The organism is Cytobacillus gottheilii (genome assembly GCF_900166665.1).
In the GTDB taxonomy this organism is placed as follows: domain Bacteria; phylum Bacillota; class Bacilli; order Bacillales; family Cytobacillaceae; genus Cytobacillus; species Cytobacillus gottheilii_A.
In genome coordinates, this window is the sequence record NZ_LT800494.1 from 86,459 (window position 1) to 144,129 (window position 57,671).

The 57,671-nt window shown below is 40.0% G+C and carries 51 protein-coding genes, 5 tRNA genes, 1 rRNA gene and 1 pseudogene (2 of these 58 running past the window's edge); 43 read left to right on the forward strand and 15 right to left on the reverse strand.

The window, feature by feature from the left end:
• The 10 genes from B7E07_RS00765 to dnaA all read right to left on the reverse strand — a co-directional run.
• Positions 1 to 48 (reverse strand) — tRNA-Ile (locus B7E07_RS00765) (it extends 29 nt beyond the left edge of the window).
• A 106-nt stretch (positions 49 to 154) separates the two neighbouring features.
• A 16S ribosomal RNA gene (locus B7E07_RS00770) occupies positions 155 to 1,704 on the reverse strand.
• A gap of 521 nt (positions 1,705 to 2,225) precedes the next feature.
• Positions 2,226 to 3,314: an HD-GYP domain-containing protein gene (locus tag B7E07_RS00775; RefSeq protein ID WP_080843605.1), complete on the reverse strand. Its 1,089-nt coding sequence runs from the start codon at positions 3,312 to 3,314 to the stop codon at positions 2,226 to 2,228.
• 95 nt (positions 3,315 to 3,409) lie between these two features.
• On the reverse strand, positions 3,410 to 5,929 hold the full coding sequence (gene gyrA, locus B7E07_RS00780) for a DNA gyrase subunit A (RefSeq protein WP_080843606.1): 2,520 nt from the start codon (positions 5,927 to 5,929) through the stop codon (positions 3,410 to 3,412).
• A gap of 92 nt (positions 5,930 to 6,021) precedes the next feature.
• Complete coding sequence (gene gyrB / locus B7E07_RS00785; RefSeq protein WP_080843607.1) at positions 6,022 to 7,944, reverse strand: DNA topoisomerase (ATP-hydrolyzing) subunit B; 1,923 nt, start codon at positions 7,942 to 7,944, stop codon at positions 6,022 to 6,024.
• 81 nt (positions 7,945 to 8,025) lie between these two features.
• On the reverse strand, positions 8,026 to 8,274 hold the full coding sequence (gene remB, locus B7E07_RS00790) for an extracellular matrix regulator RemB (RefSeq protein ID WP_080843608.1): 249 nt from the start codon (positions 8,272 to 8,274) through the stop codon (positions 8,026 to 8,028).
• 9 nt (positions 8,275 to 8,283) lie between these two features.
• Positions 8,284 to 9,402: a DNA replication/repair protein RecF gene (gene recF / locus B7E07_RS00795; RefSeq protein ID WP_080843609.1), complete on the reverse strand. Its 1,119-nt coding sequence runs from the start codon at positions 9,400 to 9,402 to the stop codon at positions 8,284 to 8,286.
• A 15-nt stretch (positions 9,403 to 9,417) separates the two neighbouring features.
• The gene (gene yaaA, locus B7E07_RS00800; RefSeq protein ID WP_080843610.1) at positions 9,418 to 9,630 is read right to left on the reverse strand and encodes a S4 domain-containing protein YaaA; all 213 of its coding nucleotides are present in this window, start codon (positions 9,628 to 9,630) and stop codon (positions 9,418 to 9,420) included.
• A 272-nt stretch (positions 9,631 to 9,902) separates the two neighbouring features.
• The gene (gene dnaN, locus B7E07_RS00805) at positions 9,903 to 11,039 is read right to left on the reverse strand and encodes a DNA polymerase III subunit beta (protein WP_080843611.1); all 1,137 of its coding nucleotides are present in this window, start codon (positions 11,037 to 11,039) and stop codon (positions 9,903 to 9,905) included.
• 299 nt (positions 11,040 to 11,338) lie between these two features.
• Positions 11,339 to 12,685, reverse strand: coding sequence for a chromosomal replication initiator protein DnaA (gene dnaA / locus B7E07_RS00810; RefSeq protein ID WP_080843612.1), 1,347 nt, complete (start codon positions 12,683 to 12,685; stop codon positions 11,339 to 11,341).
• Positions 12,686 to 13,550: 865 nt separating this feature from the next.
• On the opposite strand from dnaA, the gene rpmH reads away from it, so the two are divergent.
• From rpmH to B7E07_RS00880, 14 genes are all read left to right on the forward strand, one after another.
• Positions 13,551 to 13,685 carry a 50S ribosomal protein L34 gene (rpmH, locus tag B7E07_RS00815; protein ID WP_066441866.1) on the forward strand — a complete coding sequence of 45 codons (135 nt, stop codon included), beginning with the start codon at positions 13,551 to 13,553 and terminating at the stop codon, positions 13,683 to 13,685.
• A 228-nt stretch (positions 13,686 to 13,913) separates the two neighbouring features.
• Complete coding sequence (gene rnpA, locus B7E07_RS00820; protein WP_080843613.1) at positions 13,914 to 14,285, forward strand: ribonuclease P protein component; 372 nt, start codon at positions 13,914 to 13,916, stop codon at positions 14,283 to 14,285.
• A gap of 237 nt (positions 14,286 to 14,522) precedes the next feature.
• Positions 14,523 to 15,311, forward strand: coding sequence for a YidC family membrane integrase SpoIIIJ (spoIIIJ, locus tag B7E07_RS00825; protein ID WP_080843614.1), 789 nt, complete (start codon positions 14,523 to 14,525; stop codon positions 15,309 to 15,311).
• Positions 15,308 to 15,937, forward strand: a complete 630-nt coding sequence (gene jag, locus B7E07_RS00830; RefSeq protein WP_080843615.1) for an RNA-binding cell elongation regulator Jag/EloR — start codon at positions 15,308 to 15,310, stop codon at positions 15,935 to 15,937. The genes spoIIIJ and jag overlap by 4 nt, the downstream gene beginning before the upstream one ends.
• Positions 15,938 to 16,264: 327 nt before the next feature.
• Positions 16,265 to 17,650 (forward strand): tRNA uridine-5-carboxymethylaminomethyl(34) synthesis GTPase MnmE, encoded by a 1,386-nt coding sequence (mnmE, locus tag B7E07_RS00835; RefSeq protein ID WP_080849063.1) that lies wholly within the window; start codon positions 16,265 to 16,267, stop codon positions 17,648 to 17,650.
• Positions 17,651 to 17,872: 222 nt separating this feature from the next.
• Entirely contained in the window at positions 17,873 to 19,762 is a 1,890-nt protein-coding gene (gene mnmG, locus B7E07_RS00840) for a tRNA uridine-5-carboxymethylaminomethyl(34) synthesis enzyme MnmG (RefSeq protein WP_080843616.1), read from the forward strand.
• 28 nt (positions 19,763 to 19,790) lie between these two features.
• On the forward strand, positions 19,791 to 20,507 hold the full coding sequence (rsmG, locus tag B7E07_RS00845; RefSeq protein WP_080843617.1) for a 16S rRNA (guanine(527)-N(7))-methyltransferase RsmG: 717 nt from the start codon (positions 19,791 to 19,793) through the stop codon (positions 20,505 to 20,507).
• A gap of 131 nt (positions 20,508 to 20,638) precedes the next feature.
• On the forward strand, positions 20,639 to 21,508 hold the full coding sequence (noc, locus tag B7E07_RS00850; RefSeq protein ID WP_080843618.1) for a nucleoid occlusion protein: 870 nt from the start codon (positions 20,639 to 20,641) through the stop codon (positions 21,506 to 21,508).
• A 362-nt stretch (positions 21,509 to 21,870) separates the two neighbouring features.
• Positions 21,871 to 22,353, forward strand: coding sequence for a DUF2975 domain-containing protein (locus B7E07_RS00855; RefSeq protein ID WP_080843619.1), 483 nt, complete (start codon positions 21,871 to 21,873; stop codon positions 22,351 to 22,353).
• Between the two features lie 10 nt (positions 22,354 to 22,363).
• A complete protein-coding gene (locus tag B7E07_RS00860; protein WP_080843620.1) occupies positions 22,364 to 22,591 on the forward strand; it encodes a helix-turn-helix domain-containing protein in 228 nt (75 codons plus the stop codon).
• A 48-nt stretch (positions 22,592 to 22,639) separates the two neighbouring features.
• The gene (locus tag B7E07_RS00865) at positions 22,640 to 23,464 is read left to right on the forward strand and encodes a DUF817 domain-containing protein (protein ID WP_080843621.1); all 825 of its coding nucleotides are present in this window, start codon (positions 22,640 to 22,642) and stop codon (positions 23,462 to 23,464) included.
• A gap of 444 nt (positions 23,465 to 23,908) precedes the next feature.
• Positions 23,909 to 24,670 carry a ParA family protein gene (locus B7E07_RS00870; RefSeq protein ID WP_066441896.1) on the forward strand — a complete coding sequence of 254 codons (762 nt, stop codon included), beginning with the start codon at positions 23,909 to 23,911 and terminating at the stop codon, positions 24,668 to 24,670.
• A complete protein-coding gene (locus tag B7E07_RS00875) occupies positions 24,663 to 25,523 on the forward strand; it encodes a ParB/RepB/Spo0J family partition protein (RefSeq protein WP_080843622.1) in 861 nt (286 codons plus the stop codon). The genes B7E07_RS00870 and B7E07_RS00875 overlap by 8 nt, the downstream gene beginning before the upstream one ends.
• Positions 25,524 to 25,592: 69 nt before the next feature.
• Entirely contained in the window at positions 25,593 to 26,297 is a 705-nt protein-coding gene (locus B7E07_RS00880; RefSeq protein ID WP_080843623.1) for a DUF554 domain-containing protein, read from the forward strand.
• A gap of 40 nt (positions 26,298 to 26,337) precedes the next feature.
• Here the strand turns inward: B7E07_RS00880 and yyaC are convergent, their stop codons facing one another.
• Entirely contained in the window at positions 26,338 to 26,967 is a 630-nt protein-coding gene (gene yyaC, locus B7E07_RS00885) for a spore protease YyaC (protein WP_080843624.1), read from the reverse strand.
• A 345-nt stretch (positions 26,968 to 27,312) separates the two neighbouring features.
• Between yyaC and B7E07_RS00890 the strand changes: the two genes are divergently transcribed.
• The 29 genes from B7E07_RS00890 (at position 27,313) to rlmH (ending at position 54,443) form a co-directional block, all read left to right on the forward strand.
• On the forward strand, positions 27,313 to 28,206 hold the full coding sequence (locus tag B7E07_RS00890; RefSeq protein WP_080843625.1) for a mechanosensitive ion channel family protein: 894 nt from the start codon (positions 27,313 to 27,315) through the stop codon (positions 28,204 to 28,206).
• A gap of 2 nt (positions 28,207 to 28,208) precedes the next feature.
• Positions 28,209 to 28,418, forward strand: coding sequence for a DUF951 domain-containing protein (locus B7E07_RS00895; protein ID WP_080843626.1), 210 nt, complete (start codon positions 28,209 to 28,211; stop codon positions 28,416 to 28,418).
• Between the two features lie 228 nt (positions 28,419 to 28,646).
• Entirely contained in the window at positions 28,647 to 29,747 is a 1,101-nt protein-coding gene (ychF, locus tag B7E07_RS00900) for a redox-regulated ATPase YchF (RefSeq protein ID WP_080843627.1), read from the forward strand.
• 117 nt (positions 29,748 to 29,864) lie between these two features.
• Positions 29,865 to 30,821, forward strand: coding sequence for an ABC transporter permease subunit (locus B7E07_RS00905; RefSeq protein WP_080843628.1), 957 nt, complete (start codon positions 29,865 to 29,867; stop codon positions 30,819 to 30,821).
• Positions 30,822 to 30,835: 14 nt separating this feature from the next.
• Positions 30,836 to 31,732 carry an ABC transporter permease gene (locus tag B7E07_RS00910; RefSeq protein WP_080843629.1) on the forward strand — a complete coding sequence of 299 codons (897 nt, stop codon included), beginning with the start codon at positions 30,836 to 30,838 and terminating at the stop codon, positions 31,730 to 31,732.
• A 132-nt stretch (positions 31,733 to 31,864) separates the two neighbouring features.
• On the forward strand, positions 31,865 to 32,152 hold the full coding sequence (rpsF, locus tag B7E07_RS00915) for a 30S ribosomal protein S6 (RefSeq protein WP_080843630.1): 288 nt from the start codon (positions 31,865 to 31,867) through the stop codon (positions 32,150 to 32,152).
• Between the two features lie 37 nt (positions 32,153 to 32,189).
• A complete protein-coding gene (gene ssb / locus B7E07_RS00920) occupies positions 32,190 to 32,717 on the forward strand; it encodes a single-stranded DNA-binding protein (protein WP_080843631.1) in 528 nt (175 codons plus the stop codon).
• 49 nt (positions 32,718 to 32,766) lie between these two features.
• Positions 32,767 to 33,006 carry a 30S ribosomal protein S18 gene (gene rpsR, locus B7E07_RS00925; protein WP_066188608.1) on the forward strand — a complete coding sequence of 80 codons (240 nt, stop codon included), beginning with the start codon at positions 32,767 to 32,769 and terminating at the stop codon, positions 33,004 to 33,006.
• A gap of 279 nt (positions 33,007 to 33,285) precedes the next feature.
• Positions 33,286 to 34,227, forward strand: a complete 942-nt coding sequence (locus B7E07_RS00930; protein WP_080843632.1) for a YybS family protein — start codon at positions 33,286 to 33,288, stop codon at positions 34,225 to 34,227.
• An 11-nt stretch (positions 34,228 to 34,238) separates the two neighbouring features.
• Complete coding sequence (locus B7E07_RS00935; protein ID WP_080843633.1) at positions 34,239 to 36,212, forward strand: DHH family phosphoesterase; 1,974 nt, start codon at positions 34,239 to 34,241, stop codon at positions 36,210 to 36,212.
• Positions 36,209 to 36,658: a 50S ribosomal protein L9 gene (rplI, locus tag B7E07_RS00940; RefSeq protein WP_080843634.1), complete on the forward strand. Its 450-nt coding sequence runs from the start codon at positions 36,209 to 36,211 to the stop codon at positions 36,656 to 36,658. The genes B7E07_RS00935 and rplI overlap by 4 nt, the downstream gene beginning before the upstream one ends.
• A 218-nt stretch (positions 36,659 to 36,876) precedes the next feature.
• Positions 36,877 to 38,241, forward strand: coding sequence for a replicative DNA helicase (dnaB, locus tag B7E07_RS00945; protein ID WP_080843635.1), 1,365 nt, complete (start codon positions 36,877 to 36,879; stop codon positions 38,239 to 38,241).
• Between the two features lie 170 nt (positions 38,242 to 38,411).
• Complete coding sequence (locus tag B7E07_RS00950) at positions 38,412 to 39,704, forward strand: adenylosuccinate synthase (protein WP_080843636.1); 1,293 nt, start codon at positions 38,412 to 38,414, stop codon at positions 39,702 to 39,704.
• A 502-nt stretch (positions 39,705 to 40,206) separates the two neighbouring features.
• A tRNA-Lys gene (locus tag B7E07_RS00955) sits at positions 40,207 to 40,282 on the forward strand.
• A gap of 16 nt (positions 40,283 to 40,298) precedes the next feature.
• Positions 40,299 to 40,370: transfer RNA gene (locus B7E07_RS00960), tRNA-Glu, on the forward strand.
• A gap of 70 nt (positions 40,371 to 40,440) precedes the next feature.
• A tRNA-Asp gene (locus tag B7E07_RS00965) sits at positions 40,441 to 40,517 on the forward strand.
• A 21-nt stretch (positions 40,518 to 40,538) separates the two neighbouring features.
• A tRNA-Phe gene (locus B7E07_RS00970) sits at positions 40,539 to 40,611 on the forward strand.
• A gap of 302 nt (positions 40,612 to 40,913) precedes the next feature.
• The gene (locus B7E07_RS00975; RefSeq protein WP_080843637.1) at positions 40,914 to 42,386 is read left to right on the forward strand and encodes a M23 family metallopeptidase; all 1,473 of its coding nucleotides are present in this window, start codon (positions 40,914 to 40,916) and stop codon (positions 42,384 to 42,386) included.
• A 578-nt stretch (positions 42,387 to 42,964) separates the two neighbouring features.
• Positions 42,965 to 43,675, forward strand: a complete 711-nt coding sequence (gene yycF / locus B7E07_RS00980) for a response regulator YycF (RefSeq protein ID WP_080843638.1) — start codon at positions 42,965 to 42,967, stop codon at positions 43,673 to 43,675.
• A 9-nt stretch (positions 43,676 to 43,684) separates the two neighbouring features.
• A complete protein-coding gene (gene walK / locus B7E07_RS00985; RefSeq protein WP_080849064.1) occupies positions 43,685 to 45,517 on the forward strand; it encodes a cell wall metabolism sensor histidine kinase WalK in 1,833 nt (610 codons plus the stop codon).
• Positions 45,514 to 46,845, forward strand: a complete 1,332-nt coding sequence (locus B7E07_RS00990; RefSeq protein ID WP_080843639.1) for a YycH family regulatory protein — start codon at positions 45,514 to 45,516, stop codon at positions 46,843 to 46,845. The genes walK and B7E07_RS00990 overlap by 4 nt, the downstream gene beginning before the upstream one ends.
• Positions 46,832 to 47,620 (forward strand): two-component system regulatory protein YycI, encoded by a 789-nt coding sequence (locus B7E07_RS00995; protein WP_176215081.1) that lies wholly within the window; start codon positions 46,832 to 46,834, stop codon positions 47,618 to 47,620. Before B7E07_RS00990 ends, B7E07_RS00995 begins: the two co-directional genes overlap by 14 nt.
• Positions 47,621 to 47,633: 13 nt before the next feature.
• Entirely contained in the window at positions 47,634 to 48,428 is a 795-nt protein-coding gene (locus tag B7E07_RS01000; protein ID WP_080843641.1) for an MBL fold metallo-hydrolase, read from the forward strand.
• A gap of 236 nt (positions 48,429 to 48,664) precedes the next feature.
• Positions 48,665 to 49,882: a S1C family serine protease gene (locus tag B7E07_RS01005; RefSeq protein WP_080843642.1), complete on the forward strand. Its 1,218-nt coding sequence runs from the start codon at positions 48,665 to 48,667 to the stop codon at positions 49,880 to 49,882.
• Between the two features lie 238 nt (positions 49,883 to 50,120).
• Positions 50,121 to 50,291: a CxxH/CxxC protein gene (locus B7E07_RS01010; protein ID WP_257391367.1), complete on the forward strand. Its 171-nt coding sequence runs from the start codon at positions 50,121 to 50,123 to the stop codon at positions 50,289 to 50,291.
• 206 nt (positions 50,292 to 50,497) lie between these two features.
• On the forward strand, positions 50,498 to 52,030 hold the full coding sequence (dacB, locus tag B7E07_RS01015) for a D-alanyl-D-alanine carboxypeptidase/D-alanyl-D-alanine endopeptidase (protein ID WP_080843644.1): 1,533 nt from the start codon (positions 50,498 to 50,500) through the stop codon (positions 52,028 to 52,030).
• A 168-nt stretch (positions 52,031 to 52,198) separates the two neighbouring features.
• A complete protein-coding gene (locus B7E07_RS01020) occupies positions 52,199 to 52,540 on the forward strand; it encodes a zinc ribbon domain-containing protein YjdM (protein ID WP_080843645.1) in 342 nt (113 codons plus the stop codon).
• A 24-nt stretch (positions 52,541 to 52,564) separates the two neighbouring features.
• Positions 52,565 to 53,896 (forward strand): right-handed parallel beta-helix repeat-containing protein, encoded by a 1,332-nt coding sequence (locus B7E07_RS01025; RefSeq protein ID WP_080843646.1) that lies wholly within the window; start codon positions 52,565 to 52,567, stop codon positions 53,894 to 53,896.
• 67 nt (positions 53,897 to 53,963) lie between these two features.
• Entirely contained in the window at positions 53,964 to 54,443 is a 480-nt protein-coding gene (gene rlmH, locus B7E07_RS01030) for a 23S rRNA (pseudouridine(1915)-N(3))-methyltransferase RlmH (RefSeq protein WP_080843647.1), read from the forward strand.
• 103 nt (positions 54,444 to 54,546) lie between these two features.
• Here the strand turns inward: rlmH and B7E07_RS01035 are convergent, their stop codons facing one another.
• The 4 genes and pseudogenes from B7E07_RS01035 to B7E07_RS01050 all read right to left on the reverse strand — a co-directional run.
• Entirely contained in the window at positions 54,547 to 55,374 is an 828-nt protein-coding gene (locus B7E07_RS01035) for a restriction endonuclease (protein WP_176215082.1), read from the reverse strand.
• Positions 55,367 to 56,818, reverse strand: coding sequence for an AIPR family protein (locus B7E07_RS01040; protein WP_080843649.1), 1,452 nt, complete (start codon positions 56,816 to 56,818; stop codon positions 55,367 to 55,369). Before B7E07_RS01040 ends, B7E07_RS01035 begins: the two co-directional genes overlap by 8 nt.
• 326 nt (positions 56,819 to 57,144) lie before the next feature.
• Positions 57,145 to 57,494: pseudogene (locus B7E07_RS01045) on the reverse strand (VOC family protein).
• A gap of 26 nt (positions 57,495 to 57,520) precedes the next feature.
• Positions 57,521 to 57,671: the 3' portion of a DUF2075 domain-containing protein gene (locus B7E07_RS01050; RefSeq protein WP_080843650.1), read on the reverse strand. Its footprint extends 1,778 nt past the window's final position; only the last 151 of its 1,929 coding nucleotides appear in the window; the start codon falls outside the window, past its right edge; the stop codon is at positions 57,521 to 57,523.

Genomic DNA, 57,671 nt, shown 5'->3' on the forward strand with positions numbered 1-57,671 from the left:
ACCTCACGCTTATCAGGCGTGCGCTCTAACCAGCTGAGCTATAGGCCCACATAACGGTAAAGTTATATGCTTTTCAATAAGAGATTACTCTCTCAAAACTGAACGAACAAATAAAGACGTCTTTTAATGAAGATAAACTTCATTTCATCCTTAGAAAGGAGGTGATCCAGCCGCACCTTCCGATACGGCTACCTTGTTACGACTTCACCCCAATCATCTGTCCCACCTTAGGCGGCTGGCTCCAAAAGGTTACCCCACCGACTTCGGGTGTTACAAACTCTCGTGGTGTGACGGGCGGTGTGTACAAGGCCCGGGAACGTATTCACCGCGGCATGCTGATCCGCGATTACTAGCGATTCCGGCTTCATGCAGGCGAGTTGCAGCCTGCAATCCGAACTGAGAATGGTTTTATGGGATTGGCTAAACCTCGCGGTCTTGCAGCCCTTTGTACCATCCATTGTAGCACGTGTGTAGCCCAGGTCATAAGGGGCATGATGATTTGACGTCATCCCCACCTTCCTCCGGTTTGTCACCGGCAGTCACCTTAGAGTGCCCAACTGAATGCTGGCAACTAAGATCAAGGGTTGCGCTCGTTGCGGGACTTAACCCAACATCTCACGACACGAGCTGACGACAACCATGCACCACCTGTCACTCTGTCCCCCGAAGGGGAACGTCCTATCTCTAGGAGTGTCAGAGGATGTCAAGACCTGGTAAGGTTCTTCGCGTTGCTTCGAATTAAACCACATGCTCCACCGCTTGTGCGGGCCCCCGTCAATTCCTTTGAGTTTCAGCCTTGCGGCCGTACTCCCCAGGCGGAGTGCTTAATGCGTTTGCTGCAGCACTAAAGGGCGGAAACCCTCTAACACTTAGCACTCATCGTTTACGGCGTGGACTACCAGGGTATCTAATCCTGTTCGCTCCCCACGCTTTCGCGCCTCAGCGTCAGTTACAGACCAGAGAGTCGCCTTCGCCACTGGTGTTCCTCCACATCTCTACGCATTTCACCGCTACACGTGGAATTCCACTCTCCTCTTCTGCACTCAAGTCCCCCAGTTTCCAATGACCCTCCACGGTTGAGCCGTGGGCTTTCACATCAGACTTAAAGGACCGCCTGCGCGCGCTTTACGCCCAATAATTCCGGACAACGCTTGCCACCTACGTATTACCGCGGCTGCTGGCACGTAGTTAGCCGTGGCTTTCTGGTTAGGTACCGTCAAGGTACCGGCAGTTACTCCGGTACTTGTTCTTCCCTAACAACAGAGTTTTACGATCCGAAAACCTTCATCACTCACGCGGCGTTGCTCCGTCAGACTTTCGTCCATTGCGGAAGATTCCCTACTGCTGCCTCCCGTAGGAGTCTGGGCCGTGTCTCAGTCCCAGTGTGGCCGATCACCCTCTCAGGTCGGCTACGCATCGTTGCCTTGGTGAGCCGTTACCTCACCAACTAGCTAATGCGCCGCGGGCCCATCTGTAAGTGATAGCCGAAACCATCTTTCAGCTTAAGGACATGAGTCCAAAAGCATTATCCGGTATTAGCTCCGGTTTCCCGAAGTTATCCCAGTCTTACAGGCAGGTTGCCCACGTGTTACTCACCCGTCCGCCGCTGACTTCAGGGAGCAAGCTCCCAGAAGTCCGCTCGACTTGCATGTATTAGGCACGCCGCCAGCGTTCGTCCTGAGCCAGGATCAAACTCTCCAAGAAAGAGTTGATTAGCTCTTGTGTACATAATGTACATTTTGATTCCGAAGAATCTTTTTTAAACGTTGACGTTTTATTGTTCGTTCAGTTTTCAAAGAGCAATTTCATTAACTCCGCCGCTCAGAAGCGACTTTATTAATATATCATGTGTGCATTTCAATGTCAACAAGTTTTTTTAATTCGTTTTTTTAATATGTCTTTCTTGCTGACTTGAATTATTATATCAGCATAAAACCTATATAGCAAGGGGGTTTTTATATTTTTTATAAAATAATTGTTGTGATTACTCTAACCAGCAAAACCTTTAAGTTAAGCTTTTTTACGCCTAATACCCTCTATTTTATTTAATCTTTTTAAGACTGTTCCATATCTGCAGCGAAAGATATGGGAAAGAACCTAGAGGGGTAGTATAAGAACGGCAGCTTACGAGAAGTTAATAGATAGTTAATGGAATGATTTTATTGGTTAACTATAAACCCTAATCCCTACTGGTGGTATATCAAAAAAAAACCGCCAATGGCGGTTTACGATAAAACTTCTTCAATATATATCTGGCGATGACGCTCTAAGTGAATGATTTCTCCTGATTCATCTAACTTAACAAGTGGTCTTGTGGGAGACTTTTCCTCATTAAACAGCACATGAGCTACCTGTCCATCTGAAAGCTTAACCTTACTGCCCACAGAAAAATTCATCATACCTGAAGCAACTGCTTGAATAGCCGTAATATCATATTTTCCAAAACTATCTTCCAGCAGTAATTCTAACACTTTAAATGGGGACTGCTTTCTTCTATATTGCCTTTGAGATGTCATAGCATGAAATACATCAGCAACAGCAATAATTCTAGCAACTTCATTTACTTTCTGATCACGGTCCCCTAGTGGATAGCCGCTGCCATCAAGACGTTCATGATGCTGAATGATCCCAGCTTTAGTCAAATCACTTAAAGAAGAAATATTTTGTAACATTTTGTAGCTATAAATTGAATGCCTTTTAATCTCATCAAATTCCTCAGCTGTAAGGGATCCTTTTTTATTTAAAATGGAAGGTTTAATCTTTGCCATGCCACAGTCGGATAAGCAACCGCCCAAAGCAAGCTGAATGATTTTCCCCTTTTCCATATTTAACTTTTTGCCTATATATGCGCTGATAGTTCCAACAGCGACTGCATGCTGATAGATATATTGTTCTTCAGTAGACAAATGGTACAGAGAAAAAATATCTGCTGATGTTGCTTCCTCCATTTTTTCGATAAGAGGCAGCATAAAATTACGGATTGTTTGAATTTCTACTGGCATTCCAGATTGCCATCCCTTAAATTCCTTCTCATATTGCTGAGCTGCGTGAAGGAAAACAGCAAATAAGGTCTTATTATCATCAGTAACTTCCAATGCAGCAAGCTCATCTTTTATATTTAATGAGGGAGCAAATGGAAGTCCAGTAACGAGGGTGTTAGCCACATCTACCTCTTTAACAAGGAAAGCCTTTAACACATCCATAATTTCTCTTGTTACGACTGAATTTTTACTTATGATCGGCCGATTAGAGAGACTAAAAACATCTTCTGTTAAAATACAGCCTTCTTGAAGATCTTCAATCTTTATTTGCACTACAATACACCTCAGTAATTAGTTATAACAATAGTTTACTTTATTTCACTAAAAAAGAGGAACACATTTTTGTGTTCCTCCCATTTAAATAAAATTTACTCTTCACCATCATCATTAACTTCTTCAGTGTAATCATTACTGTTTTCTAATGGCTTTGTAAGTTCATCTTCTGACTTCTCTTCATCTTTTTCAACTTTAGCTACTGTCGATACGGACTCATCCACATTTTCATCCAGACGAATAAGTCTCACACCTTGTGTGTTACGTCCCATTGTCGAAATATCACTTACGGCCATCCGGATGAGAACCCCGCCGGTTGTAATCAACATAAGATCCTCTTCGCCAGTGACTGCCTTCATAGAAACTAGACTTCCGTTCTTATCTGTAACATTACATGTTTTGATCCCTTTTCCGCCACGGCCCTGAACACGGTAATCCTCGGCCGGTGTGCGTTTTCCGTAACCCTTTTTCGTAACAATTAGAATTTCTGTATCTTCTTCCAGGACTTCCATTCCAACAACGGCGTCATCTTTGCCAAGTGTAATTCCTTTTACACCCGTCGCAGTTCTGCCCATTGAGCGGACATCCTCTTCTGGGAATCGAATCAGCATTCCATTGCTTGTACCAATGATGATTTCTTTTGTGCCATCCGTAAGTTTAACAGAAATAAGCTCATCATCTTCACGCAAATTCAATGCAATTAACCCATTATTTCGGATATGAGCAAATGAAGACAACGGTGATCTTTTTGAAATTCCTTGTTTAGTCGTAAAGAACAAGAACCAATCGTCTACAAAATCCTCCACTGGAATGATGGCATTAATCCATTCATCTTTTTCAATGCCTAGGAGATTGATAATCGGAATCCCTTTAGCTGTACGGTTATATTCTGGAATCTCATATCCTTTTGAACGATATACTTTTCCTTTGTTTGTGAAAAATAGAATCGTATCATGTGTCGAAGTTGTAATGAGATGTTCAACAAAGTCATCTTCATTTGTGCCCATTCCCTGAATTCCTCTGCCTCCCCGTTTCTGTGCGCGATAAGTAGAAACAGGAAGACGTTTAATATAGCCTTTATGTGTTAACGTTAAGACAATATTTTCCCGAGGGATTAAGTCTTCATCCTCAATCATTTCAAGTCCGCCTGATACAATCTCAGTACGTCGTGTATCATTAAAGCGATCTTTAATCTCAAGCAATTCTTCGCGGATGATTTCAAGAACCTTTTCTTCATCAGCCAATATTGCTTTTAATTCAGCGATCAAAGCAAGCAGATTAGCGTATTCTTCTTCGATTTTCTCACGCTCTAAACCTGTTAAACGCTGCAGTCGCATATCTAAGATAGCTTGAGCTTGCTTTTCTGAAAGGCTGAATTCTCTCATTAAGCCTTCTCGGGCAATATCTGTCGTTTGCGAGCTGCGAATTAAACTAATAACTGCATCCAGATTATCAAGAGCAATTCTTAAACCTTCTAAAATATGAGCTCGTGCCTCTGCTTTTCGCAATTCAAATTCTGTTCTTCGGCGAATGACGACTTGCTGATGATCCAAATAATACTGAAGACATTGCTTAAGGTTCAGCACCTTCGGCTGGCCATCAACAAGTGCCAGTAAATTGATTCCAAAGCTTGTCTGCAGAGCCGTTTGCTTGTACAAATTGTTTAGCAGAACGTTTGCATTTGCATCTCTTCTGACTTCAATTACAATTCGCATACCGTTACGGTCAGATTCATCTCGCAAATCGGTAATTCCATCAATCTTTTTATCTCGTACAAGCTCAGCAATTTTCTCAATGAGTTTTGCTTTATTCACTTGGTAAGGAATCTCATTAACGATTATTACTTCTTTGCCGTTTGATTTTTCCTCAATTTCTACCTTTGCACGAAGAGTGATGGATCCGCGGCCAGTTTCATATGCTTTACGGATTCCGCTTCTTCCTAAAATAAGACCGGCCGTTGGAAAATCCGGACCAGGGATAATTTCCATTAACTCTGGCAATGAAATCTCAGGATCTTTACTGATCGCTAAAACACCATCAATAACTTCTCCAAGCTGATGAGGCGGAATATTTGTTGCCATCCCAACGGCAATTCCTGATGTACCATTTACTAATAGATTAGGAAAACGGGCAGGAAGCACAACCGGTTCTTTTTCTTCACCATCATAGTTATCCTGATAATCAATCGTATCTTTATTGATATCGCGTAATAGCTCCATTGAGATCTTAGACATGCGAGCCTCTGTATAACGCATTGCTGCAGCGGAGTCTCCATCTACTGATCCAAAGTTGCCATGTCCATCAACAAGCATGTAGCGGTAGTTAAAGTCCTGCGCCATCCGCACCATTGTCTCATAAACAGCTGAGTCACCATGCGGGTGATATTTACCGATTACATCCCCGACAATACGGGCGGATTTTTTATAAGGCTTGTCCGAATGCATTCCGAGGTCATGCATAGCATATAATATTCTTCGATGAACAGGTTTAAGCCCGTCTCGGACATCTGGCAATGCACGCGAAACAATAACACTCATCGCGTAACCAAGGAATGATTCGCGCATTTCCTCGCTAATATTTCTTTCTTTAATTTGGGACCTTGGCGTTTCAGCCATTTAAAGAACCTCCCTTTACTAAGGGCCTATGACCCTTAATTGTTTTATATGCCAGCTATGTAAAAGCAGGATAGAATTTCTCTATCCCGTTCTTATATATCTAAGTTTTTAACGTATTGCGCGTTTTCTTCAATGAAGTTACGGCGCGGTTCTACTTTATCACCCATTAGAATTTCAAACGTTTCGTCCGCCTCAATAGCATCCTCAAGACTAACTTGAAGCAATGTACGTGTCTCAGGATTCATCGTTGTTTCCCATAACTGATCAGGATTCATCTCTCCAAGACCTTTATAACGCTGTACATTTGGTTTTGGTGCGCTTGGCAAACTGCTCATGACCGTATCAAGTTGGGCATCATTGTAGGCATATTCAATTTTCTTGCCTTGCTGTATTTTATAAAGCGGTGGCTGTGCAATATAAATATAGCCAGCTTCAAGAATTTGTCTCATATAGCGGTAAAAGAATGTTAACAGCAGTGTGCGGATATGAGCTCCATCCACGTCAGCATCTGTCATAATAACGATCTTATGATATCTAGCCTTGGCAATATCAAAGTCTTCGCCAATGCCTGTTCCGGCAGCAGTGATCATAGCACGAACCTCATTGTTAGATAAAATCCGGTCTAATCTTGCCTTTTCAACATTTAAAATCTTTCCGCGCAGCGGAAGGATCGCCTGGAAGTGACGGTCACGGCCTTGCTTTGCTGAACCGCCAGCAGAGTCACCCTCAACGATATACAATTCTGAAATAGCGGCATCCTTAGAAGAGCAATCCGCTAATTTCCCCGGCAGACTAGACACTTCAAGAGCACTTTTTCTTCTTGTAAGCTCTCTCGCCTTTTTAGCGGCTAAACGGGCACGTGCAGCCATTAATCCTTTTTCCACAATCTTACGGGCCACTGATGGATTTTCCATTAGAAACTTCTCCAATGTCTCAGAGAAAATGGTATCAGTTGCAGCACGAGCTTCTGAATTTCCTAATTTCGTTTTTGTTTGTCCTTCAAATTGCGGATCTGGATGTTTAATGGATACAATCGCTGTAAGTCCTTCGCGGACATCCTCACCAGACAGATTGGCATCATTATCTTTAAACACACCATTTTTACGCGCATAGTCATTAATGACCCTAGTCAGCGCTGTTTTAAAGCCAGATTCGTGTGTTCCGCCCTCATATGTGTGAATATTGTTGGCAAACGAATAAATATTGCTTGTATAGCTATCGTTATATTGCATGGAAACTTCAACAGCAATGCCTTCACGTTCACCTTCAATATAAATTGGTTCTTCATGCAATACCTCTTTTGAGCGGTTTAAATGCTCAACATATGATTTAATTCCGCCCTCATAAAGGTATTCACTCTTTTTATTTTCAACACGCTTATCTTCAATCGTGATTTTTAATCCTCTATTCAAGAAAGCAAGTTCTCGAATTCTGTTTGCAAGTGTCTCATAATCATACTCTAATGTTTCCTGGAAGATCTCGCTATCAGGCTGAAAATGAATAACAGTACCAGTATGGTCTGTTTCACCGATGATCTTTAAATCTTCAGCAGGAACACCGCGGTGGAATTTTTGGTAGTGGATTTTGCCGTCACGGTGAACATGTACTTCAAGCATCGTTGATAAGGCATTTACTACAGAGGCACCTACACCATGCAATCCGCCTGATACTTTATATCCTCCGCCGCCAAATTTACCCCCAGCGTGAAGAACGGTTAGAATAACCTCCACAGCCGGACGCCCCATTTTTTCATGTATACCAACAGGGATACCCCGTCCATTGTCAATAACAGTAATACTATTATCACTCTCGATGATTACGTTTATCTCTGAACAAAAGCCGGCTAATGCTTCGTCAATACTGTTATCAACTATTTCCCAGACTAAATGATGAAGTCCTTTCGCACTGGTCGAGCCGATATACATCCCTGGTCTTTTTCTAACAGCCTCTAAACCTTCTAGAACTTGTATCTGATTCTCATCATATGATTGCTGTTGCATGGCTTCTTGCTCCATTGACACATCGATCACCTACACTTTCCATTCACATAACTTCATTTTTAAAATCTATATAAAGAATGACATATGCCAATCGAATTAAAATTCTGGGACAGTCATTTTTCCTGAACGTCTTTTTAAAGTATTGGAGGACAGTGGGGAAAAATAAACTTTTTCAGTTGTAATTACAACCGATTTGAATCCGCTTTTCGAAAGATTTACTGCTTCTTTCTCATAACGGCGCAAAAACTCTTCTGCGTACGGAGAAGAGCTCGAGCTTTCTTTATCAATAATGGCTACAATATCCTTTGCACGAACTAACACATCTTCACCTACATGAATGTACAAATTATCACCTCATTGAATGATTTTTATCGTCCCTGCTTCCACATTAAAAGCTGCAGCTTCCTTCAATGTCTGATGATCAATCCCATCTACACTTGTTGTAGTGACGAAGGTCTGTACCTTCCCCTGTATGGTGTTTAATAAATGTGATTGCCGATAGTCATCCAGCTCTGATAGTACATCATCAAGCAGCAGGATCGGATATTCCCCTATTTCAGCATGAATAAGTTCAATTTCAGCAAGCTTGACAGACAATGCTGTTGTCCGCTGCTGTCCCTGTGACCCAAATGTTTGAACATCTCGGTCATTTACATAAAAAAGCAGGTCATCACGGTGAGGACCAAACAAGGTCATTCCCCGGTCTATTTCTCGCTTTTTCACCTGGAAAAATTTCTCTTCATATACTTCTATCATCTTCGACAAGTCTTGGTCTTCTGATACATCTGCCGACGGTTTGTACTTAATTTGCAGCGTTTCAAGCCCTCTTGAAATGCCTTCATGAATAGGTATGGCCCATTTTTCAAGGAGATGGAGGAATTCATAGCGTTTTTTAATGATCTTTGCGGCTGCAGAAATGAACTGCTCTGTTAAAATATCTAGCATTGTTTCATCTGTCTGCTTCCGAGTCTGCAATAATTTTAAATAATGATTCCGCTGCTGCAGCACCTTTTGATATTGGCTTACTGCATGCAAATAGACTGGTGATACTTGTCCAATTTCCATGTCAATAAAACGACGCCTTACTTGAGGACTCCCTTTTACTAAATGGAGATCTTCTGGCGCAAACATAACAACATTCATATTTCCGACATATTGGCTCAATTTTTGCTGTTCCAAATGGTTGCATTTAGCTTTTTTACCTTTTTTGGAAATCACCAGCTGCATGGGAAGCGGACCGCTGCTTTTCTGGATCCTGCCTTCTATTTTAGCATATTCTTGATCCCAGCGAATAAGATCTTTGTCATTTGAGGTCCGGTGTGATTTTGCCATGGCGAGAACATAAATCGACTCCATCACATTTGTTTTCCCCTGTGCATTTTCCCCTAGAATGACATTTACTTTATTTTCAAAATTCAATTCTAATTGTTCGTAATTTCGGTAATTTTTTAATTGCAGCTGCTCTATATACATAGGCTACATCCTTATTTAATCCGTTACAACAAACGAACCATGATCAGGTATCTCGATTGTATCACCGGCTCTAAGCTTTCTGCCGCGGCGCTGATCCTGTTCACCGTTTATATAAACTTCGTATTCACTTAGAAACCATTTAGCCATCCCGCCTGTTTGAATGACGTCCGCAACCTTTAAAAACTGGCCAAGCGTAATAAACTCTGTTTCAATTTTTATTTCCGTCATACTTTCACTCTTTCTTATGAACTGACTTGAATGGAACATCTGCACAATATATTAAACAAGGATCATATTCTGCATCTAATATTTTATTGTACTAAATAATTGCAAGATACACAAAAAAAGTTAAACAAATAATCCAATCTTCATAGTTAGTAAAGAAGCTCACTTCCTTCTTTCTTTAAAAAGCAGATTCAAAACACACAAATATCCTATTCTTTAGCTGAAAATTAAAACTGCCGGAATGACTGCCGGCAGTTTTGTTGATTGGTGTACTTTTAGTATGTTCTTACAGGAAGGATCAGCTGCAAAATGGAATCATCATTTAGCGGTTTAATAATAAATGGTCTCATTGCACCAGTGAAGCTGATATTGATATCGGTACCTTCTAACGTTTTTAAGGCATCCATCATAAATTTTGCACTAAAAGATATTTTTAGATCCTCTCCTTCAATAGAGGAACTCTGCACCTCTTCAACAACCTTTCCAATTTCAGGTGTATTGGAGGAAATCTCAACCACGTTATTTTCAATTATTGAAAATTTAACGACATTATTTCTTCCCTCTCTTGCCAGAAGAGAAGCACGATCAATAGCCTGTAAAAATTCTTTTGTTTGAACGACTACTTCAGTTTTGCTGTCAGTTGGAATTAACCTTGAAGTATCAGGGTAATTTCCTTCAAGTAATCTTGAGAAAAACAGTAAGTTTTCAGCTTTAAACAACACTTGATTCTCTGTAATAACAATTTCAACTGGTTCATTTTGATCATCCAGGATCTTACTTAGTTCATTTAAGCTTTTACCTGGAATAACCACATTGTATGAATCCTCTGCTATTGTCTCAATCCGCGCTTTTCTTAAAGCGAGTCTATGACTATCTGTTGCAATACAGATTAACTCGCCATCTTCGACCTTCCAGTTTACACCTGTCAAGATAGGGCGTGTTTCTGAGGTGGACACTGCAAAGACTGTTTGTCTGACCATTGCTTTTAGAAGATCGGTTGGGATTTTAAAAATATTATTTTCTTCAATTTGCGGAAGATGAGGATATTCTTCTGCATCTAGCCCATTTAAATTAAATTCAGAATTTCCAGAGCGAATTACCGTCTGCAAATGGTTTTCTACACGAATTTCAACTAAATCTGTCGGCAATTTTTTAACAATTTCGCTGAAAAACTTTGCCTGCAGAACAATGGCACCAGGCTGAATAATCTCAACAATCTCTGTATCATCTTGTTGAGCTGGTATAAATGATTCAATTGAAATATCTGAATCACTGCCTGTTAAAGCAACTCCTTCTTCATTTGCAACAATTTTAATCCCCGTCAGAATCGGAATCGTTGTTCTGCTCGGGACGGCTTTCATTACATCTTGAACACTTTGAACAAGACGGTCACGCTGGATGATAAATTTCATTTGAGATTCCCTCCGTTTTTAAGCATATTTTAAAAGCTATTGAATATATATTTTATTTAAAAGATTTTATAGAAGTACTAGTAGGGCTTGTTAGTATGTGGATAACTGCATTTTTGAATGGAAACACAGCCTATCCACATGTGGACAGACTGTGAGTAATAAAAGCAGAGTTATACACATTTTATTGACTCTTCTTGGCTAAAAAAAGATGCCCAAATGATATTTGGCAGCTAAGAAGGGTTGTACAGTGAACAATCAGAGAGGATTTAAAAAATCCAATTGCCTAATGATCCTTCACTTTATACTTTTAGCAATTCGTTGATTTCTTTAAGCTGTTTCTGGAATTGAGCATCTGTTTGCAGCATTTTAGAAATTTTTTCATGAGCATGAATGACTGTCGTGTGATCACGGCCGCCAAATTCTTCTCCTATTTTAGGCAGTGAGAAGTCAGTTAGTTCTCTTGAGAGATACATGGCAATTTGACGCGGAAATGCCACTGACTTGGTTCGTTTTTTGGCAGCAAAGTCTTCTAGTTTTACATTGAAATATTCTCCAACAATACGCTGGATTTCATGTATAGTAATGACTTTTGGCTTCGAGCTTGGAATAATATCCTTTAATGCTTCAGCAGCTAAGTCTGCGTTAATGTCTTTATTAATAAGCGATGAATAAGCAACTACACGTATAAGTGCACCTTCAAGCTCACGGATATTGGAGTCAATTTGGTTAGCAATATAAAGCATGACTTCGTTTGGAATATCGAGCCCTTCTGCTTTTGCCTTTTTACGCAAAATAGCAATCCTGGTTTCAAGATCAGGTGGTGTAATATCTGTGATTAAACCCCATTCGAATCTTGATCGCAGCCTGTCCTCTAGTGTTGGAATTTCCTTAGGTGGACGGTCACTCGAGATGACAATTTGCTTGCTTTCTTCATGCAAGGTATTAAAAGTATGGAAAAATTCCTCTTGAGTTGATTCTTTTCCAGCAAGAAATTGAATATCATCTATAAGTAAAACATCTACTTTTCGATATTTATTGCGGAAATCAATGGCTTTATTATCACGGATTGAGTTAATGAATTCATTTGTAAACTTTTCAGAAGACAAATAAACCACTTTTGCCTTTGGGTTATGGTCGAGAACATAATGGCCAATGGCATGCATTAAGTGCGTTTTACCTAACCCAACACCTCCATATATAAAAAGAGGGTTGTATGCTTTTGCAGGAGCTTCGGCAACAGCGAGCGATGCTGCATGTGCAAAGCGGTTACCGGACCCAATAACAAATGTATCGAATGTATTTTTAGTATTAAGCATATTAAAATGCGGTTCGGGCTGTTCTTCTTCTGTGTTTCTTCTTTTGACTGGTAGTGGAAGATCATCCTCTTCTTCATTCTGGTTTTGAGGAATAATGAACTTAACCCCCAGTTCCTCACCAGTTAAATCATATAAAATGCCGGATATTAATTGGGAATAGCGCTCTTCCAGCCAATCACGGGCAAACTCATTAGGAGCTTTTATAACGAGCGTGTCTCCTTGAAGAGAATGTGCTTTCGTTGATTTTAGCCATGTGTCATAGCTGGGTTTGCTTATTTTCTTTTCAATATTAGACAGCGCTTGGTTCCAAAGGTCCTCAATATTCTCCAATGTTTTCCCTCCTTTGCGGTTCGTTTCGTGCACAAAATGGGCAGGCTATAAATGCAGCTAACCTATAAATTTATAAATATACGAAACTGTGTATGTGGAAAAATATATAATAAGGAAGTAAAGTGGAATTTCGACAGTATCCACTGTCTGTGGACAAAGTTTTACAAAGGGCTTGGATAACCTGTCCACATGTTATCCACAATCTGTGGATAAAGAAGATATTCACAGTGTGTTATTAAGTGTGAAAACACAAATATGATAACAGATAATAATAGACGTTGCAATGTTTTTTCAAACGTTATCCACAAGGTTCAGTCCTTGTGCACAAACATTGTCCACAGGTAGTGGTTCTGTGAAAAACCTGTCTATATGTGGTGTGGATAACATAAAATTTGTCGAAAACTCATCCACAAACAAAAATGGGTGAGTTTTCATCATTTTCAATTCTAAAAATTCATCTAGAGAAGGTATTGAAAAAAAAGTTGGCCAGCTGGTGAAAAATCCTTGAAAGCTGAATTTAAAATTAGCTATCTATAAGAAGGCGACTTAAATTGGCCCATTTTAAGCAGATATTTGTTCCATAAGAGAAATTACCGGATTTGCTATGAGATAATAACAACAAAAGTATCTAGTAAGAGGATGTCTTAACTTCAAAAATTTATTCAAATAAAGAAGGACAGTTTTCGAATCGGAAGATCTCAGACGAAAAAAAGAAAAAATTTGCAGATGACAATTCGGGAAAAAAAGGTTAAAATTCTAAGGTATGCATTTTACAGGCTGAAGGTGGAGTTGACATTCTAGGGGTGTCATCTATATAATTAGAAAGACTGTCTTAAACAGCTATTCCTCAGGGAGGTGTCATATAATGAAAAGAACTTTTCAACCAAATAAACGTAAAAGAAGTAAAGTTCACGGATTCCGCAGCCGCATGAGCAGCTCGAACGGACGTAATGTCTTAGCTCGTCGCCGCCGTAAAGGAAGAAAAGTATTATCTGCTTAGGCCACTGAAACGTCAGTGGTCTTTTTTCTACTATCTTGTAGTATGAATTCAAATGTAAATATAAATAAATTGCAAAATATATATATCTAAAGGAATGGCTATAATAAAAGCTAACGTCCATATAATTATCACGAAATATGGATTAATTTGCTTCGTTATTGTTCTCTGTTCATTACGATGAGCAGACGAGAGATAGCGGAGCTTTGCATGAAGAAGGTGTAAATGACGATGAAAAAAGAGTTTAGGGTAAAGAAAAATAAAGAATTTCAAGATGCCTTTAAAAAAGGCAAGTCATTTGCAAATCGGCAATTTGTCGTTTATTCCCTAACGAAAAGCAGCCAGGAGCATTTCCGAATTGGTTTGTCAGTCAGCAAAAAGCTCGGCAATGCTGTAAAGCGCAACCAAATTAAACGCTATATACGTCAAGTTTTTCATGAATTGGACGGGGAACTGAAAAATGAGTTTGATTATATTATTATTGCCAGAAAACCAGTTGCTGAAATGGATTACCATGAAGTAAAAAAAAGTTTGATTCATGTTTTAAAGCTCTCGAAGGTATTGGATCGAAGCTTTAATGGAAATAATGCAAAAAACATATAGTTATGGATTCTCTTTTAATATAGTAAGACTTCTATTGTAAAAGATGTTAAAATACAATACATATGGCCAGTTGTTCAAAGAGAAGAATGTGTAATTGAGGAAATTGGATTTTATCTAAGATAGAATCGGGGTCAGAGTTTACGCATTTTCTTGGGAAGGCACATTTTTTGCCCTGGATGGACAGGCTTGAAATAGAAAAAAATAACTATGTATTTGGCATTAAGGAGGAAAAAACGCTTGAAGAAAAGAATACCGTTAATAATTGGTTTAATTCTTGTAACAGTCCTATTATCAGGCTGTACTGAATTTAATGAGCCGATTACATCTGAAAGTGAAGGATTCTGGAATGAATACATTGTATACCCGCTGTCTCTATTTATCGTAAAAGTTGCTGAATTCGCTGGAGGAAGCTATGGGTTATCCATTATTATTGTTACAATCCTGATCCGATTATTAATATTGCCATTAATGATTAAGCAAACAAGAAGCTCAAAGGCAATGCAGGCTCTACAGCCAGAAATGCAGAAGCTGCGTGAAAAATATAGCTCAAAAGATCAAAAAACACAGCAAAAGCTTCAGCAGGAAACAATGGCTTTATTCCAGACTCATGGTGTAAATCCATTAGCTGGATGTATGCCGCTCTTTATTCAGATGCCGATCTTAATAGGCTTCTACCATGCAATTTCCCGAACTAGAGAAATTGCAAACCATAATTTCTTATGGTTTGACCTTGGTGCACCAGATCCTATTTATCTTCTGCCGTTAATTGCTGGCTGTACAACATTCATTCAGCAAAAGATGATGATGGCAGGCACACAGCATACTCCGCAAATGGCTGTTCAAATGAACATGATGCTTTGGTTAATGCCGATTATGATCGTCATTTTTGCGATTAACTTCCCAGCTGCACTTTCTTTATACTGGGTAGTCGGAAATATCTTTATGATTATCCAAACATACTTTATTAAAGGTCCGGACCTGAAAAAAGCGGCTGTATCCGGAAATGCAGGAGGAGCGAAAAAGTGAACGAAATAACTGCTACAGGACAAACCGTCACGGAAGCAGTAAACTCAGCACTAGCTCAACTAAACACAACGAAAGACCGCATAGATATTACGATCATTGATGAAGGCAAAAAGGGGATATTTGGCATTTTTGGTTCCCGGCCAGCAGTTGTGAAAGCTGTTATGAAGCTAGATCCAATAGAAGAGGCAAAAAAGTTTTTATTGGATGTTGGTGAAAAAATGGGCGCGCTGATCGATGTTGAAGTGAAACAAGACGGAAAAAATGTTCAATTTATATTATCCGGAGATAAAATTGCCATCTTGATCGGTAAAAGAGGACAAACGATTAATTCACTGCAATATTTAACACAGTTAGTGATAAATCGATATTCTAATCAGTATTTCAATGTGCTGCTGGATGCGGAAGATTATCGCAAGCGACGAAATGACACGTTAATCCAGCTGGCGGAAAGGCTTGCTTCTAAAGCAGTTCATACAGGTCAGAAAATCGCACTTGAACCGATGCCATCTTATGAAAGAAAGGTTATTCATACAGCATTGGTTGCCAATAAAAAGATTAAAACATACTCAGCTGGCAGCGATCCACATCGTCATATTGTTATTGAACCATCAAAAAGTCGATCATAGATAGAAAAAACCCCAATCCATTGTGATTGGGGTTTTTTTCTTTGCAAAAAATGTTGAGTCATTCCTATTAAAAATAGTCCGTGAATATTGCTGGATTAATGAATTCTGCTTTCGTTTTATTGTTATTCACATGTGGATAAGTTAAAATAGAGCATATCAAATGGACGAATTGTGGATAAAATGATGATTAAGCTATTTTAGCATTGTGGACAATTGATTTTGTTTGCTTTTCTAATAGATACGGATATGATATGCTGAACTTTTGGGAAATAAAATTTACTCGATTTTAAATAGATAAATGCAGGATAAAGAGAGGTGAATATAATGTTGGAATTAGATACAATTGCGGCCATCTCGACGCCAATGGGAGAAGGAGCAATTGCGATTGTCAGATTGAGCGGTCCGCAGGCTTTTGACATTGCTGATGTATTATTCAAAGGTGTATCTGGAAAAAACGTGAAGGAAGTACCTTCACATACGATCCATTATGGCAATATTATAGATCCCAGCACAGGGCAAATTGCAGAAGAAGTAATGGTCTCTGTTATGAAGGGACCTAAAACTTTCACAAAAGAGGATGTAGTTGAAATTAATTGCCACGGCGGACTTGTATCTGTAAACCGTGTACTTCAGCTGCTGCTTAATCATGGGGCACGTTTAGCGGAACCTGGAGAATTTACAAAAAGGGCATTTTTAAATGGGCGAATAGACCTGTCGCAAGCAGAAGCAGTTATGGATTTGATCCGCGCTAAAACGGACAGAGCGATGAATGTTGCGTTAGGACAAATGGAGGGCAGATTATCAAAGTTAATTCGCGGCTTGAGACAGGAAATTTTAGAAATCTTAGCTCACGTTGAAGTTAATATCGATTATCCAGAATACGATGATGTAGAAGAAATGACCCATCATATGCTGCTTGAAAAATCTGCTTTTGTTAAACAAGAAATTGAAAAATTACTGAGAACTTCCCAGCAGGGGAAGATACTGAGAGAAGGTCTATCAACGGTTATCGTAGGACGGCCGAATGTAGGGAAATCTTCTTTATTAAATAGTTTAGTTCACGAAAATAAGGCGATTGTCACTGACATTCCAGGAACAACACGTGATGTGATCGAGGAATATGTAAATGTACGCGGAGTTCCGTTAAGACTGCTGGATACAGCGGGTATAAGAGAAACTGAGGATATTGTAGAAAGAATCGGAGTAGAAAAATCGAGACAGGTTTTAAAGGAAGCTGATTTACTGCTCCTTGTCTTGAATTACTCAGATGAACTCAGTGTGGAAGATGAAAATCTTTTCAAAGCTGTCGAAGGAATGGACGTTATTGTGATTGTAAACAAAACGGACTTGCCAGCAAAAATTGATATGGACAAGGTTCGTACCTTAGCAGGTAATCATAAACTTGTGACGACTTCCTTATTGGCAGAACAAGGTGTGGATGAATTAGAAGAAGCAATTGCCAGCTTATTTTTCAGCGGCTCAATTGAATCTGGTGATATGACATATGTTTCAAATACCCGTCATATTGCATTATTAAATCAGGCACTCAACACCATTAATGAGGCCATACAAGGTGTTGAATTGGGAACACCCATTGATATTGTTCAAATTGACCTAACAAGAACATGGGAGCTGCTTGGAGAAATCATTGGCGACAGCGTTCATGAAAGCTTAATTGATCAGCTTTTCTCTCAATTCTGCTTAGGAAAATAGGAAACATATTAGAGAATGAATTAAGAACTTTGTCTAGCAGCAGCGTCTAGCCCCTCGAGGTTTACTAGTCAGGGCTGAGCAAGGCGCTTGCGCTTTTCGTATAGAGAATAACGTATCATTATTTTAACTTTGAACAGTGTCTAGCTCCAGCGCCTAGACCCTCGAGGTTTACTAGTCGGGGCTGAGCAAGGCGCTTGCGCTTTTCGTATAGGAGGTAAGAACATGCCATATGAGGCAGGGAATTATGATGTAATCGTCATTGGTGCTGGGCATGCAGGTGTTGAAGCTGGATTGGCTTCAGCGCGTTTAGGTGCTAAAACGCTGATGGTTACGATCAATTTAGATATGGTTGCCTTTATGCCGTGTAATCCATCGGTTGGTGGACCCGCTAAAGGAATTGTTGTTAGAGAAATTGACGCATTAGGCGGAGAAATGGGAAGAAATATCGACAAAACCCATATCCAAATGCGGATGTTAAATACAGGTAAAGGTCCGGCTGTTCGGGCGTTAAGAGCGCAGGCGGATAAATTCACCTATCAGCATGAAATGAAAAAAACGATGGAAAACGAAGAGAATCTGACGCTTATTCAGGGAATGGTTGAGCGTTTAATCGTTGAGGACGGCGTATGTAAAGGTGTCATTACACAGACTGGTGCCATCTATCAGGCAAAATCAGTTGTTATTACGACCGGAACCTTCCTGCGCGGCGAGATAATTTTAGGAGAACTGAAATATTCAAGCGGACCGAACAATCAGCAGCCATCCATTAAGCTTTCAGAGCACTTGCAGGAACTTGGCTTTGATCTCGTTCGTTTTAAAACAGGGACACCCCCTCGTGTTAACAGCAACTCAATTGATTACAGCAAAACTGAGATTCAGCCAGGTGATGATGTACCCCGTGCATTCTCTTTTGAAACAACGAAATATATTACAGATCAGCTTCCGTGCTGGCTGACTTATACAAATGAACAGACACATACGATCATTGATGACAATCTCCATCGTTCACCAATGTATTCAGGCATGATCAAGGGAACTGGACCTCGCTATTGTCCTTCAATTGAAGACAAGGTGGTCCGTTTTAATGACAAACCTCGTCATCAAATTTTCCTGGAGCCCGAGGGCAGAAACACCCAAGAAGTTTATGTGCAAGGATTATCAACAAGCTTGCCTGAGGATGTTCAGCATAAAATCCTTAAGACCATCCCGGGACTTGAAAATGTGCAAATGATGCGACCTGGCTATGCGATCGAATATGATTCGATTGTACCCACACAGCTTTGGCCAACACTTGAAACGAAAAAGATTAAAAGCCTATATACTGCAGGTCAAATTAACGGCACATCTGGTTACGAAGAAGCGGCTGGCCAAGGGTTGATGGCAGGAATGAATGCAGGCTTAAATGCACTGGGCAAGGAAGAAGTGATATTAAGCCGTTCTGACGCTTATATTGGTGTACTAATTGATGATCTCGTGACAAAGGGGACAAATGAACCGTATCGTCTATTGACTTCACGTGCAGAATATCGTCTGCTGCTGCGCCATGATAATGCAGATCTGCGCTTAACTGAATTGGGTCATAAGGTTGGCTTAATTAAAGAAGATCGTTTTGCTCGTTTCACAGCAAAAAAACAAGCAGTTGAAGCAGAAAAAGAGCGTCTAAAAACACTAATGATTAAACCAACAGCCCAGGTTCAGGAGCTGATTCAATCACTTGGAGGCAGCGAGCTAAAGGATGGCATCCGTGCAGCTGACCTGCTAAAGCGCCCTGAAATGAACTATAGTCATATTAATCAGCTAGTTCCGGCAGACATACAGCTGGATGGAGATGTGACCGAACAGGTAGAAATCCAAATTAAATATGAGGGTTATATTGAAAAGTCTCTTCAGCAAGTAGATCGGCTGAAAAAGATGGAAAATAAGAAAATCCCTGAGAATATTGATTATGATGCCATTAATGGACTAGCTTCAGAGGCAAGGCAGAAATTAAAAGAAGTTCGGCCGCTTTCGATTGCACAGGCGTCAAGAATTTCCGGCGTCAATCCGGCGGATATCTCCATTTTACTTGTTTATTTGGAGCAAGGCAGAATTGCAAAAATAGCAAACGACTAATCTGCTAATAGCGAGAAAGGATTGTCCGATGAACACGACCGAATTTACTGAAATGCTTGCGGCGAAAGGGATCTCCCTTTCGTCTGAGCAAATCAGACAATATGAAATTTATTATTCTACTCTCGTTGAGTGGAATGAGAAAATGAATTTAACAGCAATTACGGATAAAGAAGAAGTATATTTAAAACATTTCTACGATTCCATTTCCGCAGCCTTTTATTATGATTTTAATGAACCGCTGCATCTATGTGATGTAGGGGCTGGAGCTGGTTTTCCAAGCATTCCGATAAAAATTGCTTTCCCGCATTTACATATAACGATTGTAGATTCACTCAACAAAAGAATTGGGTTTCTAGAGCATTTAGCCAAGGAGCTTAACCTGACAAATGTCCGCTTTATTCATGATCGGGCGGAGACCTTTGGACAAAATCCGAATCATAGACAGTCATATGATGTTGTTACTGCACGCGCCGTAGCACGGTTATCTGTGCTAAGTGAACTATGTCTGCCGCTTGTAAAGCAGGGCGGGACTTTTGTTGCAATGAAAGGGGCAAGTGCGCAGGAAGAGATCGATGCCGGAAAGAAGGCAATCGCAACCCTTGGCGGCCGCTTAAAGGAATGTCATACTTTTATATTGCCGCAAGAAGAAAGTGAACGAAATATTTTAATCATTGAAAAAGAAAAACAAACACCAAAAAAATACCCGAGAAAGCCTGGTACACCAAATAAAACACCCATTGAATAACAATGAATGATTGGTGTATTCTTCACATTGAAAAACATAAAATGTGCAAAACATGTTATATTTATCATGCAGGAATTGTCATATCACTAGAGAATATGTAATAGGGAGTTTCGTAAAGGTGGTGCAGGGTGATGAAAAATTCTTTCTCACGCTTTTTTGGCCTAGGCGAAAAGGGAGAAGAAGTGGAAACAGAGAATCAGCTTGAAATAGATGAAGTTTCTGACCACGATGAAGTGAAAAAAATACCAATAGATAAAATCGTACCGAACCGTTTTCAGCCAAGAACGGTATTTGACGATGAAAAAATAGAAGAGCTTGCGCGTACGATTCATATTCATGGCATCATTCAGCCTATTGTTATCCGCGAGTATGCGGATGATCAGTTCGAGATCATTGCTGGGGAACGAAGATGGCGCGCCATGAAAAAATTAGAGTGGACTGAAGTGCCTGCCATTGTAAGGAATCTGAGCGATACTGAAACAGCTTCAGTTGCCCTTATAGAAAATTTACAGCGCGAGGAGCTTTCCCCGATTGAAGAAGCGGTTGCTTACGGAAAGCTACTAGAGCTGCATAATTTGACACAAGAGGCGCTTGCACAGCGATTGGGAAAAGGGCAATCAACTGTCGCCAATAAGCTGCGTTTATTAAAGCTGCCAGAACAAGTTCAGGAAGCTGTCTTAAACAAAGAAATAACAGAGCGGCATGCCCGGTCACTTATTCCTTTAAAGGATCCAGAAAAGCAGGTGATCCTGCTCCAGGAAATCATTGATAAAAACCTTAATGTTAAGCAGACAGAAGATCGTGTTGTCAAAATGCTTGAGCAAAAACAGGTAAAGCCAAAGCCAAAAAGAAAAGCATTCAGCAAAGACATGCGAATTGCAGTCAATACCATCCGCCAATCTCTATCAATGGTAGAAGACAGTGGAATAAACTTAAACTCTGAAGAAGAAGAATTTGATGAGTTTTATCAGATTACCATTAAAATACCGAAGAAGAAATGATCTTATTTTAGTATCTTATCTTATTCAAAATAAAGCCTTTTTCTGTGCGATTGCTGTTTTAATAATCATTCTTTAAAGAGAAGCAAATGTTTGTTGATTGTTGCGAAAGCGAGTAATCTGAAGTCGAATTCTTTGTGCATCTACTATGCAAAAGCAACAAAGTTTGAAAAAACAGCCAGAATAAAGATATAACATTCGAGACCAATGAAATTTTGGTCTTTTTTTTGTTTGATTTTATATGGATAAAATGACTTTCGAAATTGTTTTACAATAAAAAAAACATAATAAAAGATAAAAATTTATTGTAAAACGATAAATAATATGGTAAATTCAAATTGGTAAAATAAAAGTGAGGTGTATGTATGAAACAAGTATCAACTCTTTTCTTAAAGATGGCTGTTATTTTTATTGGAATACCGATTCTCGCACTATGTATATTTTTAGTGCCACAGATGGGAAAGGTTGCAGCAGAACTGCTCCCTGATTTTCCTGCTATTAAGTATATGGTTTATATGATTTTTTGGGGTTCTGCGATCCCTTTCTACTTTGCTTTATTTCAGGCGTTCAGCCTATTGCGCTATATCGACAGCAACAAAGCGTTTTCCCAAGTTTCTGTGAATGCACTAAAGAAGATTAAGTATTGCGCTATCATCATCAGCAGTTTGCATATCCTTGCCCTTCCACTTTTTTATCTATTTGCGGAAGTGGATGATGCTCCGGGTGTTATTCTTGTAGGAATGCTTGTCCCATTTGCATCGATGGTCATTGCAGTCTTTGCGGCAGTACTGCAAAAATTGCTGCAAGAAGCAATCGATATCAAATCAGAAAATGATTTAACGGTCTGAGGTGAACATAATGGCAATTATTATTAATATTGACGTCATGCTGGCGAAAAGGAAAATGAGTGTAACAGAACTTTCAGAGCGGGTAGGTATCACGATGGCAAACCTTTCAATTTTAAAAAATGGGAAGGCGAAGGCGATTCGTTTTTCAACTTTAGAAGCTATTTGTCAGGCGTTAGACTGCCAGCCTGGAGATATTTTAGAATATAAAAGTGATGAAAAAGGTCAAAGTGAAGATTAGAACAATGATACAGCAGGGATGATAGCAATGAATAATGGAGGTGGAACCGTGAAGGCATTTAAGCAGCTTATTCATTTTGGCTGGGAACAGGCATTATCTTGTCTTTTCCCTGTTGTGATTTTTGCCTCATTAGCTTTAACACAGTTTGTACAGCTTCCTTTTTTTCACCGTTATGACTGGCTGTTGATCATTTGTCTATTGATGCAGTGGTGGATGGTGCGTTCTGGACTTGAAACGCGTGATGAACTAAAAGTAATTACCTTATTCCATATTATTGGTCTGGCTCTGGAACTCTTTAAAGTGCATATGGGATCGTGGTCATATCCGGAAGAAGGGTTTTTCAAGGTATTTGGAGTACCATTATACAGCGGATTTATGTATGCCAGTGTAGCCAGCTATCTTTGTCAGGCTTGGAGAAGACTGAATGTTAACCTTGTGAAGTGGCCGCCATTTTTAGCTGTTGTACCACTTGCCTCTGCAATCTATTTGAACTTTTTTACTCATCATTTTTGGGTGGATATCCGCTGGTGGCTATCCGCTCTCGTCATCATCGTTTTTTGGAAATCAGCGGTTACATATGAAGTAAATGGCTCGATCTATCGTATGCCGCTCGTCTTTTCATTTATCCTAATTGGATTCTTTATCTGGATTGCTGAGAATATCGCTACCTTCTTTGGTGCCTGGCAATACCCAAACCAAACCGAGGCCTGGAGTCTCGTACACCTAGGAAAGGTTAGCTCATGGCTCCTGCTCGTCATAGTCAGCTTCCTCATCGTTGCGACCTTAAAACAAGTAAAACGAAACCAGCCCTTTGACTCCAAAACGTATGACAAACAAGTAGTCACAGCGGAATTAAACGAGCAGAAACAATAATCATTGAACCCTTTCTGAAAATAACTCTCTAGATAGAATTTAGAAAAGCAACGAGGAATTGTTGCTTTTTTTATTGGTCTTTTTTATGAAAAAAATATTACTTAGTAAGTTAATAGTGAGGTCTCTTATTTATCCAAAGGTTTTTAAAAGGGTTATTTGCAATACACATCTTGGTTGGAACGGAATGGTGCGAGACTCCTGCGGGAGAAGTGAGAAAGATGAGACCCTATAGGTGCGCCGAGGAGGCTCATCTCTCACCCGCGGAAAGCGAGTACCATGTAGTGGAAACGATATTACTTTTTTAAAAGTCACCCTAACTTACAAAACAACTGAATAAAAAATGATTCTCCTAATCAATTCATGATAAAATAGAATACGTGATTTAAATTCTTACCAATAGTCCATTTATTAATAGAAACTTTTGATATGAAGGTAGGTGACATCGTGGGCAAAGTAATATCCATTGCGAACCAAAAGGGCGGAGTAGGAAAAACAACCACCTCTGTCAATTTAGGTGCATGCCTTGCTCATATGGGGTATAAGGTGCTGCTCGTTGATATTGATCCGCAAGGGAATGCCACCAGCGGTGTTGGTATTGAAAAAGCCGATGTTGATCAGTGCATTTATGATGTTTTAGTAGATGATGTAGAATCTTCCAAGGTGATTAAGCCAACCTCTGTGGAGAATTTATTTGCTATTCCTGCAACAATCTCTTTAGCGGGAGCGGAAATAGAACTTGTTCCAACGATTTCAAGGGAAGTACGTTTAAAACGGGCTCTAGATGAAATTAACAATGAGTATGATTATATTCTTATAGATTGCCCGCCATCGCTTGGTTTGCTGACTATTAACTCTCTTACAGCTTCAGATGCGGTCATCATTCCTGTTCAATGTGAATATTACGCATTAGAAGGGCTAAGTCAGCTATTAAATACAGTGCGTCTTGTGCAAAAGCATCTGAATCAAGACCTTAAAATAGAAGGTGTATTGCTGACTATGCTGGATGCAAGGACCAATCTTGGCATTCAGGTAATTGAAGAAGTGAAAAAATATTTCCAAGATAAAGTATACAACACGATCATTCCAAGAAATGTACGTCTAAGTGAAGCTCCAAGTCATGGTCAGCCGATTATTTCGTATGATGCAAAGTCAAGAGGAGCAGAAGTTTATTTAGATTTGGCAAAGGAAGTGGTTGCGAATGGCTAAAGGGTTAGGAAAAGGACTCAATGCTTTCTTTGGAAATATGGATGAAAATCAAGAGGAAATGGTTCAAGAAGTAAATTTAAAGGAACTTCGCCCCAATCCGTATCAGCCGCGGAAGATCTTTGACCAAGAATCGATTGAAGAGATGAAGCTTTCTATTCTTGAGCATGGGATCCTGCAGCCGATTATTGTTCGCAAAAGCATTAAAGGCTACGAAATTGTCGTTGGGGAAAGACGTTATCGTGCCGCAAAGGAAGCAAAGCTGGACAAGGTCCCCGTTATTATTCGAAATCTCTCAGAACCGCAAATGATGGAACTTGCTGTTCTGGAAAACCTGCAAAGGGAAGATTTAACACCGATTGAAGAGGCAGCTGCTTATCAGCTTCTTTTGGACAAGCTTAAACTTACACAAGAAGAACTCGCCAAAAGATTGGGAAAAAGCCGCCCTCATATTGCTAATCATATTAGACTGCTTTCTCTTCCGCCTTCAATACAAGAATATATCTCTGAAAAGAAAATCTCAATGGGGCATGGAAGAGCATTGCTCGGACTTCGCAATAAAGATAAATTGAATGCAGTTGTGCAAAAAATAATCAAAGAAGGCTGGAATGTCAGACAGCTTGAAAGATTTATTGCGCAACTTAATGAACATGTTTCACGTGAAACAAAAAAGCCTGAGAAGAAAGATGTATTTATTCGCGAGAAGGAAACATCACTGCGAGAGCGTTTTGGAACAAATGTTATAATTAAACAAAACAAGAACAAGAAAAAAGGGAAAATCGAAATTGAGTTTTTCTCCAAAGATGATTTAGAGCGCATTATCGAGTTACTGGGCTCTGAAGAATCTGATTTGTGACCATCACAACCATGATGGTTATTTTTTTCATTCAAAAAGATCTTTTTATAAGAGGGATAGGAGATTCACATGTTTTTATTAGGTGCAGCGGTCAACGGGATTTGCATTATTCTGGGGGCATTTTTAGGTAGATTATTCCACCGGATTCCTGAGAATATGAAAACAACAGTCATGTATGCTATTGGTCTATGTGTCATGGTTCTTGGACTGCAAATGGGTTTAAAAAGCGAAAACTTTCTAATTGTCATTTTAAGTCTTGTATTTGGAGCCGTGATTGGAGAATTTCTGGGATTGGAAGATCAGCTCAATAAGTTAGGAAATTGGCTGGAAAGGAAAATTGGCACAAGTGGCCAAGGCAGTATTTCACAAGGCTTTGTAACGGCCACACTTATCTTTGTCATTGGCGCAATGGCCATTATTGGCGGATTAGATAGCGGCATTAGGGGAGATCATTCGGTTTTATTCACGAAATCAATTATTGATGGATTTACCGCTCTCATTCTAGCGACAACATTGGGAATCGGCGTCATCTTTTCTGCAATTCCCGTCGTTTTGTATGAAGGACTAATTGCCCTGTTTGCAAAAGGAATAAATAATGTCATCCCAGAGGCACTTTTAAATAGTTTTATTACTGAGATGACAGCAGCAGGCGGCATTATGATTTTTGCGATTGGTCTTAATTTAACAGGATTAACAAAGGTTAGAGTTGCTAACCTGCTGCCGGGTATTATCGTGACAGCCATTATTGTGACCATTTTATATATGTGGGGATAAAAGAAAATGAGGCGGTGATTATTTACCGCCTCATTTTTGTTTATTGCGTTTGTTCTGTTTCTATTTGCCATTTAATTGCTGACCAAGTCGGATGCCGAGGGAAATCCAGACTCGCTTCATAAATGCCTCCTGCAATCATTTGCGCCATCTTCATAACCAGATGCAATCTAGTATTTTGTAAAACAAAAAATTCCATAAAGCCGCTCACATTAACGATGCCTGTTATATGCATATCTCCCACTTCAGGCAAATCCTTATTTACTCCCGCGCCAGGTTTTACAGGACCGTCACCAACTTGGATAATGCCCACAGATTTCACTCTGCCTAAACACGCATCGATGCCGATGATAAATGGATTAAAGTGCTTTGTGCGAATTTCAGCTAATTTATCCTGAAGGTTAACCGCATGAATGGGATCTTCTAAGGTGCCGTAAACATAAAAGGATTCCATCTTTTTTTCTTGCAGCAATGTTCCGACGAGTGGTCCTAAAGAGTCGCCGGTCGAACGATCAGTGCCGATGCAAACAAAAACAACAGGACGGATGCCTAATCTTGCTGGCAGTTTATTCTTTAATTCAATCGCCAACTTTTCTTCTGCACTTTGTTCATCGTGCTCAATCCGTTTCGTTCCGCCAGCTTTTTTATCAAAAAGATTTGTTTTAAAATTCATCGGCTTCTCTCCTTCAAATTTTCTGCTGTATCGTTGTTTGGCTGCTTAATTTTTTGCTAATTAAATCATTCATATGTCCATACAGACGCCTTGTATTTTTCTGAGTAGTAACAGTATACGGAATTTTATAAAAATCTATACGTATGTCTTACATAGATCTGCAGAAAATGGAATTTTTTATTTTAAAAAGTGCAAGTGATATGAAGTAAGGTTCATTTTCTGCCAATGTGGCAGTTTTTTAGAAGAATTAAAAGTTTAATGCTCTCTGCTACAATGTAGGAAGAAAAGTTGCTAATATAGATCGTATACCATGTATAATTAACAAAATTAAAGCAGGTGAAACCCATGGACGGTCTGGATACTCTTCTAGCAACGATACGAGAACAATTATTTAATGAAGCGTTATGGTGGAAGATCGGTGAAGGCGCATTAAGAATTTTGCTTATTATCATTATGACGCGAATCATCATTAAGACAGGAAAAATTTTAATTCACAAGCTGTTTACGGTACGAACACGATCAGCCATCAGAATTACTGAAAGACGAGAAGCTACATTAATGAAGCTGCTGGAAAATGTCCTGACATATGTCACATCCTTTATTGCCTTAATGATGATTCTCCAGGCATTAACAATTAATGTAGGGGCTTTGCTTGCTGGAGCGGGAATTGTTGGTCTGGCAGTCGGATTTGGTGCACAAAATCTTGTAAAGGATATTATCACCGGTTTTTTCATTATTTTTGAAGATCAATTCTCAGTTGGCGATTATGTGCGAATTGATCAGTTTGAAGGCACTGTGGAAGAGATTGGTCTAAGGACGACGAAGATAAAAAACTGGACAGGAGAGCTTCATATTTTACCCAACGGGAGTATTATCCAAGTGACGAACTTCTCCTTAAACAATAGTGTTGCCTTTGTGGATGTCAGTCTCACATATGATGCAGATTTCACAAAAGCAGAAGAAGTACTGCAGGAGCATTTTCTCACTTTGCCTGAAAAGTATAGTGATATGGTTAAGCCACCTGAGATTTTAGGAATCCAAACGATGGCTGGAGCGGATGTTGCCATCAGAGTTACTTCCGAAACATTGCCGATGCGTCACTTTTATATTGCCCGTATATTAAGAAAAGAAATCAAATTCTGTTTAGAGCAAAACGGCTTTGAAGTTCCATTCCCAAGAATGGTCACGTACAGCAGAGATCCTGAAATAAATAGCGGCAAAATGAATATGGAGGGGTAAATATGGAAAAGGAATTTGAATTAAACGATATTGTAGAAATGAAAAAGCAGCACCCTTGTGGAACAAACCGCTGGAAAATCATTCGCATGGGAGCGGATATCCGCATTAAATGTGAAGGATGCGGCCATAGTGTCATGATCCCAAGACGGGAATTTGCCCGTAAAATCAAGAAGATCTTAATAAAGAACGACCCTTCGTCCGCTTCATCTTGAACTTTAGGGTACAGAATGTCGTGATTAGTCCCTCAGGTGTCGGGGCTGACCAAGGCGCTTGCGCTGTTCAGTAGTGTCTAGCTTCAGGGGCTAGGGACTCGAGGTGTCGTCCCTGGGCCAGCCCCTTGCGCTTTTCGGTTTACCTCTCTATAATTGTGGGAGGTTAATTGATTAGGATTGCAATGGTTTTTTAGTATAGATTATGAAGATTAGAGGAGTGACCTTTGAATGGCTTTAACAGCTGGGATTGTTGGTTTGCCGAATGTAGGTAAATCTACCTTATTTAATGCGATTACACAGGCAGGAGCAGAGTCTGCCAATTACCCGTTTTGTACAATTGATCCAAATGTCGGAATTGTTGAAGTACCGGACCATCGTTTAACAAAATTAACAGAGCTAGTTCAGCCGAAAAAGACTGTGCCAACTGCTTTTGAATTTACTGATATTGCTGGAATTGTAAAAGGGGCGAGTAAAGGGGAAGGCTTAGGGAATAAGTTTTTGTCACATATTCGTGAAGTTGATGCGATTTGCCAGGTTGTCAGATGTTTTGCTGATGATAATATTACCCACGTTTCAGGAAAAGTTGATCCGATTGATGACATTGAAACGATTAACTTAGAACTAATCTTAGCAGACCTTGAATCTGTTGAAAAGCGAATTGGCCGTGTCGGCAAATTAGCAAAGCAGAAGGATAAGGAAGCTGTTTATGAATTAGAAGTATTAGAAATGCTGAAAGAAGCATTTGAATCGGACAAGCCTGCACGTACAGTTGAATTTACAGAAGAACAGATGAAAATTGCTAAAGGCATGCATTTGCTGACAATCAAGCCAGTTCTTTATGTAGCAAATGTATCTGAAGATGATGTCGCAGACCCTTCTGGCAATGAGTATGTTCAGCAAGTAAGAGAGTTTGCAGCAAAAGATAACGCAGAAGTGATCGTGATTTGTGCAAAAATTGAATCTGAAATTGCGGAGCTTGAGGGCGAGGAAAAGGAAATGTTCCTTCAAGAGCTAGGCATCGAAGAATCTGGGCTTGATCAGCTCATCCGTGCTGCCTACCATTTGTTAGGCCTTGCTACTTATTTTACAGCTGGTGTTCAAGAAGTAAGAGCATGGACTTTCCGTAAAGGCATGAAAGCTCCGCAATGTGCTGGTGTAATTCACAGTGATTTCGAAAAAGGGTTTATTCGTGCGGAAACTGTTGCATATGAGGACCTGTTAGCTGCAGGAACGATGACAGCTGCAAAAGAAGCGGGCAAGGTTCGTTTAGAAGGAAAAGAATATATCGTAAAAGATGGAGATGTCATGCATTTCCGTTTCAATGTATAAAACAACAGGCTGCCAGCACTTTGGCAGCTTTTCTTTTTTTTAGATTCATGCTTTTATAATTACAATAAAAATTTTATGAAAATACTAAATTTATAGAAAATAATTTCTGCCTTTGATATGATTAATATAAAAAAGAAATTCGGGGGAGGAGTTATGGAGATTACAAGAGCTTTCCTGAAACAGGTGCTGCTATATTTTTTAATTATTTGTGCGCTTGTTTTAATCGTTTTATTTCCGCGGAATTTATCAGTGGGAACAGTTGGGGGCACCGCTGAAATAATGCTGGAATATCAATTTTCATGGGCAGAGTACAAAAATAATCTAACACATTATTTTGAAACGCTCTGGAATGATAAAAGTCTGGGTGATACAAGACATGAAAGAGTGACGGTTGAAGATGAGCTCCAGAGATATGTGCCAGCGAGCCTGAAGATCATCTTTCCTGCCTTTTTTCTCAGTGTGTTTTTAGGCATTTTTAAAGGGATTTTTGATTACCGGCGCAAGGGTACAAAACTTAGTGTGTTTGGAAATGGATTGACCTGGATGCTGCAGTCAATCCCGGATTTTTTTATTGCCGTCTGTATGATCTGGGCTGTCACCATGTTTGTACCTGACCTAAAACTTCTCAGTCAAAATACTTCCTATAGTTTTCTGCTGCCGACCATTTTAGTATCCATTTATCCAATGATGTACATTGCTAGAATTACCTCTACTTCCCTTTTAAATGAAGACGGTCAATATTACATTCAGGTGGCCCGCTCTAAAGGATTCACGCAAAAAAAGGTTGTGTACCGGCACATCCTGCCGAATGCTCTAAAGCCTGTTTTAGCGCATATGACATCCATAATGGTTCATTTGATGACCAGTCTGCTGATTGTAGAATATTTACTGGGATATGAAGGCATGTCTTACCGATTGTTTACCGCTCTCGGATATAGCAATACAAGTGAAGGACTCAGCATTGGAGTATTTGAGCATGGAGTCATTATTGGTATAGCACTCATTATTATGCTGCTTGTAATGCTTGCGCAGCTGACCGGTTTTATCATTAAAAGAAGTATGCGGATTGTATAGGGGGGCTGAACAGAATGAAGAAAAATTATTATTTGCTTGTTGGATTCCTCATGGCTGCAATCCTTGCATTTATTACATTTGTAGGCCCGCATCTTCCTTTTATTGATAAAGATTTGAGCGGGGAACGAATTTTGTTTCCTTCCTCAGGTGTGATTAAAGTTGCACCCTTCCCGCCATCAGATGAGTTTATTTTAGGTTCTGATCGTGAAGGAAGAGATATGCTCAGCTTGCTTGTCGTTGGAGCGAAAGACACCTTTATGCTCATTTTCTTTATTGTAATTCTCAGGTATATCATAGCTCTTCCACTCGGTTTACTGGGAGCAAAGGATAAAGGCTTTTTTGCTTGGCTTGTCCGCGGCTGGAGCCAGCTGTTTTCAAGTTTGCCGGTTGTCATTATCGTTGCGCTTATCCTGTGCCTGCCTCCGCTGCTGTTTCATGAGCATCGCTTTTTTATTGCAATTTTAGTTATTGCACTTGTTGATGTCGGCCGTGTTGCGTTTATTATCCAAAAGCAGGCACACGAGCTTTCGAAGAAACCATTTGTTGAGGCGGGAGTTACCATCGGAAATAACCCTATAAAAATGCTATATCATTATTATTTACCAAATCTTTTGCCTGAAGTAGTTGTGAATTTCTTTAGCGAAGCAGCTCGTGTAGCTATGCTGATTGGACAGCTGGCGGTTCTAAGTGTCTTTATTAGCCAAGGGTTTGTACAAACAGGGTATGGAAGCTTTTCTGTTGAAAATTTGAGTCATGATTGGGCGACACTTATTAAGGATGCGAGAGCCGATTTTGTAACGGCCATATGGATTCCATTCTATCCAATGCTTGCGATTGTTGTCGCTGCCTTAACATTTAATATTCTTGGTGAAGGTTTCCGAAAGCATTTTAACAGGCATATGCCTCTGTAGCATGATTTGTGTTTGATCCATAGATAGCTCGTTGCATTAAGTTTGGGAATGTGGTATACTTTCAACTTGTGAGTAATGAATAATTGCTCCTTGCCCATTAAGGGCCGCTTAGACCAAAAGGAGGTGCAAATGATGAGAAAGTACGAAATCATGTACATCATCCGCCCAAACATTGAAGATGAGGCTAAAAAAGCTCTTGTTGAGCGTTTTAACTCAATCCTAACTGACAATGGTGCGGAAGTAATCGAATCAAAAGATTGGGGTAAACGCCGTCTTGCATACGAAATCAATGATTTCCGCGATGGATACTACCAATTAATGAGTGTTAACGCTGGAACTGCAGCTGTTGATGAGTTCACTCGTCTTGCTAAAATCAGCGAAGACATCATTCGTCAAATCGTTGTTAAAGATGAAAAGTAATAGATAAATTATATTTTGCTGAAGGGAGTTGATTCTGATGATGAACCGAGTTGTTCTTGTCGGACGGTTGACAAAGGATCCGGATTTACGCTATACGCCGAATGGTGTTCCAGTTGCCACGTTTACACTTGCCGTGAATCGTACTTTTACGAATCAGCAAGGTGAACGGGAAGCAGACTTTATCAATTGTGTTATCTGGAGAAAGCCAGCTGAAAATGTAGCAAATTTCCTTAAAAAAGGAAGTTTAGCTGGAGTTGATGGGCGTATTCAGACACGTAATTTTGAAGGCCAGGATGGAAAACGTGTTTATATCACAGAAGTTCAGGCAGAAAGTGTGCAGTTCCTTGAGCCAAAAAACAGCTCAGGCGGCGGCGGTGGCAGATCCGAGCAATATGGCGGCGGATACGGCAGCAGCCCAAGGGAACAGCAGGATTTCCCATTCGGCAATCAGAATCAGCGTCAGCAGGATAATCGCAATAATAACCAAGGCTATACGCGGGTGGATCAGGATCCGTTTGCAAATGACGGTCAAATAGACATTTCAGATGACGATCTTCCATTCTAATATAAACTTGGCATACAGTTAAAAAAGAACAGCAAGGAGGGAAATGAACATGGCTGGAGGACGCAGAGGCGGACGCGCGAAGCGCCGTAAGGTTTGCTATTTCACAGCAAACGGAATCACTCATATCGATTACAAAGATGTGGATCTTCTTAAAAAATTCATCTCTGAGCGCGGTAAAATTTTACCACGTCGTGTAACTGGCACAAACGCTAAATACCAACGTAAATTAACGATTGCTATTAAGCGTTCACGTCAAATGGCATTATTGCCATTCGTTGCAGGAGAATAATTGAACTTCAAAGCAGTGTAGAGTTTCGGTCTCTATGCTGCTTTTTTATTTGTACATTTAGATATCAGCATCATTTTTAAAAGCATGATTACATCATGCCTGTTCACGTGTTGAAACTCACTAAGCTAATTGATTGAGATGTTCTGCGTATCAATGGGAAATAATGAATGATGAAATCAAAAAATGGTCCTTCTCAGCATGTTGGATCGGCAAGGTTGAATGCGGTGATAAATGTAGCTACAATAGTTCTTATGGAATAGCTGTTTAAAGAGGTGGAAAATGAAGAATGTACATAAGCTAACGGAAGGTGCCGTATTCTTGGCGATCTTCGCCGTTTTATTAATGATAACCATCTATGTGCCGGTAATTGGTGCAATAGTTAATTTTGTACTGCCGGTGCCGTTTATGATGATTGCCGCAAAGCATGCTAGAAAGGATGCACTCCTGTTCTTTATTGCCGCGATCCTGATTTCCTTTATTACAGGAACTATTTTTGCGGTGCCTGTCACGCTTTTATTTGGTTTAACAGGACTTGTGATCGGGGATTTCCTTAGAGAGAAGAAAACCCGTTTAGAAACTTATATTGCTGGTTCTCTAGCATTCCTGCTGGCTACGCTGGGGATATATGCGGTTTCTGTTCTATTGATGGATATCAATTTTGTGGAAGAAAGTATATTGGTCATGAAAGAATCAATGGCGATGGTAAAAGATATGATGGCGGTGATGGGGCAAGAAGGGGATGAGCTATTCGAACAACTTGATGCAGGAGTTGAAATGATTCAGACATTAATCCCAACTCTACTGATCATGTCTTCATTTCTAACTGTATTTTTCCTGCAGCTCATTGCATTTCCGATTATGAAACGATTTGGTGTGGAAATTAGTAAATCTAAGCCGTTTAGAGAGCTGTCATTCCCAAAAAGTATTTTATGGTACTATTTGCTTGCTGTCATTGCCTCTTTGCTCTTTCAGCCTCAAGAAGGAAGTTATTGGTTTTTGGCACTTGTAAACTTAACCTATATTCTTCAGATTTTTATGGTCATACAAGGGTTCTCTCTCGTTTTTTATTATAGTTATAAGAAGGGGCTCCCAAATGCTTTCCCGATCATAGCTGTCGTACTTTCGCTATTATTGCCGATTCTCCTTTATATTGTGAGATTATTAGGTATAATTGACTTAGGGTTTGGATTAAGACAAAGAGTAGAAAGCAGAGATGTTTAGGAGCTGAAAGGATGCCTTCATATTTAGAAAAGCGGTCCATCCGCTATCCGATTTTTGGATTAATGGGCGTAACAGCGGTGCTTCTTGGGATATTAGCATATTACAATTGGATCATCGGTCTTATAGCATTACTTATTGCAATTCTTCCTTTTTATTTTCTGTTCAAGCTAAATAATGAACAGATCAAAGAAACGGAGGAATATATTTCAACTCTGTCCTATCGGGTAAAAAAAGTTGGAGAAGAGGCATTAATGGAGATGCCAATTGGCATTATGCTCATTAATGATGATTATTTTGTTGAATGGACGAATCCATTCCTTGCTACTTGTTTTGATGAAGATACGCTTGTGGGCAGATCGCTCTATGATGTAGCGGATTCACTTGTTTCTATTGTGAAGCAAGAGGTAGAGAGCGAAGTGATTACACTTCATGACCGGAAGTTCCGTGTCATTCATAAGCCAGAGGAACGTCTGCTGTATTTTTTTGATGTAACAGAACAGACAGAAATTGAAAAGATGTATGAGGCGGAAAGAACGGTTCTAGCTATCATCTTTTTAGATAATTATGATGATCTTACTCAAGCGATGGATGATCCGACAAGAAGTAGTCTTAACAATCTTGTCACGTCCATTCTGAATCATTGGGCAACAGAAAACGGAGTCTTTTTGAAGCGTGTGTCTTCAGAACGTTTCATTGCTGTTTTTAATGAAAACATCCTGCGCCTTTTAGAAAAAGGGAAATTCACGATATTAGACGAGGTCAGAGAAACGACCGCAAAACAGAATGTGCCGCTTACCCTTAGTATAGGGGTTGGCACAGGCGTCTCAAGCTTGCCTGAATTAGGTACACTGGCACAGTCCAGTTTAGACCTGGCTTTAGGTAGAGGCGGCGACCAGGCGGCGATTAAGCAGCCGAATGGGAAAGTGAAGTTCTTCGGAGGGAAAACCAATCCGATTGAAAAAAGAACAAGGGTGCGTGCGAGAGTTATCTCACATGCGTTAAAAGAGCTGATTGCTGAAAGTGATAAGGTAATCATAATGGGTCATAAACGCCCCGATATGGATGCGATCGGCGCGGCTATAGGCATTCAGAAGGTGGCGCAAATGAACCAGCGTGAAGGCTATATCGTCATGAATGCGCAAGAAATTGACATGAGTGTACGCAGGCTTATGGGTGAAATTGAAAAGAATGAAGCCTTGTTCTCTAAATTTATTACACCTGAGCAGGCGATGGAAATGGCTACAGATGATACATTATTAGTGGTTGTTGACACGCATAAGCCTTCTTTAGTGATTGAAGAAAAGCTGCTTGCGAAAATCGATCATGTAGTTGTCATTGACCATCACCGCCGAGGCGAAGAATTTATAGCGAATCCGCTTCTTGTTTATATGGAACCATATGCTTCTTCAACAGCTGAGCTCGTAACAGAATTACTTGAATATCAGCCGAAAACGAGCAAAATTGAAATGCTTGAAGCGACAGCTTTATTGGCTGGCATCATTGTGGATACAAAAAGCTTTTCATTGCGTACAGGTTCACGTACCTTTGATGCGGCCTCCTATTTGCGTGCGTTAGGAGCAGATACGGTTCTTGTTCAAAAGTTTTTAAAAGAAGATGTTGATACGTATATTAAGAGAGCTAAATTAATTGAGACGGTTTCTTTTTATCGAGATGGCCTTGCTATCGCAAAGGGAGATCCAAACCAGGAATTTGATCAGGTACTCATTGCCCAGGCAGCGGATACCTTGCTTACTATGGATGGAGTGGTGGCATCCTTCGTCATCTCTTATCGCTCCGACCATATTATTGGTGTCAGCGCTCGATCGCTCGGCGACGTGAATGTACAAGTTATTATGGAAAACTTAGAAGGCGGCGGGCACTTGACAAACGCAGCCACCCAGCTTCAGGATGTTTCTATTAATGATGTTGAAATCAAACTTAAAGAAGCAATTGACGATTACTTTGAAGGGAGAAAGAACGAATGAAAGTAATATTTTTAAAAGATGTAAAAGGTAAAGGCAAAAAAGGCGAAGTGAAAAATGTTGCAGATGGTTATGCACAAAACTTCCTAATTAAAAATGGTCTTGCAGTTGAAGCAAACCAATCAGCTGTCAGCACACTAAATGCTCAGAAGAAAAAAGAAGAAAAGGTGGCTGCTGAAGAATTAGAAAGTGCAAAAGAACTAAAAGAAACAATCGAAAAGCTAACGGTTGAATTTTCAACCAAAGCCGGAGAAGGCGGCCGATTATTTGGTTCAATTACAAGCAAGCAAATTGCAGAAGAACTTCAGAAAAAACACCAAATTAAAATCGACAAACGTAAAATTGAACTAAATGACGCCATCCGTTCATTAGGATATACAAAGGTTCCGGTTAAACTTCATACTGAAGTGACAGCGACTCTAAATGTCCATGTAAAAGAAGCAAACTAATATTGGAAATACAGAAATGAAATAAACATGTTACAATAGATTAGTCCTAAAAAATGTGATCGGTTCCGGCTGGTCACATTTTTTAGGACTTAAAATGGCTATTTACGTCCTTTATATATAAATTTGTTAATGATTTTGTAGATTTTTAGCGCCTAATTCTTCATATTCTTCTCTGACCGAGCAAGGCGCTTCCGCATTTCAAATTAGGGGGTTTTATTATGAATGAAGCATATGCTGATCGTCTCCCTCCGCAGAATATGGAGGCCGAACAAGCTGTATTAGGAGCCATATTTTTGGAGCCTTCCTCCCTTACTCTAGCATCTGAAATTTTAATTCCAGAAGATTTTTACCGGGCAGCACATCAGAAAATATTCAATGTCATGCTGAAGCTGAACGATGAAGGAAAAGCAGTCGACCTCGTCACCGTTACAGAGGAATTGAACGCAGCCAAGCTGCTGGAGGATACAGGCGGCGTCAGCTATTTAAGTGAGCTTGCCGGCTCTGTGCCAACAGCTGCCAACATGGAGTATTATGCAAAAATAGTAGAGGAAAAATCACTGCTGCGGAGATTGATTCGCACAGCTACCAATATTGCGCAAGACGGCTATTCCCGTGAGGATGAGGTTGAATCTTTATTAGGTGAAGCGGAAAAAAGTATTCTTGAAGTGGCACAGCGCAAAAATGCAGGTGCTTTTCATAACATCAAGGATGTACTTGTCCGCACCTATGATAATATTGAAGTCATGCATAACCGCAAGGGTGATATTACCGGGATTGCGACTGGCTTCGCAGAACTGGATAAAATGACTGCCGGGTTCCAGCGTAATGACTTAATCATTGTGGGTGCCCGTCCTTCCGTTGGTAAAACAGCCTTTGCCTTGAATATTGCCCAAAACGTAGCTGTAAAAACGCAAGAAAATGTGGCTATCTTTAGTCTCGAGATGGGTGCAGAGCAGCTTGTTATGCGTATGCTTTGTGCCGAGGGAAATATTGACGCACAGCGCTTGCGGACAGGTTCCCTCACAGACGATGACTGGGGCAAGCTTACAATGGCGATGGGAAGCCTATCAAATGCGGGTATTTTTATTGATGATACGCCTGGTGTCCGTATTACGGAAATTCGTTCAAAATGCCGCCGCTTAAAGCAAGAACATGGTCTTGGCATGATTCTAATCGATTACCTTCAGCTCATTTTAGGTAGCGGACGCTCAGGCGAAAACCGCCAGCAGGAAGTTTCTGAAATCTCCCGTTCCCTAAAGGCTTTAGCGCGTGAGCTGCAAGTGCCTGTTATTGCCTTATCACAGCTCTCCCGTGGTGTGGAGCAGCGTCAGGATAAACGGCCAATGATGTCTGATATCCGTGAATCGGGAAGTATTGAGCAGGATGCCGATATTGTTGCCTTCCTGTACCGTGATGACTATTATGATAAAGAGTCTGAAGACAAGAATATTATCGAGATCATTATCGCGAAACAGCGTAACGGCCCAGTCGGAACCGTTCAGCTAGCGTTCGTAAAAGAGTATAATAAATTCGTAAACTTAGAGAAACGCTATGATGATGCATACGCGCCGCCTGGTGCATAAAGGGATCAGTTCAAAACTGATCCCTTTTTGTTTGCTATTTTCATATATTACGAACGTATTTTAATATTTTTATAATAAATGTTCGTGTTTTGTTGACTTTTAACCCGTATTATTGATAAAATTAGTTTGTTTGAAAAGGGATTTAAGTTAACCTCGGAGGTGCATGTTAAATGTCATCAGTAGTAGTAGTTGGAACGCAATGGGGAGATGAAGGAAAAGGAAAGATCACTGACTTCCTTTCTGAAAATGCAGAAGTCATCGCCCGTTATCAAGGCGGCAATAATGCCGGACATACAATTAAGTTCAACGGTGAAACGTATAAGCTGCACTTAATTCCTTCAGGGATTTTCTATAATGATAAAATTTGTGTCATCGGCAACGGAATGGTTGTTGATCCAAAGGCGCTTTTAAAAGAGCTTGCTTATTTGCATGAAAAGGGCGTATCAACAGACAACCTTCGCATCAGCAACCGTGCTCATGTTATCCTGCCTTATCACTTAAAGCTTGATGAAGTGGAAGAAGAGCGCAAAGGTGCCAACAAAATCGGAACAACGAAAAAAGGCATTGGCCCAGCATATATGGATAAGGCAGCCCGCGTAGGAATCCGTATTGCTGACTTACTGGATAAGGAAGTATTTGAAGAAAAATTAACTCGGAACCTAGACGAGAAGAATCGTCTGCTTGAGCGCATTTATGAAACAGAAGGCTTCAAATTAGAAGATATTCTTGATGAGTATTACGAATACGGACAACAGTTTAAGCATTATGTATGTGATACGTCTGTTGTCTTAAATGATTCATTAGATGAAGGCCGCCGTGTTTTATTTGAAGGTGCACAAGGAGTTATGCTGGATATCGACCAAGGAACATATCCATTCGTAACCTCTTCAAACCCAGTCGCTGGTGGCGTAGCAATCGGATCTGGTGTAGGCCCAACTAAGATTACTCATGTAGTTGGAGTTTCTAAAGCTTATACGACTCGCGTAGGAGACGGTCCTTTCCCAACTGAATTGAACAATGAAATTGGTGACCAAATCCGTGAAGTCGGACGCGAATATGGTACAACAACGGGCCGTGCCCGCCGTGTTGGCTGGTTTGACAGCGTAGTCGTGCGCCATGCGCGCCGTGTGAGCGGAATTACCGACCTTTCTCTTAACTCTATTGATGTATTAACTGGAATTGATACGTTAAAAATTTGTACGGCATACAAGTACAAAGGTGAGGTAATTGAAGAATTCCCAGCAAGCCTAAAAGTGCTTTCTGAATGTGAGCCTGTTTTTGAAGAGCTTCCAGGCTGGACAGAAGATATCACAGGCTGCAAATCACTTGATGAGCTTCCTGCAAATGCCCGCCACTACTTAGAGCGCATTGCACAGCTGACAGGTATTCCATTATCAATCTTCTCTGTTGGCCCTGACCGTTCCCAAACAAACGTAGTCAGAAGCCCGTGGAGACAAAACTAATAGCAGGTACGACCTTTAGGCCAGAGGGGAGCTCTCTCTGGTCTTTTTTGTGTGTGGTATCGGAGCATACGGATCGGGTCGTCCCTCTAGTTGGAGGTTTGGCGGATAAATTTTTTACAGCGGATATATCAAAATAACGGCGGAAATAGTGGTTTTTTCGGCGGATATTTTCCCTGGACGGCGGATAGACAGTTTTTTTGTGGCGGCAAACGGGTAAAATGTGACGACAGTAATTTATATTCCAATCTCATTGGGTGATAGGAGTTAAAAAGCGAGTAATATGTTCAAAATATTGCATGATTTGAAGCTATTCCCGTAAATTTTTACGATATATCCTTAAAAGAGGCATTTTATCAAAAATAGTAGTCTTTAACGCAAAAACTCTATCTTTTTCCGTAAACAACATAAACTGTGTGAGTAACGAAAATTTATTTTAAAAAACTATTGTCTATTATGCAAGGCTATGATATTATAAAAAGCGTCGCCAATGAGCATTATTCATGAGCCATTAGCTCAGTCGGTAGAGCATCTGACTTTTAATCAGAGGGTCGAAGGTTCGAGTCCTTCATGGCTCACCATCTTCACTAATAATATGGCCCCTTGGTCAAGCGGTTAAGACACCGCCCTTTCACGGCGGTAACACGGGTTCGAATCCCGTAGGGGTCATCGGCATTTGGCAGCTGGGAGCAGACCGACAAGAGCGGTCAGTCTCTCAGACGCCATATAAAAATTAAATGGTCCGGTAGTTCAGTTGGTTAGAATGCCTGCCTGTCACGCAGGAGGTCGCGGGTTCGAGTCCCGTCCGGACCGCCATTTACATAATTAAAAATGTATGGCTCAGTAGCTCAGTCGGTAGAGCAAAGGACTGAAAATCCTTGTGTCGGCGGTTCGATTCCGTCCTGAGCCATCTCAAAAAAAGCTGCCTTGAAACAATCGAGGCAGCTTTTTGCATTTAAGCACTAAATTTTTTAAAAGTGAAAGATTACAGTCCATAATTTAAAACAGTTTCGAATCTTAAAATCCACTCTTCGACAAGACTTATACGCCATAAAAGTAATAAAATGTCAGTTATTATACAATTTTGTTACATTATCGCGTCTGCTCTTTTTTAGGTAGATTCATATGGTAAAGTATAGGGGTGTGAAATTTTAGTAGATACATAGAACTATGTGTTTGGAGATTTGTTACAGTAGTCTAGGAGGAGTCACAATGTATAATTGGAAAGAATCCATAACTACATATACAGTACAAACAACAGGGAAAATGTTCAGTCAGCTAAAACGTCTTTGTGTTACGGCTCTAGCCGCAGGAGCAGTTACCTTGGCTGCGGGTTCCGCTGCATATGCAGATGAGAATGAGTTAACGACTGTTTATTACGTATATATGGATCATGAATATATTGGTACCGTTTCAGATAAAAACTTAATAGAAGAAAAAGTAAAAAGACAGCTGGAAAGCTTGGAAAGCGAGTATAGTGACTTAGATGCTACCTTGAAGTCACAAGTTTCTTATATTCCTGAACAAGTATTTGCTTCCAAGGCCAATACTGATGATGAAGAAACTGCAGAGAAGATTAATACCTCAATAGCAGTAAAGGCGGAGGCATCTGCGATCGTTCTTGACGGTGAACAAGTTGCTTATTTACCTGATGAAAAGCAGGCAGAAGAAGTGCTAGAGCAACTTAAGCTCAGCTATGTATCCGAATCAGATCTGCGGGCAATAGAGGTAAGCGCAGCAGCTAATGAACCTTTACCCGCTCTTGAAGAAGATCAAACCCGAGTTGTAGATGTTTCTTTTACAGAGAATGTTGACGTCTCACCAGAAACAATAGCACCGGCTCAATTAATGACCGTTAAAGAAGCAGTCACGTTACTTAAAAAAGGTTCATTAGAAGATGAAAAGTATGCAGTAAAAGAAGGGGATGTGCTTGGAAGCATTGCTGGAGCATATGACCTGACAACGAATCAGCTGCTCGAACTAAATCCAGAACTAAAAGAAGATTCAATCTTAAATATTGGTCAGCAATTGAATGTAACAGTTTTAAAGCCTTTTGTAGATGTGATCGTACAAAAAGAAGCTTTCAGCAAAGAAAGTATTGCCTATGAAAATGAAGTAATTGAGGATTCTTCCATGTTCAAAGGCGATACAAAGGTGAAGCAAGAAGGTAAGGAAGGCTCGAGACATGTTACATATGCTATAACAGAGCAAAACGGCAAACAAACAGCAAAAGAAGCAGTGAGCGAAGAAATAATCACAGAGCCTGTTAAACATATTGTAGTAAAAGGAACAAAAGTGATTCCTTCTCGCGGTGACGGCAGCTTTGTATGGCCGGCATCAGGCGGCTATGTATCAAGTAAGCTTGGCTATAGATGGGGAAAACTCCATAAAGGAATCGACATTGCCAGACCTAGCAATCGAACAATTAAAGCGTCAGACAATGGTATAGTTGTATCAGCCGGCTGGGATGGCGGCTATGGCAATAAAATCATCATTGACCATCAAAATGGCTATCGTACGGTTTATGCTCACTTAGATTCAATGAGCGTAAGTTCTGGCCAAACGGTGCAAAAGGGATCAGCTATTGGGGTAATGGGTTCTACAGGACATTCAACAGGCGTCCACCTCCACTTTGAACTATACAAAAATGGCAGCTTGCAAGATCCTTTAAATTACGTTCGATAAATGAACTAAAAAGTCTCTAGTAATTGACTGCTAGAGACTTTTTCTATTAAACAGACGAAAACGCTGCTCAAGAAATGTGGTAAATTAAGTATGAAAGCCGCTAAAAGATGAATTCAGGCCAGCAAAATGATAAAATTTTATATAGAAAAGCGGAAGGCGCTTGCTCAGGGACGACAAGCTTAAGGCGAGATGTACTAAAGGTTGTTCTTTAACCTTTAGGGCAGATTGACTTAAGACCTCGAGTCCCTAGCGCCTGGAGCTAGACAAAAAGAAAAGCGGAAGCGCCTTGCTCAGCCCCGACAAGCTTAAGGCAAGATGGCTAGAAGGTTGTTCTTTAACCTTCTGGACAGATTGACTTAAGACCACGAGGGGCTAGGCGCTGGAGCTAGACAGATAGAAAAGCGGAAGGCGCTTGCCCAGCCCCGATAAGCTTAAGGCAAGATAAGATGGCTAGAAGGGTAATCGCTTCTCAAATTTGCACCCTTAAACATTAAATGTAAAAATAATATAAACCACCGAAATTATGCAGAACATACAAATAGAAACTATCACATTTTTTTAAAGAGAAGGGGACATATATGGATAAGAAAATTCTAGTAGTAGACGATGAAAAGCCAATTGCAGATATATTACAATTTAACCTGAAAAAAGAAGGCTTTGATGTGCATTGTGCTTATGATGGCAACTCTGCGATTGAAATGGTAGAGGAAATTAAGCCTGATATGATTCTTCTGGATATTATGCTTCCGCAAAGAGACGGCATTGAAGTTTGCCGAGAGGTCCGCAAAAAATATGATATGCCGATTATCATGCTGACAGCAAAAGATTCGGAAATCGATAAAGTACTAGGCTTGGAGCTTGGAGCAGACGACTACGTAACAAAACCATTCAGCACGAGAGAGCTTATTGCACGAGTGAAGGCAAACTTAAGAAGACATCAGCAGATTTCGGAGCGTGCGGTGGAAGAAGAGGAAACCAATGAAATTGAAGTCGGTGCTTTAACCATTCATCCGGATGCCTATATTGTTTCGAAACGCGGAGACCAAATTGAGCTGACACACCGCGAATTTGAACTTCTACATTACCTGGCAAGACATATCGGACAAGTTATGACGCGTGAACATCTGCTGCAAACAGTATGGGGTTATGATTACTATGGAGATGTCAGAACGGTTGATGTAACCGTAAGAAGACTGCGTGAAAAGATTGAGGACAATCCAAGTCATCCAACATGGATCGTTACACGACGAGGAGTGGGGTACTATTTGCGTAATCCAGAACAGGAGTAAAAGAAATTGATGAACAAGGTTGGGTTCTTTCGCTCGATTCATTTAAAGTTTGTGATCATCTATGTATTGCTGATTTTTATTGCCATACAAACCATTGGAGTCTACTTTGTCCGCCAGCTGGAAACAACCTTGAAGGATAACTTTAAATCAACGATTGAAGATCGTGTAGACTTGCTTGCTTATTACTTGGAGGAACAGCTGTCTAAGGATCGGAATGTCGAGGATGAGAGCGCACCGACATTGCAGGCTGACATTTATCGCTTATTGCGCGATTACTATTCAGAAGATGTGACAGAGGTGCGGGTTATTGATGAATACAACCGAATACTCGGTTCATCTGATCCAGATAATCAGTATTTAGTGGGACAGACCGCTATCGATACGATTATCAATAAAACATTGGCAACGAGCCAGCCGGCAAATGAAGAACGCATCGATCGGCAAACAGGAAATCGGATTTGGAGACTTGTGACGCCAATTGAAACGAATGGAGAAATTGTTGGAGTCATTTATTTAGAAGGCAAAATAGAAAATGTATATGAACAAATGAAGCAGATCAATAAAATCTTTGCTTCAGGTACGGCAATTGCCTTGGCTATAACAGCGGTTCTTGGTGTACTGCTTTCCCAAACGATTACCAAGCCGATCTCTGATATGCGTAAACAGGCTTTAGCTATGGCGAAAGGGAACTTCTCGCGTAAGGTTAAAATATATGGTCAGGACGAAATTGGGCAGCTTGCGATGACGTTTAACAATTTGACGAAGAAGCTGCAGGAAGCTCATGCGACCACTGAGGGTGAGCGCAGAAAGCTATCCTCTGTTCTTTCCTATATGACAGACGGGGTGATCGCAACGGATCGAAAGGGACGTGTCATTTTGATCAATGATCCCGCGGCTAAAATGCTGAATGTTTCACGTGAAACAGTACTGTCTTCCTCCATTGTTTCGCTGCTGGAGTTAGAGGAAGAATATACATTTGAAGCCCTTTTGGACGAACAGGATTCAGTCATTTTAGACTATAGTGATCAGCCAAACCCACTAATTTTGCGTGCTAACTTTTCAGTCATTCAAAAAGAAACTGGCTTTGTAAACGGCTTGATTACAGTACTGCACGATATTACCGAGCAGGAAAAAATTGATATGGAACGCAGAGAGTTTGTGGCCAACGTTTCACATGAATTGAGAACACCTTTGACGACAATGAGAAGTTACCTGGAAGCACTGGCAGAAGGAGCTTGGGAAGACCAAGAAATTGCGCCGCATTTCTTAAATGTAACGCAAACAGAAACAGAGCGGATGATTCGCCTTGTAAATGACCTTCTTCAGCTTTCAAAAATGGACAGCAAGGATTATCGCTTAACAAAGGAATGGATTGATTTTATTCCGTTTTACAATCGAATTATTGATCGCTTTGAATTTACGAAAAGTCAAAATGTTATTTTTGAACGAAGGCTGCCTGAGCATTCAATTTTTGTAGAAATAGATGAAGATAAGCTGACACAAGTGTTGGATAATATTATTTCGAATGCCTTAAAGTACTCACCTGAAGGCGGGAAAGTCTCGTTTAAGATTGAAGATCAAGAAGGCTACATCATCATAAGTATCTCTGACCAGGGAGTTGGGATTCCAAAAGAAAATCTCAGCAAAATCTTTGAACGTTTTTATAGAGTCGATAAGGCTAGAACAAGAAAGCTTGGCGGCACTGGATTAGGACTCGCCATCGCTAAAGAAATGGTGGAAGCGCATGGAGGGAAAATTTGGGCTGATAGTATAGAAGGCAAAGGGACAACCGTTTCATTCAGTTTGCCTTATGACCGGACAGAAGAGGATGAGTGGGAATGACGTATGAAAATATTAAAAATGTCATATTAGTCATTTTAGTCGTCATGAGCGGTGTTTTAACCTGGACTCTATGGACGTATCAGCCTAACCTCGAGCTGCTGGAAAATTTCAAAACGCTAAAAGAAGAACCCATCGGTCCTACTAATGAATTCAGCAAGCTCGTCTTGCCTGAGAAGGTTGTTTACCATTATCCGAATAACGAACACTATGGAACAGTTGATATTGGCGAAATCAACAAAACGATTAACGAAATTAAAGAGTGGAACTTAACCGATTTCGAGGACAGAAGCGATGAAGCAGATGTATTAATCTCTTCTATGTATGAGCCTGGAAATACGGTGATTTCTTTTCCTGATAATGTCCCGATCGAGCAATACAAAAATGTGATTGCCATTGATGATGAGGTTCCATTATTGTTTGAATTTGACCATATTGTCATTAATTCAAATAATCTGGACAGGGAGGACGGAATTGTCTATTTTATGTCCAAAAAGTCTAATACAGTCTTTCAAAGCCATGTAAGAGCGTCTCTTGTCCAATCCTTTAAAGATAAGTATTTTGAGAACTCGATTTTCAACGAGAACTTTTCTAAATATTTTCGATACCAGCCATCTGGCGGAACGACGATCTTTGTTCCTTCAGGTGAAAGAGAACTTGTAAAGTATCAATATTTATCTGAGGAATTCGAGTCCGATCGATTTAAAAACCTTCTATTCAGTGAACCTACGATTGTTCAGAAAAATGTCCAGTCTACAATGGAAGAATTCACTGATAGCTCCAGCCTGCTGAGGGTTATGCATGATTCCAATACGATTTCCTTTATTAATTTTGATACAAGTTCTGAATGGTCTCCTGTAGACAGTAATCTCTTAACTGAAAGCATTGATTATGTTAATAGTCACGGAGGCTGGACAGACAATTACCGCTATGATTCGTTTGATCTAGCCAGTAATCGAGTTGTTTTCCGGCAGTATGAATTAAATGGATACCCAATTTTCAGTGATAGCTCAAGTAAGTCAACGGTTCAAGTAAGCTGGAGTCAAGGGAAATTCCGTGAATATAGAAGAAGCAATTTTTCTTTTGATGCACCTCTTTCTGATCATATAAAGGTTGGTCTTCCTTCAGGTGAGGCAGTTGTCAACTATTTGGAGAAGCTTGATGGAATGGAATTGAATCAGCTTGAGGATATAAAAATTGGCTATAAAATGACAAAGGATCCACAAACCAAATTAATTTATCTTGACCCTTCCTGGTACTACTTATATGGCGGGAATTGGATTATGTTGTCCATGGAGGAGACAGGAGGGATTAACCGTGGATTGGAGTAAAATCAAAACCATTTTTATTATCGCTTTCCTGGTACTGGATGTGTATCTCGTCTATGAATTTACAAAATTACGGGATGCCAGCGAATTGGCGCTGGAGTCAGAAGCGTCAGTAGAAAATCGGTTAAGAGCTGATGGCATTGAGTTTCCCGAACTGAAGAAAGACTACAATGAAATAAATTTAATTAATGCTGAACGCGAGGAATTCACAGAGGAAGATCTGGAAGATGCAAAGTTTGATGAGCAATCTGCTGAAATCAATAGAGGCAAAGAATTAGTCGTCAGTTTAGATGAACCTTATTCAATAACTGAAGATGCCGATGCTGAGGAACTGAACACCTTTTTAGATACTTATGTCATTCATGCAGACCAATATGCATTTTGGGAAAAAGGTGAAACAACGATTACCTTCTATCAGACTTTCGAAGGAAAAATGTTTTACAAAAACAATAATGGCCGGTTAACGCTGTTCTTGAATCCAGAGGGAGAAATCGTTTCTTATACTCAAACACTGCTCACCAATATTGAAGAGCGTGTAGAGGTTGAGGATCCGGTTCCGCCGCTTAGTGCAATGGAGACGTTGTATCAAAACAGCAAACTGCTTCCAAATTCAGTTATTACGGATGTAGAGATCGGTTATTACACATTCTTAAGTGAAAATACGACTACCTACACACTTACGCCTGTATGGCGATTTGTAGTAGAGGATCAAGGAAGTCTGTATGTAAATGTAAAGTATGGCGATATCATCGATTTAAGCAATATAGAGAATAATTAATGGGGGAGAAATTATGTCCATGCAATTCAGCGTTCTTGCAAGCGGAAGTACTGGGAACGCCATATATGTTGAAAACGGGGAACATTCCTTTTTGGTTGACGCAGGATTAAGCGGCAAGCAAATGGAAACCTTATTTCAGCAAATTGACCGTGATATGGGGAAATTGTCCGGCATCCTTGTGACACATGAACATAGTGATCATATAAAAGGCGTAGGCATCGTTGCCCGCAAGTATAAGCTTCCTATTTATGCGAATGAAAAAACATGGCTGGCCATGGACAATTTAATCGGTCAAATTCCTGTTGAGCAAAAATTCACTTTTGGTATGGAAACAGTGAAGTCATTCGGAAGCCTTGATATAGAGTCATTTGGTGTTTCCCATGATGCGGCAGATCCGATGTTTTATGTATTCCATAGCAGTGGAAAAAAGCTTGTTCTGATCACAGATACTGGCTATGTCAGCGACCGGATGAAAGGATTAATCTCCAATGCAGATGCTTATGTGTTTGAGAGCAATCATGATGTGCAAATGCTAAGAATGGGACGTTATCCTTGGAGCATTAAACGCCGCATTTTAAGCGACGTCGGTCATGTTTCCAATGAAGATGCTGCGATCGCGATGAGCGAAGTAGCGGGAGATCGTACGAAAAGCATCTACCTTGCTCACTTAAGCCAAGACAACAACATTAAAGATTTAGCACGGATGTCCGTCGCTCAAACGCTTGAAACACAAGGTATTATTGCAGGCGAACAGTTTACCCTTTATGATACAGATCCGAAAACACCAACCATATTAACGGCGGTGTAAAAATAAAAAGCAGCAAAGGACCTAATGAGCCTTTGCTGCTTTTTTACATAGATGTTCGTATGTTAATAAAACGCAAACAAATTATGAACAAACTCGTAAGATTAACAGAAGATAAGTGTTTTTTTTAGAATTTTATTTTTGACTGAGTATAATAATGGGTATAGAGGTAAAATAAATGATAGCCATCATCTTATAGAAAAAACCTATACTTTAAAAAGGGAAAGGATGAATTACATATGGGCTATTATGATCAGGATTATGAAAATCGCTCAAGCCGGCAAAGAGGCAAAAAGAGCGGTTATTTTTTGGCGAGCCTTGTAGGTCTCATTCTTGGTGCCCTGCTTGTTGTCATTGCACTGCCAAAGCTGATTGATTACAATGTGCTTCCATATTCTGCGGAAGAAACCGAGCAGCGTACAAATAATAACTCATCTAATGTTGAAACCCAGAATCTCTCTCTTGATGTGGTGACAGATGTAACACAGGCAGTCGATAAAGCGGGTGATGCGGTTGTCAGCATTACAAACCTTCAATCGAATAGCTTCTGGGGTGGGCAGGAATCTGGAAGTGCTCCAGCAGGAACTGGATCTGGCGTCATTTATAAGAAAGACGGAAATAAAGCATTTATTGTTACCAACCACCATGTAGTCGATGGGGCGCAGCAGCTTGAAGTAAGTCTTGCGAATGGAACAAAGATTCCGGCTACCCTTGTAGGAAGTGATATATGGACGGATTTAGCCGTTATTGAAGTAGACGGAAATGAAATCGACACGGTAGCTGAATTTGGCGATTCAGATGCACTGAAAACAGGTGAACCTGTTATTGCTATTGGAAATCCGCTCGGCACATTTGAAGGGTCTGTAACACAAGGAATCATTTCCGGTTTAGAGCGAACAGTTCCGGTTGATATTGACCAAAATGGAACAGTGGATTGGCAGGCAGAAGTACTGCAGACGGATGCAGCCATTAACCCGGGAAATAGCGGAGGAGCACTTGTAAACATTGGCGGACAGCTCATCGGCATCAATTCCATGAAAATTGCTGAGTCGGCGGTAGAGGGAATTGGTTTAGCTATTCCAATTAATTATGCAAGACCAATTATTGATGATCTTGAGCAATTTGGAGAAGTAAAACGTCCTTATTTAGGTGTAGGATTACAATCAGTAACCGAAATCCCAGGCTATCATCAGCAGCAAACATTAAAGCTGCCACAAGATGTGAAAAGTGGAGTAGCCATTACACAGGTAGAGCCAAATTCACCAGCCGCACAAGCTGGACTGCAGGAATTTGATGTTATAGTGGAAATGGATGGCGAGCAGATTGATGATGTCATTGGCTTGCGTAAGCATCTATATAACCAGAAAAAAGTCGGTGACCAAATGCAGATTGTCATTTATCGCAATGGTGAACAGCAAGAAGTAACCGTGAAGCTGAGTGACGTTACTACTTTTTAGGCAAGGTATTCAGCAGTAATGCAAGATTTCAGAGCAAACAAACTCGGTTTGTCTAAAATATATGGAACCTAGAAATACTAAACAGGAGAGCATAACGCACTCCTGTTTTTTTCTGTGCAAAAATCAAAACACATAAAAGGTGTCAATATGTTAAGATGTAGTGTGGATAACTGGAAGATGTGAGGTTTTACAGAGTTTATCCACATTGTTAATAAATTGATTGTAAAAGAGGAGCGTTTTGAAATTGAAAATTTACTGCTGTGAGGAACATGTTGAGCTAGCCATTGATATGATTGTAGATGAGCTGGAAACTTTCCCGCAATTGACGCAAATGGAAGATGAACAAAAATTATCAACAGCCTGTGAATATTGTCGAAATACCGCAATATATGTTGTGGCGAACAAGTGATTCCATACCATATGTGGATAGAAAATGTGGACATGTGGATAACTACTGTGGATATGTTGTTTGTACCTGAGGATTGCCTGTGAATATCTATCTATTTTTCTAAATAAACGGTAGGCCATCAGAATGAATTTACTGAAATCCTATATTCTTTTTCTGGAATTTTTCGATATACTATTATAAATTTCCATAAAGGATGTGAAGCTGTAATGATTCAAAGGTTTTACAGATCGAGAGCTTTAATAGCTGTTTTAGCATTACTCCTATTGGTACCTTTAACAGTCGGAGATCATGCCAGAGCAACAAATGATGTACAAAATAACTCGACAGCAGCAGAATCGACAGAAACAACATCCACAGAGAAGACATCATTGACAGAAGAATTAAATGTCATTCTTCAAGATGAACGGCTTGCCGGTGCACTAACAGGAGTAAGCGTAAGAAATGCTGAAAATGGAGAAATGGTCTATACCCAAAACGGGGATATCCGACTTCATCCGGCCTCCAATCAAAAGATTCTCACAGGGGCAGCAGCATTAGCAACACTTGGCGGTGATTACCGATTTTCAACGGAAATTTTAACAGATGGAATGGTAAGAGGGAAAGTACTTCAAGGAGACTTATACATAAAAGGCAAAGGCGATCCAACCCTTTTAAAAAAGGATCTGGATGCATTTGCTAAAGAACTGAAAGCAAAAGGCATTGAAAAAATCAATGGAGATATTATCGGAGACGATAGCTGGTATGACGATGTGCGCCTGTCGACTGACTTGAACTGGGATGACGAATCGAACTACACAGGTGCACAGGTCTCAGCTCTTACCTTATCTCCTAATGAAGATTATGATATGGGCACAGTTATCGTAGAAGTGACAGCTGGGAAAAAGCCCGGCGATAAGGCGCAGGTTTCCGTTACTCCAGCAACGGACTATGTGAACATCGTAACCGAGGCAGCTACTGTTGCAAAAGGCGAATCAAAAAGCATCTCGATCAGCAGAGAACACGGCACAAATGATATTGTCATTAAAGGGAAAATCCCGCTAGAAGGTTCAGCGTCGCGATCATGGGTATCTGTATGGGAACCAACAGGTTATGTGCTGGATGTGTTTACGAAGTCACTGCAAGAACAAGGAATCAAGCAGATTGGCAAAAACGAAGTAAAACGTGGCGTAACAGCTGAGGATGCAGAGCTGCTAGCCTCCAAACAATCCATGTCATTAAAGGAATTGTTCCTGCCATTTATGAAGCTTAGCAACAATGGCCATGCAGAAATGATCGTCAAGGCAATGGGCAAAGAGATTCATGGGGAAGGCAGCTGGGACAAGGGTCTCGACGTTGTTGAAAGCCAGCTAGCCTCATTTGACCTAGACATGGAATCCATCCTGCTCCGTGACGGATCAGGCATGTCTCATAAAAACCTTATTCCAGCAGAGCAGCTAACAAAGCTGCTTTATGAAATACAAGATGAACCATGGTATCCGCAATTTGAATATTCCCTGCCTGTCGCAGGAATTTCAGACCGATTAGTAGGAGGAACATTGCGCAACCGACTTAAGGGTGAGAATACACAAGGAAACGTCAAAGCGAAAACCGGCTCCCTTACTGGTGCCAACACCCTATCCGGCTACGTCACAGCAAAAAGTGGCGAGAAGTTCATCTTCTCGATTATGATGAACAACTATATCAGCGGGTCGATGACGGAAATCCAAGACAGGATTGTGGAAACACTTGCGAAGCAGTGAAACTAGTGGGAAACCACCAGTCCATGATCAGATAAAAAAAATCCTGGCGATTATTTCGCCGGGATTTTTTTGCCTCCAAATGTAAGTTTCATTATTTACTCAAAAACAATGTTCATCATTATTGTTATAATAGGATAGATAAATTGAATGAGCGGAGGAACTATATTAATGAGCCAATACCCGAATTGCCCAAAATGCCAATCTGCATATACTTACGATGATGGGACTTTTCTCGTTTGCCCGGAGTGCGGATACGAGTGGAGTGCGAATGAGGAAACAGAAGCTGCTGGAGATACGAAGAACGTCAAAGATGCTAACGGAAATATTTTAAATGACGGCGATACCGTGAGTGTAATAAAAGATCTGAAAGTAAAAGGCAGTTCATCTGTACTGAAGCAAGGTACGAAAGTGAAAGGAATCCGCTTAGTGGACGGAGATCATGATATTGATTGCAAGATCACTGGATTTGGTGCCATGAAATTAAAATCCGAATTTGTGAAGAAAATCTAAGAAAATAAACAAACAGGAGCCACCATGAAAAGACTACTTTTGATTATTGCTGCAGCCGCAGCAATGATCTTTTTCTTACTGAACATGAACGAACCCAAAGAACAAAAACAGGATCTATATGTAGCGACAGATGGAAATGATGAAAATGATGGATCCATAACAAAGCCTTTTCGCACTCTGACAAAAGCTGCTTCAGAAGCGGAAGCCGGGACAACTGTACATATCCATGAAGGAATTTACGAAGAGCAGCTGGTCATCCAGCATAGCGGCACAAAATCAAATGGAGTTATTTTTCAGCCCTATCATGATGAAGAAGTGATTCTGAGCGGTGAAAACATACCAAGTGAGGAAGGCGATACCGCCCTCATTACGATCGACAGCAAAGACTATGTGACGATTAAAGGCCTCACGATTCAGGATTTAACGACGGATTTAACGGATGAAACCGTCATGGGCATTTTTGTGACAGGCTCCAGCAGCCATATTACATTGGACAGCAACCACATTCAGCATATTGAAACACATGCAGACGATGGAAATGGCCATGGCATTGCATTTTATGGAACGGAGCCCATGGAGGACATTATAGTGACCAATAACACTGTACAAGACCTCAAGCTGGGTGCAAGTGAAGCACTTGTCCTCAATGGCAATATTGATGGTTTTAAAATTGCAGATAACACTGTAAGCCGCAATGACAATATCGGCATTGATCTGATCGGCTATGAAGGAGTCGCTGCAGATCAAGATGCAGATTATGTGCGCAATGGAATGGTAGCTCGTAACACCGTTCATGACATCTCTACTTACGGCAACCCGGCATATGGCGAGGAATATAACGCTGCGGGCATCTACGTTGATGGCGGAAAAGAGATCACAATCGAAGAGAATACCATCTATGGCAGTGATATCGGCATCGAAGCCACTTCAGAGCATGCTGATCAATACGCGGAAAATATTGAGATCATCAACAATAATATCTATGAAAACTTTTACACAGGCATCTCCATTGGCGGATACGACGAAAACCGCGGCGGTACAATCAATTCTTATATCGGACACAACATCCTTTTCCGAAATGATACCCTAGATCTTGCCGGCGGACAGCTAATGATCCAGCATGACGTAAAAGACAATACCATTGAAAAAAACACTCTAACAGCCGGCCCATCCAGTATCTATATCGCAAACTTCTTCACGACCAATGAAAATACAACACTAAGCGATAATGTATTTCAAAAAGAAGATGGAGAAGACGGCATTTGGATTTGGAAGAATGAAGAGTATACGTCCTTCGAAGAGTTTAAAGCAGCATATCAGGGGGACGGTTCTGTTGGAGAGCTTAAAGAGAAATAGGTTTTTCAAAAGCTCTCCACCATTTGAGACATTATAAAAAAACGCAAAGAAAAGGAAGCAGCACACTATGAAAATTACCATCATATCCGTCGGAAAACTAAAAGAAAAATACCTAAAACAAGGCATAGACGAATACCTAAAACGCCTCACAGCCTACGCCAACGTCAACATCATCGAAGTCCCTGACGAAAAAGCACCAGAAAACATGAGCCCAGCCGAAGAAGAAGAAGTCAAAAACAAAGAAGGCAAAAAAATCCTCTCCCACATCAGCCAGGACACCTACGTTATTACCCTGGAAATAGGCGGGAAAATGCTTACCTCTGAACAACTCGCTGAAAAGCTTGATAGCCTTGCTACATATGGGAACAGCAAAATTGCCTTTGTTATTGGCGGATCACTTGGACTTAGTGATGAAGTCAAGGCTGCCAGCAAGTTTGCACTGTCTTTTTCAAAAATGACGTTCCCACATCAGCTTATGCGGCTGGTGTTGGTGGAGCAGGTTTATCGGAGTTTTCGGATTAATCGGGGGGAACCTTATCATAAGTAAGTGATTTTTTTCGAATAGATATTGTTACCATTTAATTTTTAAAAGAAAATTGAAAATGAACCAATCTTAAAAAGGGATGAACATGACTCATCCCTTTTTAGAATTAATCAAATAATTCTAATGATGGGGTTAAACAGAACTTTAAATCATTAGCTTTTTGCAAACCTATGTGATGATTAATCATTAGATCAACTAATTGATTCCCATCAATAAGTATGATTCCGCGCTCTTCACTTTTCAATTTTGCCTTATTCGTATAACTAGAGGTAGTGACGAAATAAGCACCATTGTTATGTTTTTGGCTCCATGCTCCAATAAAATCCCGAATTTCTTGTTCACCTACTAGATTATTTTCTGAATATCTTTTAATTTGAACGGGTATTTCCCCTTGTTTGAGTAAGGTTCTATATAGTAGACCATCAATACCACCATCCCCGCTTTTTTTCGTAACCTCACCGTAGGGTGCTTCATTTGCTCGTACTAACACCTGTATTACTAATGACTCAAAATTATAGGGGTTCATATTCATTAGTAATGACTTAAGATATTTTTTTAAATGAATTAAATACTCATCATAAGATTTAATTAATGAATTGAGTGCCTCATAATGTTTACTTGCAAATGGAGCCTCCAGTGTTTGCAACTTTTCTGAAGTTTCCTTTTGAAGCTGATTACTCCAAAAATCATTGATGTTTGAATCTGGATTAATCATTAATCCCCTACCATAATCTGTTAGTAGGAGTAAACCTCCGTCTAGCTCCTTTAAAATATTAAGTTGAAAAGACTTTTCAAGAATCGGATTGACCTCATAATCCTCAATGTCTTCGTCCAAATCGCTTTTAATATTTCTAAACAGTATTTCCTTAGTACATGATGTCTCACTGACATTCCTTAAAATTGATTTTAAAACATCAACAACAAAATCATTCATTGTTAACATTTTCTCTTTCTTCAATGCTCTGTCTGACTTGGTCCATCGTTAATAAACAATAGTTCCAGTGCTCATTGCTTTTGGCTACTTTATCAACATTTTCGTTTCTTGCTTTAGTTACTAGATAACTAACAAGGGGCTCAATCATTTCTTCAAGTTCTTTATGGTGATCAGGATCAAAACCATCTATCCATTTATAATATCCGTCGTCATCCTTGGTAACTAGCATCCGGAATGAACCTATAATAGGATGTACTAATCCAGAAGGAACATCAAATTTCATACCGTTTAAGGTAGTTTTCTGCCCATCAGAATAAGTAGTAATATTACGGAAATTTTTATATATCTCCTTTTTGTCTGATTTAGAAAAACCAATAAGTGCATAGTTGCCAGAGCTATTTGAGTCGGTAGCACCGACTCTATTGTATATATCAGGTATATTTTTCTCCAAGAATGTATATATAGAAAAAATTCCGGGAATTATTCCTGCCATTTTTACATATTCAGAATCACGTTCTTCTTCAGCTGCACTTTCTACTTCTTGAATATATGCTTTTATTATTGGATCGGCTCCTGAGGCCCATTTCATTGGTGGTACTGAAGGTTTACGACTATATTTAGACTTTGATGAATATTTAGGAGTTCTTTCGAGATTAAATAAATCTAATAAACGAATTATATTTTCAACAGGTAACATCTTAGAGCCATCTTCCATTTTTTCGAATTGTTTGTACATTATTCTATTTGCAAATGGAAGATTTGATAAAAGGTCCTTAAGTATATCAAATCCACCTTGTAAATTTACAATTGAACGTGTAAGAACCTGAGCAGAAGTATTCCTTGCTTCGGCCAAGCGGGAAACATCTGTGAAATTTACAGTAATTTCAAATCTTACAAAAGCATCGAGGATTTCTTCATTCTTTCTATAATCCATCACTGTGTTTTTTATGATTTTATAAGTATGCCCCCCATCGATGTTTCCCTCATTTTCTTTATCCATAACAATTTCCAAAACTTCAGGATTGAGATCAGTTTCATTTTCAAAAACTACATCATGAAGAATAGCAACCGTATGAGCAACTAAAACGATTCCTCTGTTCAATAAGTAGAAGGCTTGGTTGTGAGGGCGGCCATCTTCCGCAATTTCAGTATTTTTTAAACTTTGAGCTATTCTTCTTGATGGAGTGGTTTTAATATTTTGTTCGCGTGGATTCTTTTTCATAGGAATGGTTATTTCATCTCCTAATCCTAGATCCATAACATGGACAAATGCAGAGTAAATGAGAGTGTGGTCCCAGTTGGTTGGGTCTGGCATATGGTCGTGATTTGAGCGAAATCTCCTTAAATCATGTGGATTATACATGGTGGTTATTTGGTCACTACGAACTCTAAGAATGAAATTTTCTTCATCCTCCTCAAAGCGTTTTAGCATAATAGGCATCATGATATCTCTCCCTATGTTTAATGAAAATTAATTCTTTAAACTGATTATATCAATTATTCTTTGAAAAGCTCATTAACAAAATAACTTTAAATATGGTATTTATTAATTAATAATTAATGAAAATCTATGGCTCAATGCAACTGATTAATAAGTCTTAGAAACAATATGATAGCATCTTACTTTTTCTATTTCTCATTTAGATATATAACGGTGAAGCGTACCACAAATAGTTACAGATAAAAATTAAACAAGATAGATACCCTCTTAATAAAAACAAAATAAAACTAGAGGAGACCGTTAGCACACATGGGTCTCCTCAAACCTTTTTAAACCACCACCTCACTCATCAACGCATGCCTATTCCCCTCACGATCCTCAAAAAACACCATCCAAGTCTCAGTTTTCCACATTTTAGCCACCATATGAGGTTCATCAACAAACCGTACATCTGCAGCTGCTAATCGCTCATAAGAATCCCTAATATCACTCACCTGAAAATAAACAACTGAACTCGCATGTGCAAATTCTTTTTTCTCTGGAGGTGATAGCAAAAGTCTCAAACCATTGCTTTCAAAAAATGCCATATTATCCATGTGCCTAGTTTCTGTTCATAGAATTCAATAGCTCTATCTAAATCTTTAACAGGTATGCCAATTTGTCCAAGTTTTTGAATCATCTTTCATTCCCCTTTCAATTAACCCCTTAATACTCTCCACGTTCTTCAGCAACCATTCCCGTTCGTGGCGACAAATCCTCATAAGCATCCGATCTATCCAAACGCTCTTTAAAATACTGATTCAATTCCGAATCCGTACAAAAGACAAAGCAGCCTTTCTGCCCTCTAGTCATTAAG

What these genes read in the sequence shown, in the direction of transcription:
- gyrA (WP_080843606.1), bottom strand. Translation starts at nt 5,929, where the DNA reads ATGGCTGAAACGCCAAGGTCCCAAATTAAAGAAAGAAATATTAGCGAG.
- gyrB (WP_080843607.1), bottom strand. Translation starts at nt 7,944, where the DNA reads ATGGAGCAAGAAGCCATGCAACAGCAATCATATGATGAGAATCAGATA.
- recF (WP_080843609.1), bottom strand. Translation starts at nt 9,402, where the DNA reads ATGTATATAGAGCAGCTGCAATTAAAAAATTACCGAAATTACGAACAA.
- yaaA (WP_080843610.1), bottom strand. Translation starts at nt 9,630, where the DNA reads ATGACGGAAATAAAAATTGAAACAGAGTTTATTACGCTTGGCCAGTTT.
- dnaN (WP_080843611.1), bottom strand. Translation starts at nt 11,039, where the DNA reads ATGAAATTTATCATCCAGCGTGACCGTCTTGTTCAAAGTGTTCAAGAT.
- rpmH (WP_066441866.1), top strand. Translation starts at nt 13,551, where the DNA reads ATGAAAAGAACTTTTCAACCAAATAAACGTAAAAGAAGTAAAGTTCAC.
- rnpA (WP_080843613.1), top strand. Translation starts at nt 13,914, where the DNA reads ATGAAAAAAGAGTTTAGGGTAAAGAAAAATAAAGAATTTCAAGATGCC.
- mnmG (WP_080843616.1), top strand. Translation starts at nt 17,873, where the DNA reads ATGCCATATGAGGCAGGGAATTATGATGTAATCGTCATTGGTGCTGGG.
- rsmG (WP_080843617.1), top strand. Translation starts at nt 19,791, where the DNA reads ATGAACACGACCGAATTTACTGAAATGCTTGCGGCGAAAGGGATCTCC.
- noc (WP_080843618.1), top strand. Translation starts at nt 20,639, where the DNA reads ATGAAAAATTCTTTCTCACGCTTTTTTGGCCTAGGCGAAAAGGGAGAA.
- B7E07_RS00855 (WP_080843619.1), top strand. Translation starts at nt 21,871, where the DNA reads ATGAAACAAGTATCAACTCTTTTCTTAAAGATGGCTGTTATTTTTATT.
- B7E07_RS00860 (WP_080843620.1), top strand. Translation starts at nt 22,364, where the DNA reads ATGGCAATTATTATTAATATTGACGTCATGCTGGCGAAAAGGAAAATG.
- B7E07_RS00875 (WP_080843622.1), top strand. Translation starts at nt 24,663, where the DNA reads ATGGCTAAAGGGTTAGGAAAAGGACTCAATGCTTTCTTTGGAAATATG.
- B7E07_RS00880 (WP_080843623.1), top strand. Translation starts at nt 25,593, where the DNA reads ATGTTTTTATTAGGTGCAGCGGTCAACGGGATTTGCATTATTCTGGGG.
- yyaC (WP_080843624.1), bottom strand. Translation starts at nt 26,967, where the DNA reads ATGAATTTTAAAACAAATCTTTTTGATAAAAAAGCTGGCGGAACGAAA.
- B7E07_RS00890 (WP_080843625.1), top strand. Translation starts at nt 27,313, where the DNA reads ATGGACGGTCTGGATACTCTTCTAGCAACGATACGAGAACAATTATTT.
- B7E07_RS00895 (WP_080843626.1), top strand. Translation starts at nt 28,209, where the DNA reads ATGGAAAAGGAATTTGAATTAAACGATATTGTAGAAATGAAAAAGCAG.
- ychF (WP_080843627.1), top strand. Translation starts at nt 28,647, where the DNA reads ATGGCTTTAACAGCTGGGATTGTTGGTTTGCCGAATGTAGGTAAATCT.
- B7E07_RS00905 (WP_080843628.1), top strand. Translation starts at nt 29,865, where the DNA reads ATGATTAATATAAAAAAGAAATTCGGGGGAGGAGTTATGGAGATTACA.
- B7E07_RS00910 (WP_080843629.1), top strand. Translation starts at nt 30,836, where the DNA reads ATGAAGAAAAATTATTATTTGCTTGTTGGATTCCTCATGGCTGCAATC.
- rpsF (WP_080843630.1), top strand. Translation starts at nt 31,865, where the DNA reads ATGAGAAAGTACGAAATCATGTACATCATCCGCCCAAACATTGAAGAT.
- ssb (WP_080843631.1), top strand. Translation starts at nt 32,190, where the DNA reads ATGATGAACCGAGTTGTTCTTGTCGGACGGTTGACAAAGGATCCGGAT.
- rpsR (WP_066188608.1), top strand. Translation starts at nt 32,767, where the DNA reads ATGGCTGGAGGACGCAGAGGCGGACGCGCGAAGCGCCGTAAGGTTTGC.
- B7E07_RS00930 (WP_080843632.1), top strand. Translation starts at nt 33,286, where the DNA reads ATGAAGAATGTACATAAGCTAACGGAAGGTGCCGTATTCTTGGCGATC.
- B7E07_RS00935 (WP_080843633.1), top strand. Translation starts at nt 34,239, where the DNA reads ATGCCTTCATATTTAGAAAAGCGGTCCATCCGCTATCCGATTTTTGGA.
- rplI (WP_080843634.1), top strand. Translation starts at nt 36,209, where the DNA reads ATGAAAGTAATATTTTTAAAAGATGTAAAAGGTAAAGGCAAAAAAGGC.
- dnaB (WP_080843635.1), top strand. Translation starts at nt 36,877, where the DNA reads ATGAATGAAGCATATGCTGATCGTCTCCCTCCGCAGAATATGGAGGCC.
- B7E07_RS00950 (WP_080843636.1), top strand. Translation starts at nt 38,412, where the DNA reads ATGTCATCAGTAGTAGTAGTTGGAACGCAATGGGGAGATGAAGGAAAA.
- B7E07_RS00975 (WP_080843637.1), top strand. Translation starts at nt 40,914, where the DNA reads ATGTATAATTGGAAAGAATCCATAACTACATATACAGTACAAACAACA.
- yycF (WP_080843638.1), top strand. Translation starts at nt 42,965, where the DNA reads ATGGATAAGAAAATTCTAGTAGTAGACGATGAAAAGCCAATTGCAGAT.
- walK (WP_080849064.1), top strand. Translation starts at nt 43,685, where the DNA reads ATGAACAAGGTTGGGTTCTTTCGCTCGATTCATTTAAAGTTTGTGATC.
- B7E07_RS00990 (WP_080843639.1), top strand. Translation starts at nt 45,514, where the DNA reads ATGACGTATGAAAATATTAAAAATGTCATATTAGTCATTTTAGTCGTC.
- B7E07_RS01000 (WP_080843641.1), top strand. Translation starts at nt 47,634, where the DNA reads ATGTCCATGCAATTCAGCGTTCTTGCAAGCGGAAGTACTGGGAACGCC.
- B7E07_RS01005 (WP_080843642.1), top strand. Translation starts at nt 48,665, where the DNA reads ATGGGCTATTATGATCAGGATTATGAAAATCGCTCAAGCCGGCAAAGA.
- dacB (WP_080843644.1), top strand. Translation starts at nt 50,498, where the DNA reads ATGATTCAAAGGTTTTACAGATCGAGAGCTTTAATAGCTGTTTTAGCA.
- B7E07_RS01020 (WP_080843645.1), top strand. Translation starts at nt 52,199, where the DNA reads ATGAGCCAATACCCGAATTGCCCAAAATGCCAATCTGCATATACTTAC.
- B7E07_RS01025 (WP_080843646.1), top strand. Translation starts at nt 52,565, where the DNA reads ATGAAAAGACTACTTTTGATTATTGCTGCAGCCGCAGCAATGATCTTT.
- rlmH (WP_080843647.1), top strand. Translation starts at nt 53,964, where the DNA reads ATGAAAATTACCATCATATCCGTCGGAAAACTAAAAGAAAAATACCTA.
- B7E07_RS01035 (WP_176215082.1), bottom strand. Translation starts at nt 55,374, where the DNA reads ATGAATGATTTTGTTGTTGATGTTTTAAAATCAATTTTAAGGAATGTC.
- B7E07_RS01040 (WP_080843649.1), bottom strand. Translation starts at nt 56,818, where the DNA reads ATGATGCCTATTATGCTAAAACGCTTTGAGGAGGATGAAGAAAATTTC.